The organism is Mesorhizobium sp. WSM4849, from assembly GCF_055811385.1.
In genome coordinates this window covers 57672-107808 of sequence record NZ_JBVVPW010000025.1, presented here as the reverse complement: position 1 = coordinate 107808, position 50137 = coordinate 57672, and the positions used below count along the sequence as shown (strand labels likewise).

Genomic DNA, 50137 nt, shown 5'->3' with positions numbered 1-50137 from the left:
GGAACGGCCGCAAATCAAGGCCTGACACATGACCGCACTCGATCACATGTCCAATGCTTCAGGTTCCTCCTTGCAAAGGCTGGCATCCACACAAGAACTTGACGCACACAACCTACTGCCCTACTGCCCTGCTGCCTTATTGCCTACTCCCCTACTTTCTTCGCAAAGGCAGTACGACACCATGACGTCAGACCCGGAATTTCCGGACGATTTTCGCGCCGATCTGGCCAATCTGTTCCTGTGGCGGCGAGACGTGAGGCGATTCAAGCCGACGCCGCTCCCCGAAGGCGCGCTGGAACGGCTGCTTGACATCTCCAGCATTGCGCCCTCGGTCGGGCTGAGCCAGCCCTGGCGTTTCGTCATGGTCGAGAGTGCGCAGTGCCGCGCCGCCGTCAGGACATGCTTCGAGCGCTGCAATGCGGAGGCGCTGGCATCGTTCGGCGGCGAACGCGCCGCGCTCTATGCGCGCCTGAAGCTCGCCGGCCTGAACGAGGCGCCCTGCCAATTCGCGGTTTTCGCCGACCGCGCGACAGAACAGGGACATGGGCTCGGCCGTTTAACCATGCCCGCAACCATCGAATATTCGGCGGTGATGGCGGTCCACACCTTTTGGCTGGCGGCGCGCGCGGAAGGAATTGGCATGGGCTGGGTCTCGATCCTCGACCCGGCCGAAATGGCGACGATCCTGGACGCGTCGCCGGAGTGGACGCTGATCGGTTACTTCTGCGTCGGCTACCCGAGCGAGAACCACAGCGTGCCGGAACTGGAACGGGAGGGCTGGGAAGTCCGGCGCGCTTCGATGGTGATAAGGCGGTAGTGCAACGGGGACGCTGCCATCTCCCCCCTTGCACGCTTGGCTATGTTTCGTGCCCGGAGCGATCTTCGATGCAAACGACAAGGCTGGTATTTCAAAGCTTCAGGTCGCCTCGCTGGTACAACTGGGAAAGCCGGATTCCAAGATGCTAGACAGCCAACGGAACACCGACTCAGTTGATTTCTACGCGACCTGCTCCCGACAGACCCAACGGGCAACAAGTCTTCCCCTGGATCAGGCCGCGTCCAATATGTCCTGGTCCGCCTCAAGAATTCCCGCTGGTAGGGACAGCGATTTCGCGATCCGATCTCGATAGCCCTTGTTGTATCTCAGACCGGATTCAATGTTCAGGATTTCCTCAGCGACTAGCCCGCACGCCACCGCCAGGTCCTCGACGGAATATCCAAGGTGCTCACGATAAGCACGGATAATGTGGGCCCCCTCCGACATAGCCGTCAAGACTGGCTCGGGAATGCGCGAATCTTTCATATACACCTCGAAGAGAGCAAAGGCGCCTGACAACTCGGGAGAGTTCCTCCCGACTGGCGCTCCTAGCAAGTGAAAAAATGGACATCAATTCTACCGGGTCGGTCTCGTCCATGGGCCACCTGACTGGCGCATATGGCGGTTCAACTGGTTCTGATCAAGTCCGAAGAACCTGCCTGCCTAGGATGGCTGGCTCCGACATGGCAAGGAACCTGTCACGACGGCCGAGGATTCTCAGCAAGCATCGAGTTCCTGCTCAAGAGCTTCGGCGATGATCAGCCGGCGGGGTCGCGCAGCGACTGGTACGGTACGGCAGCGTTGATCCATGCCAGCAACACTTCTTAGATGGGAGCATGAACGAACCCCGTTCGGCGAGCTATTGCGCGATTCACCATTCGTTCACTTTATTAGCGCACGTTCATAAGCGGACATGTTGGTGTAGCTCGTACGTGCCCAAAGCCCCGGCGCATCGACCCAGCGCCGGGGCTTTTTTGGTACCAGAAAGCACCGCTGAGAGGAGCATCGTCCAGCGGTGCAGGCCTTGGCTGCTCTGTGAACGATTCCGAAGCTGCTGCTTTTTTGCGGCGTAAAGAAATCCGGGCTTTTACGGCGCCCAAAAACTCGGGTGTCTGCGGCGGGGCGCGCCATTTGTGTGGTAACGCTGGAATTGCGGATTGCACCTAAAAACTTCCTGGGCCCAGGTCGTGCGGGGGAATCGACCGGAATAGTCGTAAGCTTCGCACTACGCCGTCCGGCCAGCATATCAACCGTACGTAGCGCCCGCGGGCAGGAGCATTGGTCAGGCTGAGCATCGTTAAGCGCTACGCCGACAGGCCGAGAACCGGTTGCCATAATACAGGTCCGTTCAGACGTCCCCTCCAGCGGATGCGCTTTAGGCTAGCGTGGGAAATCTCGAGAAAACCGGCGACGGCCTCCGTGTTACCGACCGGCTTCGGCTGTCCGATGCGCGACAACGGCCACGTTGCGAGACGCAGGATCCGTTCCATGCGCGTATCGGTCACTGTCACAATCCGAGTGAGATTGTTCGCCAAGCCGAATTCGATCATGCCGGCGAAGAGCTCGTAGGTTGCTTGCGCCAGTCCGCCAGACTTAGGCGCTGATGGAGGGAGATCGAGTGCGAAACGACTGCTCTCCCAAATGCGGGCACTCGCGGGCGCCGCAGTCTCACCCAGCAGCATCGGAAAGGTGTCGCGCAACATTGTCGGTCCGGTGGTCGGTAAAAGACGGACGCAACCGCAAATTCGCCAGTCGGATCCCTTGAGAAGCAGATAGACGGGGTTGAGGCTGTCAAATGCGTCTGTTTCCATCTCGCTTTCGGTCTGAACTTCCCAATCCAGCCTTTTCTTGAAGACCCGATGCCTGAGCCCGTGCATTTCGTTGAGCTCGTTTGGAAACTCGCCGTAGAGTTCAGGTGTTATCAGCTGCATCATCTGTCGCCTCCGTGCAGGATGTGTTCCCGCTATCGAAGAGCAAAGCCGACATTGATGCAGCCTGTAGACCTTTACAGCTTTCCAACAAAAGGAGGTCAGGATCTCCACTGACGGGAAGCAGTCAGCCGTGCTATGCCCTGGTTTATGGTTCGCACGCCAAGCTTTGCCTTGGCGTTTTCCAGATGGAAGGTCACGGTGCGTTTCGAGACGCCGAGGATCTGGCTGATATCCCAGGCGGACTTACCGCGCGCCGCCCATTTCAGGGATTCGAACTCCCGCGGGGTCAGCGTTATGCCATCCACCACGCAATCTTCGGCGAGCTGGCGCCGGGCATGTATATGAAAGTTGATTGCGACCAGCTGCAATGCTTTTTCGTAGCGAGTGAGTGACCGCAAGAGAGGCGGACGGGACTGGTCGGAAGCGAAGGTCAGCGCCGCAAACCGGCCGCGATGGTCATGCATGGACATGGTCAATCCGCCGCGAATGCCAAAGTGAGCTGCTTTTTCCAGGATTTCTTGCTGCGAGGCCGGCAGACACTGGCGGGGTCGATCCACGCCCCAATCAAAAGTATCCCAGCCTTGCAGCCCGCGCAGGATCACCGGATCATGGCTGTGGTAGCGCAGTTGCAGATAGTGCGATGTCCAGGATGAAGGATAATTTGAAATCAATCGCGGCGTCTGGCCGGAGACCGACGGGTAACTGAAATAGGCGAAGAGCGGAAAGTCGAAGCCGGCTGCGGCGGACGCCATCGCCTCATGGAGGTCGACCGCATCGATGCTTGCAGAGAGTTGCTCGACGAAGTTTTCGAATACGCGATACATCAGCCCTTTGCGCGACCTCCTCGAATGTTGCTCGATGCCAGGGGAAATCTGGGTCTAAACGACCCCGCATCGATGCGACGCGGACGATTTGGTCGCCATCATCGCCGGCATTACTTTGCTGCTTCCCGGTGAAGCGAACGCCGCGCACCTGGCCACTTACCAACCGGGGATGTTGAGACGTTATCGATGAGCCGCGTGTCGCCGAGCCAAGCCGCGACAAGCAAGCGTGCTGGTCGGTCAAGCCTTGCCAGCGGCTGCAGGTCTGTTTCGCCGCGAAGTTCCAGGTACTCGACCTCGCGATAGCCTGTCGCCAGAATTGTTGCACGCGCTTCATCAAGCATGGGCAGGACAGGAGAGCCACGCGCAAGCCGCTCAGCCGTGTCGAGCAAGACCGAAGCCAGCTTTGGGGCAATGGCGCGTTCTGCTGGCGAGAGCCGGCTATTGCGCGACGATAGTGCAAGACCATCGGTTTCGCGGACTGTCGGACATGCGACCACCGTGATCGGGATGTCAAGGTCTCGGACCAAGCGCCTGACAAGCTGAAGCTGCTGGAAATCCTTTTCGCCAAAGAAGGCGAAGTCAGCGCCGGTCTGCAGGAAGAGCTTGGCCACGACCGTCGCCACGCCATCGAAATGGCCGGGCCGGAAGGCGCCGCACAGGCCCTCGCTGAGAGTGGACACCGAAACGGCCGTGGCGAAGCCCGCTGGATACATCTCGTCTGCATCCGGTACATAGAGCAGATGTGCGCCTGTCGGCACGAGCTTGGCAGCATCTTCGTTTTCCGTCCGAGGATAGGCGGCAAGGTCGGCGGCACTGTTGAACTGCTTGGGATTGACGAACAGCGTCACGACTACCCGCTCGGCCTTCTGAAGCGCGGCCCCCACGAGGCTCAGATGGCCTTCATGCAAGGCTCCCATGGTCGGCACAACGGCGACACGGGCGCCTGAGCGACGCCATCCCGCGGCAACAGCGCGGAGTTCGGCAACGGTTCGAACGATCGGCACGCTCATGTGACGTCTCCGGCCTTCGTCTCGTTGGCGTAGAGATGTTCGGCCGCCGGAAAGCGCCGTTCCCTCACGTCGGCGGCATAAGCCGCAATCGCCGCATCGGCCTGGTTGCCTAGTTCGGCGTAGCGTTTGACGAATTTCGGCCGGAAAGAGCCGAAAAGCCCGAGCATATCATCGCTGACCAAAATCTGGCCGTCGCAGGCGGGCGAGGCGCCGATGCCGATTGTGGGGACGGCGATCTCCGCAGTGATGCGCCGTGCGAGCGGCTCGGGCACTTTCTCCAGCACCACCGAGAAAGCGCCGGCTTCCGTGACCGCACCGGCGTCGCGCCTGATGCGCTCGGCATCGTCTCCCCGCCCCTGGACGCGGTAGCCGCCGAGAGTATTGACCGCCTGCGGCGTCAAGCCGACATGGGCCATGACAGGCACGCCGCGCGCGGCGAGGAAGCGGATCGTCTCGGCCATGGTCTGGCCCCCCTCGAGCTTCACCGCTGCACAACCGGTCTCCGTCATCAGGCGCGCAGCGTTGCGGAAGGCCTGCTCGGGGCTTTCTTCATAGGAACCGAATGGCAGGTCTACGACCATCAATGCTCGCACCAGACCGCGGCGCACCGCCTGGCCGTGCATGATCATCATGTCGAGGGTGACGCTCAGCGTCGACGAGAGGCCGTGCAGGACCATGCCGACGCTGTCGCCGACGAGAACGATGTCGCAGTGTCGATCGGCCAAACTGGCGATCGGCGTGGTATATGCCGTCAGGCAGACGAGTGGAGTCTGGCCTTTCCGCATCCGAACATCCAACGGTGCAATTCCCTTTCGATCACCAGCTGCGCTCAACCCATCCCTCCTTCCCTTGCGTTACCCGCCGCGGGTGTCGCGTTTGGCACATTTTTGTGCAAGTGCGAAGAGCTAAAAATGGGGATGCAGCTGTGCGGTGTTGACGTGCGTACAGCCTCGCTTACATTAAATCGATTAAGGCTCCCGGGCTCGGGTCAACCACTTTCACGAACATGGACGATCAGGCAACAGGAACCAGGAAAGACAAAGCCGGCAAGGCGGACCAAGTCAAAGTGGACCTGATCGCCGTCGTCGTGGCCGTAAATGAAAGTGACCCCTGTCTCCTAACCATCGGCCAGGCTGACACCCTGCCGTCCGGACCTTTTGCGCTTGAGCACCGGTCGCCGCAATCCGGTTTGAGGGGGTGGGTCGAGCAGCAGACCGGCCAGCCCTTGGGATACATCGAGCAGCTTTACACCTTCGCCGATCGGGACCGAATCGGCGCCGAACGCCAGCAGCGCGTCATCTCCATCAGCTATCTCGCTTTGACTAGCAAAGAACAGGCAACGGGCTCATCCAAGTGCGGCTGGCAAAGCTGGTACGACTATTTTCCATGGGAGGACCACCGCTCCGGCACCCCGCCGGTGGTGCTGGATGTTGTGCGACCACGCTTGATCGGTTGGGCAGACGGAGCGAGCGACGCGGCCACGCGACGCGAACGCCGGCAGCGGGCGGCGATCGCCTTTGGCTTCGGCGACCGTTATTGGAATGAGGAGCTCGTGCTTCAGCGATATGAGTTACTTTATGAAGCAGGCCTGGTCCAAGAGGCCGGAAGAGGACGGGAGACGCCGCTTCCCCTGGTGCCGAGCAAATCCATGGTCGCTGATCATCGCCGTATCGTGGCAACGGGCATTGCGCGGCTACGCTCCAAGATCAAATACCGGCCCGTCGTCTTTGAGCTTATGCGACCGACCTTTACGCTACTGCAGCTGCAGCGAACCGTGGAGGCGCTCGCCGGCAGGCTCATCCACAAGCCGAACTTTCGCCGCCTGATCGAGCAACAGGAACTGGTCGAGGAGACCGGCGAGACCACTGCGGAGACCGGTGGTCGGCCGGCGAAGCTCTACCGCTTCCGCCACGCCGTTCTCGACGAAAGGGCCGTCGCCGGGACAAAATTGCCGCTGGCGCGGGGTTGACATCCCTTATACTCACGGCAAGTATATGCCGGTTATCTTCAGCTAGAGTATAAGGGGGGGCATCAATGAGCGCCGTGCTGCCTACGGCCGCGTTCCTCTACGAGCGCGTCCGGCGCGTGATCCCGCCGATTGAATGGCCGTCTTTCGTGGACGATATCGAAGCCATCCTTGCGCTCAAGCGCGAGCGCAATGCCATCATCCTGGCGCACAACTATCAGACGCCCGAGATCTACCATTGCGTCGCAGACATTGTCGGCGACAGCCTGGCGCTGGCCCGCAAGGCTGTGACAGTCGAGGCGCAAGTCATCGTCCTTGCCGGCGTGCATTTCATGGCCGAGACGGCCAAGCTGCTTAATCCGAACAAGACCGTGCTTATCCCCGACCTCGGCGCTGGTTGCTCGCTGGCCGATTCGATCACGGCACAAGACGTGCGGCTGATGCGACAGAGTTATCCCGGCGTGCCCATCGTCACCTATGTCAACACCTCCGCCGCTGTGAAAGCCGAGTCCGACATCTGCTGCACCTCGGGCAACGCAAAGGCGGTGGTGGAATCGCTCGGCGCGCCGCGTGTGATCATGCTGCCCGACGAATATCTCGCCAAGAACGTCGCCGCCGAGACGAAGGTCGGGATCATCGCCTGGAAGGGTCGTTGCGAGGTGCATGAGCGCTTCACCCCGGCCGATATTCGCGAACTGCGCGCCGCACATCCGGGTGTCATCGTGCTGGCCCATCCCGAATGCCCCCCGGACGTTGTCACAGAGGCGGATTTTTCGGGTTCCACCGCGGCCATGTCGGATTATGTCGAGCGGGAAAAACCACCCCGCGTAGTGTTGATGACGGAATGTTCGATGAGCGACAATGTCGCGATCGCGCATCCCGACGTCGAGTTCGTCCGCCCCTGCAATCTCTGTCCGCACATGAAGCGCATCACGCTGGCTAACATTCGCGTCGCACTCGAGGAGAACCGGCATGAGGTTCGGATCGATCCCGGGATTGCAGGGCGCGCGCGCCGCTCGGTCGAGCGTATGCTTTCCATATGAGCCTCGACGTTCATGACATCGGCGGGGCGCCGGTCATCATCGGCGCCGGTGTGGCAGGCCTGATGACGGCGCTTCATCTGGCGCCGGAACCGGTTGTGCTTCTGTCCAATGCGGGGCTGGGAACCGGAGCCTGCAGCGAGCTCGCCCAAGGCGGTCTTGCGGCAAGCGTCGGCGGCGAGGACAGTCCCGAACTTCATCTTTGTGACACCGTCGCGGCCGGCGACGGTCTCTGCGACGTGACGACGGTGCGGCGAACGGTCCGAGCTGCACCTGAAGCGATCAGGACTCTAGAGCGCTTCGGTGTCGCATTCGACCGACGCGCTGACGGCGCGTTGCGGCTCGGGCTTGAGGCGGCGCACTCGCAGCGGCGGATCGTGCATGCGGCGGGCGATGCCACCGGTCGCGAGCTGGTCCGCGCGCTGATCGCCGCGGCACGGCGCACAACCTCCATCACTATCCTGGAAAACGTGGAGGCCCGCCGGCTTGTCGTGGAAGACGGGGCGATTATCGCCGTGGTCGCGGCCGGGTGCACGGGCGCAATCGCCTTGCCAACGCGCCGCGCGGTCCTGGCGACCGGCGGCATCGGCGGCTTGTTTAGCGATACGACAAACCCGCCTGGCTCATGTGGGCAGGGGCTCGCGCTCGCCGCCTGTGCCGGGGCGGAGTTCGCCGACCTGGAATTCGTGCAGTTCCACCCGACCGCCCTCGAGGGTCCGCGGCGGCCGATGCCGCTGGTGAGCGAAGCGGTGCGCGGCGAGGGTGCTGTGCTCATCGACGAGCAAGGAGAGCGTTTCCTCGCTGAAACCCCCGGGGGCGAGCTTGCGCCTCGCGACGTGGTTGCGCGCGCAGTTTGGCACCAGCTTGCTGTCGGACGCCGTGTGTTCCTGGATGCAAGGCAATGTCTCGGCCTCAGATTTGACAAGCGCTTTCCGGCGATCGCCGATTTGTGCCGCCAGGCCGGCATCGATCCCGCGACCGACCCGATCCCGGTGCGCCCGGCGGCACATTATCACATGGGCGGTGTTGCTGTAGACGCTGCCGGCCGCAGCTCCATCGAGGGATTGTGGGCATGTGGCGAGGTCGCATGCACCGGACTGCACGGCGCGAACCGACTCGCCAGCAACTCGCTTATCGAAGCGGCGGTCACAGCGAGCTGGGTTGCTGAAAGCGTCGCCGACGTATCACACACCCGGCGTCCGCGCGTGTGTTCCGCGTTCGTGCCTCGACGGCCAGACGCCTCCGGCATCCGCCCAATCGTCTCGGCCGCGCTCGGCATCATCCGCGATAGCGAGACGCTACGCGACGGGGTGGCGACCCTGTTGCCGATCGCAGCTCACGACAGCGCTGCCTCCGGCCCCGCCTTGGTCGCGCTGATGATCGCCATTGCGGCCCTGCGGCGCGAAGAGAGCCGCGGCTCGCACTGTCGTTCCGATTTCCCCGGACGCGATGCAGATGCGCGCCAGTCACGGCTGACACTGCGCAGCGCAATACAGACCGCCGTCGCACTCAGCTGGCGGGCGCCGATACGGAGCACCCTGACATGAATTCGTTCTCACCCCTTCCCTCAACCCTGATCGAGCCGATCGTGCGCGGTGCTCTTCTCGAAGACCTGGGCAGATGCGGTGATCTGACCAGCGACGCCGTGATCCCGCGTGATCGCACGGCCACCTTGGTGCTCAAGTCGCGACAGATGGGCATCGTTGCCGGTCTCGATCTGGCCGCCTTCGCCTTCATGCTCGTCGAGCCTGCGATCGACATGCACATCTGGCGAGCTGACGGCAGCGATGTCGCGGCGGGCGAGACTATCGCCAAGTTGTGCGGACCGGCGCGAGGCCTGCTCACGGCCGAGCGCACGGCGCTCAATTTTCTGTGCCGCCTGAGCGGCATCGCCACTGCCACAGCGACGATGGTCGAGGCCGTGCGTGGCCACAAGGCGAAGATCGTGTGCACGCGAAAGACGACGCCCGGCCTGCGCGCGCTGGAGAAATATGCGGTACGCGTCGGCGGCGGCGCCAATCACCGCTTCGGGCTCGACGACGCCGTGCTGATCAAGGACAACCACATCGCGATCGCCGGCGACATTCGCACGGCAATAGAGCGGGCGCGCGCCACCGCAGGCCACATGGTGAAGATCGAGGTCGAGGTCGAGACCCTTGAGCAGCTCGATACAGCGCTCACGCTGGGAGTCGACGCAGTGCTGCTCGACAATATGTCGGTTGAGGACCTTGCCCGCGCCGTGGCAATCGTCGGTGGCCGCGCCATCACCGAGGCTTCCGGTCGGGTGACCCCGAAAACGGCTCCGTCGATTGCTGCGACGGGGGTCGACCTCATCTCAGTCGGATGGCTGACACACAGCGCGCCTATCCTCGACATCGGCCTGGATATGCCGGCGCATCGGCGCGCGCTTGAACTGATGGAGATGGAATGAAAAGCATTCCCCCCTCCGCTGGAGCGCGCCGACGCAGGAGCTGCTCCATGCGAGCCTGCATCTTTGTGCGGCGCACCCTTCAACTGGTTCAGGCTCATCGGGCTGATCGACGATCGTAGCGAACCCGAGGAGGGTCGACAGACTCCTGCACGTGCTGTCGGACCAGCGACAAAGCTTTTGACGACGACGATTGGAACGAACTCGGAGTGCGACGTGAAGCAAGCCATGCAATCGATCGAGGGGGCACTGTCCCGATGGAACCGCAAAGAGGCCGAGGCTATCCACGGGATGCCGTTCAATGACCTGCTCTTCCTGGCTCAGACAATCCACCGCCAGAACTTCGATCGCAACCGGGTGCAGCTGTCGCGTCTGCTCAGCATCAAGACCGGCGGATGCCCGGAGGATTGCGGCTATTGCAGCCAGTCTACGCATAACAAAACCGGCCTGAAGGCATCCAAGCTGATGGAGGTGGAGCGTGTCATTGCCGAAGCGATCAAGGCGCGGGACGCCGGCGCCACCCGCTATTGCATGGGCGCCGCATGGCGCAGTCCGAAGGAACGCGACATGGAGGCCGTGGTCGCCATGATCGAGGGCGTGAAGGCGCTCGGCATGGAGACCTGCATGACGCTCGGAATGCTGGACCTCAGTCAGGCGCAGCGCCTGAAGGCGGCCGGTCTCGACTACTACAACCACAACATCGACACGTCCGAGCGCTATTACGGCGAGGTTGTTTCAACCAGGACCTTTGCCGACCGGCTGGAAACACTTGGGCACGTGCGCGAGGTCGGCATGAAGGTCTGCTGCGGCGGCATTGTCGGGATGGGAGAGGAAAAGGCCGATCGCATCCACATGCTGATAACACTCGCGAACCTGCCCGAGCCGCCGGAAAGCGTGCCGATCAACATGCTGATCCCCATCGAAGGCACGCCGCTTGCCGAGGCCGAACCCATCGATCCGATCGATTTCATCCGCACCATTGCGCTCGCCCGCATCATGATGCCGAGATCCTATGTACGGCTCTCCGCCGGCAGGACGGCGATGAGCGACGAGACCCAGGCGCTGTGCTTCTTTGCCGGCGCCAATTCCATCTTTGTCGGCGACATGCTGCTGACTGCGGACAATCCCGGCGAGGACAAGGATAATCGTCTATTTAGGCGTCTCGGCATTGAGCCGATGCCACGCGAGGCAAGATGAACGAGCCGCCGCTTGCCCGCTATGAAGCAACCTTGCAGGGTCTGGCACGCAAGGGCCGGCTGCGGACGCTGGCGCCGCGCGCCGGGCTCGACTTCTCGTCCAACGATTATCTCGGGCTTGCTGCGTCGAAGAGACTTGGCGATGCAGTCGGGGCGGCAATCGAGGGGGGCACCCCGGTCGGCGCTACCGGATCGCGGCTCCTGCGCGGCAACGCGCCGGAGCATGAGGCGTTGGAGGCAGATGCGGCGGCGTTCTTCGGGGCCGAACGGGCGCTGTTCTTCGGCAGCGGCTACATCGCCAACTTCGCCCTGCTGAGCGCCCTGCCGCAGAAGGGCGACCTGCTGATCCTCGACGAACTCGCGCATGCCAGCATGCATGAAGGGGCGCGGGCTGGACGCGCCGAGTTCAGGCCGGCCACGCATAACGACATAGATGCTTTTGAGGACGCGATCAGGCGCTGGCGCGCCGAAGGTGGCATGGGGCATATCTGGATCGGAGTCGAAGGCCTGTACAGCATGGATGGCGACTGCGCGCCGATGGAGAGCCTGGTCGCGCTTGCCGATCGGTACGAGGCATTCATAGTGGTCGACGAGGCGCATGCCACCGGCGTCTGGGGACCGGACGGCCGGGGGCTGGCCGCCGCTTTCGAGGGCCGCGACAACATTGTCGCTCTCCACACATGCGGCAAGGCGCTCGGCGCATCCGGCGCACTCGTCACTGGGCCGGGAGTGCTGTGCGACTATATTGTCAACCGCTGCCGGCCCTTTATCTACGCCACCGCGCCATCGCCGCTAATGGCGGTGGCGGCGCGCGAAGCGCTCGCAATCCTGGTCGACGAGCCGATGCGCCGCGTTCAGCTGCATGAGTACATTGCCTTCGCGGGCCGCCAACTGGCCGAGCGCTGTGGCGTGGCGCGCAGCGGCTCGCAGATCCAGCCGCTTGTCATTGGCGACGTCAGCCGCACCATGGTGATGGCGGCGGCACTGCAGGCCCGCGGCTTCGACATACGCGGCATTCGCCCGCCGACCGTGCCGGAGGGCACGTCGCGGCTGCGCATTTCGCTGACGCTGAATGTCGGCAAGCCTGACATTTCGGCCATGGTCGAGACGCTCGTCGAGGTGTTGGGCACGGCATGACCACGCGTATCGTCGTCACCGGAACAGACACCGGAATAGGGAAGACCGTGTTTTCGGCTGGGCTCGCCGGGCTGCTCGACGGCTTTTACTGGAAGCCGGTGCAATCGGGTCTCGATGAGGAGACCGATAGTGAGGCGGTTGAACGGCTCGCCGGCCTGCCGTCAGGGCGCGTGCTGCCGGAAGCTCACCGGTTGAAGAGCCCGCTGTCGCCGCATCGTTCAGCCGAAATTGACGGGGTCTTGATTGAGGCTGCCGATCTTGCATTTCCGGTCCTGCCGACACCGCTCGTCATCGAAGGCGCTGGCGGACTGATGGTGCCGATCAACCGACACACAAGATTTATTGACATCTTCGCTGAATGGCGGCTGCCGGTCGTTCTGTGCGCCCGCACCGAGCTCGGCACGATCAACCACACTCTGCTGTCGATCGAAGCCCTGCGGGCTCGCTCCATCCCGCTGATCGGCATCGCCTTCATCGGCGAAGAGGTAGCCGATACGCAAAGGACAATCACCGAATTCGGCGCGGTGCGTCAGCTCGGCAGGCTGCCACACCTCGTTCCGTTGACGCGCGAAACTCTGCGGAAGGCGATGTTTGCGGGCTTCGACCTCGCCAAGATTGCCGGAGGCGAATGATGTCGCGGTCGCCGGTCTGGCATCCATTCACCCAGCACGCGATCGAGCCGGCCATGCCGTCCGTTGTCCGCACGGAAGGGGCGTGGCTAGAGACGAATGACGGAAGGCATATCCTCGATGCAATCTCCTCCTGGTGGGTGGTCACCCACGGGCACCGCCATCCACGGATCATGGAAGCAATCCGGAATGCGACTGAGATGCTTGACCAGGTGATCTTCGCCGGTCTCACCCATCAGCCGGCAGAGCAATTGGCCTCGGCGCTGATCGAAATAATGCCGGCAGGCCTCGACTGGGTCTTCTATTCCGACAGCGGATCCACGTCCGTCGAAGTCGCGCTGAAGATGGCGCTCGGCTATTACCGCAACATCGGCGCGCCGCGTTCGCGCATCGTCGTCATGGAACACAGCTATCATGGCGACACGATCGGCACGATGAGCGTCGGAGCCCGCGGCGTGTTCAACGCCGCCTACGAACCCCTGCTGTTCGAGGTCGACACCATTCCGTTTCCGGCCGCAGGGCGCGAGCAGGAAACGCTGGATATATTCGAGGCTTTCTCCCGCGACCGCCGCGCCGCCGCGCTGATCGTCGAGCCGCTCGTGCTTGGGGCCGGCGGCATGCTGATGTATCCGGCCTGGGTTCTGGCCGAACTGAAGAAGATCGCCGAGGCATACGGCACAATGCTGATCGCCGACGAGGTGATGACCGGCTGGGGGCGCACCGGAACCATGTTCGCCTGCGACCAGGCATCGATTTCTCCTGATATCCTGTGCACCTCGAAGGGCTTGACTGGCGGCGCAATCCCGCTGGCGGCCACGCTTGCCACCGACACCATCTTCCGGGCCCACTATTGCGAGGACCGGAAGAAGACCTTTTTCCACTCGAGTTCCTATACCGCCAATCCGATTGCCTGCGCGGCAGCATTTGCCAATATCGAGATCTGGCGTGACGAGCCGGTCGCCGAGCGGATCGCGGCCCTGAGCGCGATGCAGTCCGCCGGGCTTCGACGCTTTCGCAACAATACCAACTTCACAGATTGCCGGGCTACCGGCACGATCGCAGCTCTCGATCTGCGCGCCGGCTCGGCCGGCTATCTGGCCGAGATCGGACCAAAGCTGCGCGCTTTCTTCCTCGATCGCGGCCTGCTCGTGCGCCCGCTCGGTAATGTGCTCTATCTCCTTCCGCCCTATTGCATCACCGGCGAGGAGCTAGACGGGCTCTATGACGCCATCGAGGAGGCCGGCGAACGCTTCGGTTCGCGGTCATGAACCAGTCGTCGCGCATACTCGGCTTCGGTCATCATGCGCCGGCGCGTAAGGTTGGGAACCCGGAGATCGAAAACCGCCTCGGGCTCGAACCCGGCTGGATCGAGCGACGCACGGGAATCCGTTCGCGCTTCTGGGCAACGGGCGAAGACACGCTATCGGGCCTTGCCGCGCGTGCCGGCGACATGGCGCTGGCGAATGCCGGTGTCGACCGTGGCGATATCGGCCTGCTGTTGCTCGCCACCTCGACGCCCGATCACCTTCTGCCGCCGAGCGCACCGCTGGTGGCACACCGGCTGGGACTCGACCGCGCCGGCGCAGTTGACCTCACAGGCGCCTGCGCCGGCTTCATCTATGCCCTGATGTTTGCGGACGGATTCACCCGCCTGCATGGCAAAGCGAGCCTGGTCATTGCCGCCAACATCCTCAGCCGCCGCATCAATCCAGCCGAGCGCGCAAGCGCGGTGCTGTTTGCCGATGCCGCCGGCGCCGTGGTGGTTGCCCCTTGCGAAGAGCCGGATCGAGGCATCCTCGGCGCCGCGCTGGCCTCGGATGGCTCGCGCTATGGACTGATCCAGATTCCCGCCGGAGGAAGCAACACACCATTCCACGGCGGCCTGGACCTCGAGCAGACCTGGATGACGATCGCCGACGGCCGCGAAGTGTTCGCCAAGGCCGTGGAGATGATGTCTCGCTGCTCTCAGGATGCCCTCTCTGCTGCCCGAATGGGATCGCAAGACATCGACCGGTTCGTGCCACACCAGGCCAATGCCCGGATTTTCGATGCGGTCGGTAGGGTTCTCGGAATAGCCGATGAAGCAATCGCCAAGACGATTGCCGAGTACGGCAACTCTTCCGCCGCGACCATCCCGCTCTCGCTCTCGCTTTCGCATCGGGCGCAGCCGTTTCGGCCCGGCGAAAAGATTCTTCTTGCGGCGGCGGGTGCCGGTCTCAGCGGAGGCGCCCTCGTCGTTGGAATTTAGCCGCACGCCGGTCATGCACAGGAGTGGTCACGGATGACACGAGCAAACGGGCCCCGAAAAAGTGATCGCCGGCAAGCTGCATGGGTGCTGGTTCGGTGACGCGAGAGCGAAAACCCTGCAGACGATTTTCTCGAGCAGGACGATCGGCAAGGCTACTTTGCCGGCGAGGAGTGGTTGGCGCCAGTCTAGGAGAGCGGAGGTATCCAACTCCTCATTGCGATGAAGTCATCCTAATCGATATGTCCGCCCTTCTGATCCATTGGTCAACATCGTAACGGCAGTAGTGGCAGCCGTGAATTGAATAACCGGCCCCTCGAAGGCATCAACCGTCATGCAGTCCGAAAAAAATGCTCATCTGCCTGTCTCAACAACGCTGGCTCCATTTCGGAACCCGGTGTTTCGCTCGATCTGGACGGCCACACAAATATCCAGCCTCGGGTGGCTCGTGCAAACGGTGGCCATCAGTTGGCTGATGGCCACGATTTCCGCTTCGGATCTGATGGTTGCACTCGTGCAGGCCGCATCCACGTTGCCGGTATTCTTCCTCTCAATTCTTGCCGGAGCCATCGCCGACAACTTCAGCCGCCGATGGGTGATGTTTGTGGGGCACTGCCTGATAGCATTGGCATCAACTACGCTGATGATTTCGGTGGGCCTGGGATTTGTCGATCCCTGGCTCCTACTTGGATTGGGCTTTCTGGCTGGCTGCGGCTTCGCTCTGAATGATCCGGCCTGGCATGCCTCGGTCGGCGATATCCTGGACAAGCGCGACATTCCGGCCGCAGTGACGCTGATGTCTGTCGGATACAACATCATACGCAGCATAGGACCCGCTTTGGGTGGGACGATGCTGGCCTTCTTTGGGCCGCTCGCCGCTTTCGCCCTGGCCGCGCTGAGCGATCTGGTCCCTCTCGGCGCGATATGGCGCACCAAATGGAAGGTTCGCACTTCGCCTCTCCCTCGTGAGCGAATGACGATGGCAATTCATGACGGAGTGCGCTTCACGGTATTGTCCCTGGAGATCAGGGCAGCGATTGCCCGTGCGACCTTTTTTGGGCTAGCAAGCATCTCCATCCTTGCGCTACTCCCACTAGTCGTCCGGGATCAGCTGAAAAGCGGCCCAATCGTCTACGGCATCTTGCTGGCCGGCTTCGGCATGGGTGCTTTCGTCGCGGGCATGAGCAATAGCTTTCTAAGGCGGATCACGTCTCAAAACAGGCTGGTATCGTTCGCCTCTGTTGCTTGTGCAGCATGTTGCCTTTCCCTTGCACTCACATCATCGGTCGCCGTGGCGGCCATTTCGCTGGCACTTGGTGGCGCGGGTTGGCTTATCACCTGGACGGGCATCGACGTGTCGGTGCAGCTGGCAAGCCCAAGGTGGGTCGTCGGCCGCACACTGTCGATATATTACGCCCTGAGCGCAGGGGGTATGGCGGCCGGCAGCTGGATCTGGGGTACTGTCGCACAGGACTACTCCTTAGCCTGGGCTCTGGAGGGCGCCGCAGGGGCTCTGTTGCTGGTTGCAGCTGCGGGAGTACTGTTGCCGGTCCGTCCATGGGAAGAAACGGATCAGGAAAGTTCGGATTTTCACCCGCCGGAGCTGGCACTCGAGTTGAAGCCCAGGAGTGGCCCCATAGTCGTCAAGGTCGAGTATCTTATAGCCGAAGAGAATATCGAGACCTTTCTGGGCTACATGCGCGCAAGGCGCCATGTTCAGAGCCGTGCCGGTGCGCGAAACTGGACACTCCAGCGAAATCTTCAAACGCCTTCGATTTGGACAGAGACATTCCGCACGCCAACCTGGATGGACTTTCTTCGCCTGAATCATCGGCTCACGGCAGCGGACAAGGAAGTCGGCCAGCTTCTCCTGGCGCTGCATGATGGAGAGCGTCCTCCGCACACAGTGCTTTCGATCGAACGAACGACTGAGGCAGCTCGTACCCGTGCCTCAACAATCTTTTCTCGTCCTCCCAGGTGACGTGATCACGAAAGCGATCGCATTCTGCCGCGCCGGTCGATTTCAAGCAGCGCGAAGGCCGCATCGCCAGTACGCGGAGCCTATGCGTCCGGCGCTCTCTCGCGAATACCCATGCCGCCGCGGGGCTCGAGGCCGGGGGCAGGAACGGTCCGTTCTGGGCCATCTTCGATGCGGCGCGCGACGGCAAGAAGGAGGGCATGGGCTTCGAGCGCTGGTGGTCGCGCCTGCGCACAAGCCGATCAGCATCACGTTCGACGTGCGCTTCAGCAGCGCTGTGCGGCTCAGAGACTGGCAGAAGAGTATCTGACTCGCTACCGGCTGGCGTTGGGCCAGCCGGAACCAGGCCTGTTCGAAGACGGCGCTGGCGCTCGACCTTTCGGCGCCGGACATGGAGTGAGGGTGGGCGAAACGGAGAACCAGTCGCCTTGACGCCCTTGCAGGACGCCATCTTAACCGCGAACGGCAAGCTTTCAGGGATCATTGCTGCGCCGTTGGGCGGCTTGCCGTTCCCGATGTTCGAACGCGTCGGTGAAGCTATCGAGTTCTTGGGGGGTCATCCCAAGCGCCCGCCCCTCCTCCCGCCATGACGCGACCGCCTTTTCGACTTCTGCGAGTATCGTCTTCGCTCGATCACTCCTGATCCGGAAATAAGCGATTACCGACATCAGTGCGTCGACAGTCGCTTCGGGCCCAGTTTCCTCGGATATCCAGGTTTTCAGCTCTCGCACGCGCTCAGGGAACGGGTTGATGTCGAATGCAGGCGCCAGGCGCCATTGCCCGCGATGCACATGGAGAAAGCCGTGATTGTGGAGGTGGTCATCGACATTGGTGATAAGGATCGAGAACGCGATGCGCCGCCAAAGCTCTTCGATGTTGGCCGCTGGCTGGCTGCCGTGCTGACGAAGCACATCCACAAGTTCAGTATAGCTATGCTCGCCAACGTCCCCTGACTCTGCGCCGATCATCGTGGCGGCCGAGATATACATGAGTCGATTGCCGTTCGGAGTCCTATCGAAACGCCGTATGAGCGCGACAGGGGCGCCGTCGCTGTCGAGCAGACGTGTCTCAGCAGCATCCACGCCGGCTTTTCTGGCCAACTTCATAGCGAGCACTTCGCCTTTTGTGACAGATCGATCGTCGGCAACGCTCGGAAACTTACCGATAGCGAGGCGTCCGTCATCGTCGACGACAGAGCATTTCGGACGAAGGCCCCCAAGGGACGTGCCACGTCCACGCAAATAGGCGAGATCCGTTGCCGTCTCGGTGTTTGTCTCGACGGCGTGCGTGGCCGCGAGGAGTCGACCGATTTCAATGAGCGGCGGCGTGGTGCGTCGACCCTCCTCGGTCGTTCTTTGGTAACGCCCTTCTTCGTCCTTCAACCGGAGCGCACCAATGCGGCTCATGTCGTCCACTGCCAAGAGGTAATCCATCGCGTTCAGAGGCCGCGTTTCGGCGACATTTCCCGCCCGGCGCGCCTCTTGGCGACGCTTGGCGTGGTCGCGCTGGATGACACGCCGGCCCCATCCGTCCGGCTCCGTGTCGGCGATCGCGTTGTGGAACACGGATCCGTCGCCGGTCCTTCGATGGAATTGAGGGCCAGTAACGAGTGGCAGACCGGGTTCGATCGAGAAGCCTTCCGCTGCTCTCAGCCAACCTGCATCATATTCAAAGGCAGCGCTCTCGCGCGCACCCTGCTGATCATAGCGCAACGTACCCAGTAGCATCGCTTCTTCGCCAATGTGAACAGCAATAGAACGTCTCATATTGCACCCGGTGGCTTCCGCACCCTTACCCTCTTGGGCAAACGTTCAGCGTCGAGGAGCAGGCCTTGCTCATCGCGATGCGCGTCGATGATCTGCGCCAAAGCCTCATCAAAGCCCAAAACGAAAAAGGTCATGGCGTAGGCCCCCATAGCGACGGTCGGGTCTCCTTTTTCGATCTTCAGATAGGTGCTCTTTGCGACACCCAGTCGTTCCGCCATCATCATCACGGTCAGGCTGCGCTTCTTACGGGCGAGCGCAATGTCGGCGCCGAGCTTGCCAAGCGCCCTCTTGACTCTGGGAGGCAATGTATCTGTCACTGTTGAGCGCATGTTTGTCTCATATAAACGACCTTAACTCTTTCTAGGGCGTTTATATAAGACCTAAACCGTGATCTGTCGAGAGTTGGCCTGTTTGACCGAACAAGGCGGTGGCCCTGCAACCAACCACACTACTCTCTCGTGAGCATGCATCCATCCGATCCGCAATGGGCGCTAGGTGAGTCGCACGGGGGTGTGAACGATTGCGCCGCTGCAAAACGAAACGGGCAATCCTTGGCACGATCCAGATGTGTGCTGCAGCGGGGCTCCCGCCTGACGTACCGAGCGGCGCCGCCGCATGCTGTCTCGACCCGAGCTTCACAGCAAACAGGTGCTGTCGGTATCGAACGAAAGTGTCACATATCGAACATACGAACCGTGTCCCAAAACGTCTGCTCGGTGCTCAGCCTGACCCCCAAAAAGCAAAAAGAAGGGAGCGCGACGAAGTTGCGCCGGCCAATTTACGTGTCAGCGCGGAGCTACCTCTTCAGGATGGCACGTCGCTTGCTGCTCCGCATCTAACGCCGACGGCCAACTCACAAATAACGGAGATGAATATTGGTTCAGAAATGCTGAATCCACGATGTACTGAAAGAATTTGAGGAACGGTGTGGGAAGCGCGGCAAGGCAATAGGCGATTTTTCCTTTTCTTGGATCCGGACGGAGGTCGAATCTCACCTCCTTCGGGCAGTTGATAGCCAACCACAGTTGTTTATTCCATAAGTCGAACTGCGATAAAGCAAAGTACAGTATAACTTGGCTTACTCACACCGGAACTCCCTCTAGTCAACTTAGTATCGCGCATTCCTCAGGTACGAAAGAGGACCGAGATGCACATGTTTTTGGTCCTGGGATAGGCCGCCGGTTCGCCCTTTGACGCGTCCGCCTTTTATTCTTTGAACTGGAGATCCAGAATGAACGTAAGCAGCCTTCTTCTCGGCTCAGTTGCGGCCCTGATCTCCGTTTCCGTCGCTCGCGCGACGGACGAAGTCTCCGCGCCGGATCCGACCGAATACGTCAAGATCTGCGACGTCTACGGTTCGGGCTACTTCCATATCCCCGACACCGAGACCTGCGTGCGCATCGGCGGCTACATCCGTTACGACGTCGGCCTCAGCGATGTCCGATCGTATGACGGGATAAGAACCTCCGATGTGAGAACTGGCGAGGCTCAGGGCACCTGGCGAAACAACACGCGTTTCACGTTCAAAACTTGGACGCGCCAGGAGACCGAACTAGGCGCACTGAAGACCTATACTGAGACTCGCGTGAACTTCGGCAACCACAACGCTTATCCGGGTCCGGAAAGCCCTCACAACTATAGCTTCAACAGCGGCGTCAAGTTGACTTCCGCCTGGATCCAGCTTGGTGGCCTCCGAGTTGGCAAGGACGAGTCGGCCTTCGACACGTTTACAGGCTACGCCGGAAACGTGCTCAATAACGTACTCGTTCCGTACGGCGACTTCGATACCAACGCGGCTCAGTATTACTTCGATGCCGATAATGGCTTTTCGGCTCTGGTTTCACTTGAACAAGGGTCGGGTGTAGTCGGTACTATCGACAGCCATGTTCCGCACGTCGTCTTCGGCGTGAAACAGACGCAGGGCTGGGGCGCGATCACCGGCGTAATCGCTCGTGACAGCGACTACGAAGCTTTGGCCGGCAAGCTCCGAGTCGATGTCAATGTCACAGATGACCTGTCGCTATTCGGAATGTTCGGCTACGGCTCCATTGGCAATCTCAACGATGACCCAACCAACGCGGTCGCCGCTCACGGTCGCGGCTTCTACAAAATTTGGAGCGGCAACTGGGCTTTCTGGGCGGGCGCCACTTACACGTTAAACGAGAAAACTTCGTTCAACCTTCAGGTCTCGGGTGATCAGCTCAGGGACTCCGGACTGGCTGCAAACGTCGCCTATATGGTCATTCCAGGTTTCACAGTCACAGCCGAAGTCGATTATGCCCATTACGCCAAGTTCGCTGCCGTCGACCGTTCCGGAATGAACCCGGCTCACGTCGGCAAAAGGAACAGCCTCGGCGGCGTGCTGCGATTCCAAAGCTCGTTCTAACGGAGCGAATCTGAATGTCGGAGGCCCGACTGGAGGCCTCGGTGTCTGGCTTTACGATGTTCAAGATGTGGTCCCGGACGATCATGCCCGGACATTGATTGCTGGACTTCATAGCCTGATCAGCGAGGCTTCCATAGGGCGCTTAGCAATGCCACTGAATAACTCGTCCAGGACATGTCTCTCGGCCCCATCTTGACCCTGTTGTGCTACCCTCATTGCGATGAGCGCTCGAGATCGAGAGCTTCGGAGGCACGGCAAGAACGGCTGAGAAATGCCTGGACGCTTCGTCCAGGCACTCGTCAAGTTTCCTCAGTGGTTCAGAATCATCTTCGGCGACCGTCATTGCAAAATCAGTTCGGTTCAGTAAGATTCTTGTTCTGTTTGGGTCATCTTGAAGGACTAGTGTCTGAGTCGCAGCGGACTGCCATTCGATCTCTGCGCTGCTCGACCTCAGGATGCCCGATGTGCATGGCTTCGACGGGCTGCTGCAGCTTCGGACCCGCTATCCGCGCCTGCCGGTGGTCATCGCTTCGGGACATGAGGAGCCCAAGATCATTTCCGAAGCGCTGTCCTACGGCGCAGCCGGCTTCGTCCCGAAATCGGCGCGCAAGAGCGATCTGGCCGCCGCCATTCGCTCGGCGATGGAAGGTGCGATCCACGTGCCCGAAACCTATGAAGGCAAGCCGCCGGACGCCGACAGCACCGATCGCGCCGAGATGGTGCAGCGCCTTGCCAAACTGACGCCGCAGCAGGTCGTGGCTTGAGCCGGAACGCCTGTCCTTCCTGCTCGGCGAAGCGTTTTATGCGCGTCGCATCGGTGCGCTCGAAGCCTTCATCATGACGTTCGACCAGGACGCCCGCTACGACAGTCCGAACTTCCTGTGGTTTCGCGAGCGCTATCCGCGCTTTGTCTATGTCGACCGTATCGTCGTCGCGGGAGAAGCGCGTGGCCGCGGCCATGCCCGCAGGCTCTATGAAGATCTATTCGAACATGTTTCGCGTGCCGGCCAGACCATCGTCACTTGCGAGGTGAATGCCGAACCGCCCAATCCGGCTTCGGATGCCTTTCACGCCGCGCTCGGCTTCGTCGAGGTCGTCGACGCGGTGATCCACGGCGGCAAGAAGGCAGTCCGCTACTACACCAGGCGGATCACCGGCTGAGGCAACAGCTCTATCAGTTGCGGTTCAGCCAGGCGCGAGCCGGCTTTTCAACGATGTAATAGCTGCACAAAGCGCAAGCGCGCCGGCCAGCATCAGCAGCGGCGCACTGCCCTGCGAATAGACGAATTTGTAGAACGGCTGCTGCCACAGATAGAGCGAATACGACCACAGCCCCAGCGTCACCATCGGCCAGGAGGACAGGAATCCGGTCAGGTACCGCGTGCTGAAGTCGAGCGAATTGACGGCAAGCGCCAACAGCGGCACCGCGACCAGATAGTGGATAGGCGTCGGCACCGTTTCCATGAACAGAAGAACCGCCCCGACGGACGCCGCAACCGCGACATGCGGCCCCTTGAACAAAGCCGGCAGCCTGTCGCCGGCCTTGAGCAGGCATATCACCGCCGATAGCAGGATCGAGGCGATTCGCACGTCGGTTCGCCAATAGGTCGTCTCGTAGTCCATCCCGAAGACCCAGTAGGAAATCGCACCGTTCGCCATGGCCAGCACCGACAGCGCGCTGAGCAGCATGACGACACGGGCACGCCCCGAAACAACAAAGCTGATCAGCGCCAGGATGACATAGGCATGTTCTTCGACGCACAGCGACCAGATATGGTCGAGCGCGCCGGCGCGGCTGACGAGAATTCCGGCATAGTTGTAGGTGAATGTCAGCGCCGTCAGCGCCGCTTTCCATTTGAAGGCGACAAACGTGCCGGACAAGGCAACCTTCGAAGCGAGGACGAAAACCAGCAGCGCCGGATAGATGCGGGAGAACCGACGCTTGAAAAACGCCTTGAGCGGATAACGGATGCCGCCAGCTAGGCGATAGCTGCTTTCGGCCGGACCCGAATGCGCTTGACAAATCGGAGCCGGCCCGTTCAACCTGGGGCATTCACCAGGGGAGTCCCGGCAAGGGGCTGAGATACTGCTGGCTTTCGCGGCGCAGTGACCCGTTGAACCTGATCCAGTTCATACTGGCGTAGGGACGGTGCAAGCGCTTTGCGGGAGTTTACGCCCGAGGTCCTGTTTCGGCAGGTCAACAGAAGCGTCTTTTCATCCTTCCGGCACAGAACTGGGTCTCCAATGCATGAGCAAAGGAGCCTCACGATGAATGCCCTCACTCCGGTGGTTTCGACGGGACGACTGCCCGCCTCGCGGAAAATCCACAGGCCCGGTGCCATCCACCCGCAGATCAGGGTGCCGATGCGCGAAATCTCCGTCCATCCGACGGCCGGTGAGCCGCCCGTCACCGTTTACGATCCGTCCGGCCCCTATACCGACCCCACCCTCGAAATCAGTATCGAAAAGGGCCTTGCCCGACTTCGCCACGAATGGATCACGGCACGCGGCGATGTCGAGGACTATGACGGCCGCCACGTCCGGCCGGAGGACAACGGATTTGCGGCGGGCGAGCGCCTGACGCCGGAGTTTCCCATTTGCAGCCGGCCACTCAGGGCCAAGCAGGGCAAGGCGGTGACCCAGCTTGCCTATGCGCGCGCCGGCATCATCACGCCTGAAATGGAGTTCGTGGCCATCCGCGAAAACCTTGGTCGCGAGATCCTGCGCGGCAAGCTTGACCGCGACGGCGAAGCCTTCGGCGCAGCGATCCCCGATTTCGTCACACCGGAATTCGTGCGCGACGAGGTGGCGCGCGGGCGGGCTATCATTCCAGCCAACATCAACCATCCGGAGAGCGAGCCGATGATCATCGGCCGCAATTTCCTGGTCAAGATCAATGCCAATATCGGCAATTCAGCCGTCACCTCGTCGATGGCCGAAGAGGTCGAAAAAATGGTCTGGGCGATCCGCTGGGGAGCCGACACCGTCATGGACCTGTCGACCGGTCGCAACATCCACAACATCCGGGAATGGATCGTCCGCAATTCGCCGGTGCCGATCGGAACCGTGCCGCTCTACCAGGCGCTTGAGAAGGTCGGAGGGATCGCCGAGGACCTGACCTGGGAAATCTACCGCGATACGCTGATCGAACAGGCCGAACAGGGCGTCGACTATTTCACCATCCATGCCGGTGTGCGGCTGCACTACATCCCGCTGACGGTCGACCGGGTCACCGGTATCGTCAGCAGAGGCGGTTCGATCATGGCCAAGTGGTGCCTGCATCATCACCGCGAAAGCTTCCTCTACGAGCATTTCGAGGAAATCTGCGACATCTGCCGCGCCTACGACGTGTCGTTCTCGCTCGGCGACGGCCTTCGTCCCGGCTCGATCGCCGACGCCAACGACGCGGCGCAGTTCGCCGAACTGGATACGCTCGGCGAGTTGACAAAGATCGCCTGGGCCAAGGATTGCCAGGTGATGATCGAGGGGCCCGGCCACGTACCGATGCACAAGATCAAGGAGAACATGGACAAGCAGCTCGCTGTTTGCGGCGAGGCGCCGTTCTATACGCTTGGACCACTGACGACCGACATCGCGCCGGGCTATGACCACATCACCTCAGGTATCGGGGCGGCGATGATCGGCTGGTTCGGCACGGCCATGCTCTGCTACGTCACGCCGAAGGAACATCTCGGCCTTCCCGATCGCAACGACGTCAAGATTGGCGTGATCACCTACAAGATAGCCGCGCATGCCGCCGACCTGGCGAAGGGACACCCGGCGGCGAAACTCAGGGATGATGCCCTTTCCCGCGCGCGCTTCGAGTTCCGCTGGGAGGATCAATTCAACCTGTCGCTCGATCCCGAGACCGCGCGGTCCTTCCACGACCAGACCTTGCCCAAGGAGGCGCACAAGTTGGCACATTTCTGTTCGATGTGCGGCCCGAAATTCTGCTCAATGCGCATTTCCCACGATATCCGCGCCGAGGCACAGAAAGAGGGCATGGCGGCAATGGCCGCAAAATACCGCGAGGGCGGCGATCTCTACGTGCCAGCGGACGAGACCAGCGCCCCGCCCATGCCGGAGGCGCATGAGCCGTCATGAAGGTGTTGATCAAAGGGGCCGGCGTCGCCGGCCTCACCGCAGCTTTCGAGCTGGCCACCCGCGGCGCGGCAGTGACGGTTGCCGAGACGAGGCATAGCCTCGGCGGCAATGCGTCGTGGTTCGCCGGCGGCATGTTGGCGCCATGGTGCGAACGTGAAAGCGCCGAGCAGCCGGTGCTCGATCTCGGACGCGACGCCGCCGACTGGTGGGATACGGCAACGCCCGGGCAGGTGACGCGGGCCGGAACACTGGTCGTGGCCGCGCAGCGCGATGCGGCCGAGCTCGACCGGTTTGCCAGTCGCACGTCGGGGTACAGGCCTGTTGATGAAAACGAAATCGCACAGTTCGAGCCGGACCTCGCCGGTCATTTCCACCGTGCGCTGTTCTTCCCCGACGAAGCCCATCTCGACCCGCGCCGGGCGATGGCTGCGCTTCACGACAAACTCGCAGCCATGGGAGTCGAATTTCACTTCGGCGCCAAGGCCCGGCATGTTTGCGGTTTCGATCGCCGGATCGACTGCACGGGCATCGCGGCGGAAGACGACCGACTGCGCGGCGTTCGCGGCGAGATGCTGATCCTGCGCACGCCCGATGTCTCGCTCTTGCGCCCGGTCCGGCTGCTTCATCCGCGCTTTCCGCTCTACGTAGTGCCGCGCACTGACCACCATTTCATGGCCGGCGCTACGATGATCGAGAGCCAGTCCGCTGGACGGGTCACGGCGCGTTCCATGATGGAGCTTTTGGGCGCGACCTATACCCTCCATCCGGCCTTTGGCGAGGCCGAGATCGTTGAAACCGGTGTCGGCGTCCGCCCAGCCTTTCCCGACAATCTGCCGCGTGTCGAAGCACGCGAAAGCACCGTCGCGATCAACGGGCTTTATCGCCATGGCTTTCTTCTCGCGCCCGCCATGGCGCGCCAGGCGGCCGAACTCGTCTTCAGTCACGACAAATCCTTGGAGCCTGCCAATGAAACTGATCGTCAACGGCCAAGCGCTTGAGATTGACGCCTCAACCCTGGCCGAACTGCTTGCCGCGCTCGACTATGAAGGCGATTGGCTGGCGACCGCCGTCAACAGCGACCTCGTGCACAAAGCCAGCCGGGCGGAATTCCGGTTGAGCGACGGCGACCGCATCGAAATCCTCTCGCCGATGCAGGGAGGCTAGCATGTTCGAACTTCTCGGGACGACGCTTCCTTCCCGCCTGCTTCTCGGCACGGCTCAATACCCTTCGCCGGCCATCCTTGCCGATGCGGTCCAGGCGTCGGGCACGGCGGTGGTAACCGTTTCCTTGCGCCGCGAGATGGCAGGCGGCAGGGCTGGCGAAAAATTCTGGTCGCTGATCCGCTCGCTCGGCATGAGAATCCTGCCCAACACGGCCGGCTGCCACTCCGTCAAGGAAGCGGTCACGACGGCGAGAATGGCGCGCGAATTGTTCGACACGACCTGGATCAAGCTCGAGGTGATCGGCAACCACGACACTCTGCAGCCTGATGTGTTCGGACTGGTCCAAGCCGCCCGCATCCTGTGCGAGGATGGATTTTCGGTATTCCCCTATACCACCGACGACCGTGTTGTCGCCGAGCGGCTGCTGGAGGCGGGCTGCAAGGTCTTGATGCCGTGGTGCGCACCGATCGGTTCCGCCCTCGGACCGATCAACATAACTGCGCTGCGCTCGATGCGCGGACATTTCCCCGGCGTCCCGCTGATTGTGGACGCTGGCCTCGGGCGGCCGTCGCATGCGGCGACCGTCATGGAACTCGGCTTTGACGCCGTGCTCCTGAACACCGCTGTCGCCAAGGCGGCCGACCCCGTCGGCATGGCACGAGCATTCGGCAAGGCGGTCGAAGCCGGCCGTGAAGCTTTCTGCTCGGGAATGCTCGAACCGCGCGAGGTTGCCGAACCATCGACGCCGACCATCGGCAGGGCAGTTTTTTCATGAAGCTCGATCCCTTCTACCTGATCGTCGACAGCGCTGCCTGGATAGAACGGTTGGCGCCGATCGGCGTCAAGCAGGTTCAGCTTCGCATCAAAAGCATGAATGAGACCAGGTTGCGCGCCGAGATCCGCAAGTCGAATGCCTTGTGTGCCCAACACAAATGCCAGCTCGTCGTCAACGATCATTGGCGCCTGGCAATCGAGGAAGGCTGCGATTTCGTGCATCTCGGCCAGGAGGATTTGCAAACCGCCAACCTCTCGAGGATACGGGCAGCCGGCGTCAGGCTCGGATTGAGCACGCATGATCATGTCGAGCTGGAAACGGCCATGTTTGCGGAGCCCGACTATATTGCGCTCGGTCCGATCTATCCCACCATCTTGAAGAGGATGAAGTGGACGCCGCAAGGGCTAGAGCGGCTCGGTGAATGGAAGCGCCGGATCGCGCCGACACCCCTGGTCGCGATCGGCGGCCTCAATCCCAACCGGCTCGAGGATGTATTCGGTGCCGGTGCGGACAGCGCCGCCGTGGTGACCGACATTACATTGAATCCCGACCCGGAAGCGCGAACACGCGAGTGGATCGAAAAGACAAAGCCATGGCGCTGAGGCGCGAACCCCATGTGCTTGTCGTCGGCGGATCGGATTCCAGCGGGGGTGCTGGAATAGCACGAGACATCGAGACGATCACTGCCATTGGCGTGCGCACCTGTCTTGCTGTCACCGCGCTGACGGTGCAAACGCACGACGCCGTCATGGAAATTAATCGTTCGCCACCAAGCCTGGTGGCCGATCAGATGCACGCCGCGCTGCAGGCCAACGAAGTGGCGGCAATCAAGATCGGCATGCTCGGAACAGCCGAGACCATCCTTACCGTTGCGGCGGTGCTGCGCGAAAATGGGCAAGTGCCGGCAGTACTCGACCCTGTGCTGGCCTCCACTTCAGGCCACGCACTTCTGGAAGCAGGCTCTATCGATGCCATGAAGCGCGATCTGATGCCACTTTGCTGCATTGTCACGCCCAACCTCCCTGAACTGGCGCTCCTTATTGGCTCCGAACTGGCAGTGGATGAGGACGGAGCGCTCCAACAAGGACAAAGACTGCTGGCCGTCGGTGCTCAAGCCCTGCTGATTAAGGGTGGGCATGCGTCGGGACCCCGATCGACCGATATTCTGTTACGCTCCGGTCATGAACCCATCCCCTTCGATGCACCGCGCCTTGCCGCATCGATGCGCGGAACAGGTTGCGTGCTGGCCAGCGCGATTGCGGCGCATCTGGCGAAGGCGAAGCCGCTCGAAGACAGCGTGCGCGAAGGCAAGCTGTTTGTTTTCGAGAGGCTTCGGCACGATTGATCTTGCCGGTGATGACTACGGCCTGGGCGTTGAGAACGTCGAGCGTGGTGCGCTGGCCGACATCGCTGCTCGACGACGCCATTCAAGGCAAGTCGGGCTGCGGTGTACGTGGTCCATGCTGCAGTCACTTGCTGACGGACCAGAGCGCGGCCGACTCCTCGTCGGGGCGCCGCTGAGCTTGTTATTGTCCTCACCGTAGGTATCGATCCGGGCCTGATTGGGCGATTCCTTATTCCGTCGTACAAGCGCCGAAGTGCGGCCATCCGAATAGATCGGTGTGGTCAGCGTCGCGCCGATGCTGGCTGAGTAGTCGTGCCGTCCTGCTGGCTGGCAATAGGTGAGGTGTTGCGACAGGCGCTCGAGACGCCAGCTGAAGTGGAAAGCTGCCGTGGCAGCAGCGCACCTTCGGCCGTTGCCACTCAAAACGCTACCCCGTCGACCAGAGGCTCCGAGGCGACGATGGCGGGTGCTCGCTTGATGCGGTCGCGATTGCCGCATCGAGACTCGGGGCACCAGCTTCCACACGGGGGCGGCCCTGAGCTGCTTGAGGAGGCGAACGCTTCAATAGCAAGCCCGCCGAAGTGAGGCGTCCTCAGAAGTGCCGCGGATTACGCGTGAATGCATCCAAAACGTGAATGTTCTTAATTGAAGCAATCGATTTCTCTAGTCGACGGATGATGAATATGAAGGCGTCACGAGGCCGAGGATGCGATCTGGGATACCCAGGGTAATCGGTGGTCGTGGAGGCAACGACCACGTATTCGGCGCAGATAGCTCGGAATGGCCGCTACAAACCGCATACCGTCGGTGAGGACAATGACAAGCTCAGCGGCGGCCCCGACGAGGATGTCGTCTATGCGCCGACGTGAAGCCCTGCGCGATGCTCTGGTCGTATGCCGAGTTGTTCGGCGTAGTTGCGATGATGTTGCCACCTCACAGTTGCGACCGCAGTTCCCGCCATGCCAACCGCAAATGATAAACTCCAGTTCACGTCCAGGAGCGAAAGCAATATGCATCGTCGTAATCTGATCAAAGGGTTCGTTGCACTCGGCGCGTGTTCCATTTGCGCTGATGCCGCGGGGGCGGCGGGCACCCATTGGGGATATGCCGGCCCGGCCGGGCCCGAACACTGGGGCGAGCTGGACAAGGGAAATTTCGTCTGCTCGGCGGGCACGCAGCAATCGCCGATCGATATCAAGGGCGCGGTCAAAGCGGATATTCCGCACATCGCCATAGGTTGGCACAAGGCCGGCGGCAGGATGGTGAACAACGGCCACACCATCCAAGTCAACCTGCCGCAAGGCAGCACCCTCACCCGCGGGGATCGTGTCTACGAACTGGTACAGTTCCATTTCCATGCGCCGAGCGAACACTACGTGGCAGGCAAGAATTTTCCGATGGAAGCGCATTTCGTCCATAAAGACACCGACAGCGACACTCTGGGTGTGCTGGGCGTGTTTCTGGCGCCAGGCGCGATAAATGCCAGCTTCGCCAGCCTTGCCGCAGCATTTCCCGCAATCTCAGGTGAGGAAACAGCGGTCGACGAGGTCGAGCCCAACGGGCTTCTACCGGCCTCACTTGGCTACTGGACGTATGCGGGATCCTTGACGACTCCGCCATGCACCGAAAACGTCGAGTGGATGCTGGCGACGGAACCGGTTGAGGTCGACCCGGCAGACATGGAGCGATTTACCTCACTCTACCCCCTGAACGCGCGGCCTATCCGTTCACCCAATCGGCGCTTCATCCTAGGCCTCGGCTGAGGTCCCCGTCACGGGCGAGGCCAGGCTGGCGCGCTATATCGACGTCTAATCCCCAATATCGTGAGGATGCGCTCCGCGTCGCTGAGGCCCTTTGGGAGCTCATCCTCGTCCTGGGAGCGGATCAAGACCAAGTGGGCGACGATCTTAAACCGTCTTTATGAGGGAGAGGTACACGTGGCTTTCCTGTTCCAACAGCATCCGGCAGCACACCGAAGGGATGGGGAGCTAGAATTCAGATTGGACCTTCGCAAGGCGTGCACCGCGGATCAAACGCCGTTTCCTTGGGAAAAATGGCTCAGTACCGACAAAGTATTTGTAATCGCACTAGCGGCCTGGTTTGTGCTCTTGGTCGGGACACAAAGGCAGGCCCCCCAGATCAACGAGGCGGCCCTAAGCGAGCTGCGAACGATTCAGATCAACTCCGCATTGCTCCAGCGCGACGTCGACCGCGCTCGGACCGATATCGTATTGGACTACCGTTCGGTTGCTTCTACCGGACAGGCATTGCAAAGGAATCTTAAAAACTTGCAAGGCCATCTCGAGATTTCGCCAGATGAGAGCTCCGGAGGGCACTCCAGATTGCTTGCACAGCTCAAAAAGTCCATCGAACACACAGCGGCTGCCATCGCAGCCTTGGCCGCGCAAAATGAGCTTATGCAAAGCTCTCTCGCAGACTTTGCTCGCTCGGCTAATAGCCTTGAGGGGGCACCGTCAAGCAGGCGTGAACTTTCCAATCTGATCCTTCAGTTTTCGGCCAGGCCGGGACTCAGCCTCGCATCACAGATCGATTGGTCTCTCGACCGACTTGCTCCGAGACAGGACCAAGCCGCCGAGGATGTTGTCCGCAAGGGCCGCGCTGTCCTGTCGGCTATGTCTAGGTTGGACCGCGCTGCCAATCGGATCGCATCCTTCGACACGCGCGCCAAGGCCGCTGAACTGGAGCGAGAACATCTGAAAGGCTATAGCTTGGCCAGCTCGCAAGCGCAGCATACGCGACTTTTCTTTGGCTCGGTGTCCATATGCCTCTGCTTGTTTGGGATCGTTCGGGCCTCCAGGCTGCATGTGCGCACGAAACGGTTGGAAAGGCGGTTGGAGCTTGAAGCGGCAATGAGTGAGATCGAAGCTCGCTTCAACGACAGTCAAGCAACGAACGTCTCGCTGCGCTTCTCCACCGAAGCAGCTCTTAGAGTCGTTAAACGCGTTTTCGATGCGGATCAATGCGCGCTTGCTCTGGTGGATCCGAGTCTCAGCAGGCATACCGAGTGCTTTGTGGCGAACACGCGCATGCGCGTCTGGAACGCCGCGCTTATCGGCGAAGTCGTCTCACTTATCGACGCAGGACAGCCAGTGTTTCGCGTCGTTCCGGCGCCGCAAGTGGTTCGGACTGCCGTAGGCACTTCGGGTGTTTGTCAAATTGTTGGTTGCAGGGCCTCCGATCAGCAGGCTGCGGTTTGCATCCTTGTTTTTGAAGGAGATCGCTCACTCCCCTCAGCAGACGACCTCCAGGTTCTTGGCAGCGCCACTGTGCGTTTAAGCAACCATCTTCAAATGCAACGTGTACACGCGGAACGCAACCTTCTCGTGAGTCAAAGGGAGCATGCGGAAAGGCTGAGGACGGTCGGCACAGTCGCAAGCGGCGCTGCACATGAATTCAACAATACTTTAGGAGCAATAATCGGCTACGCAGAGATAGCCAAACGTCTTGTGCGCGGCCCATCGAGAATTCGGAGCCACATCAGCCAAATCATTTTGGCCGGCAACCGAGCCAAGCTGATCGTTGACCAGATTTTGTCACTAAGCCGGAACCGGAAGCGCGCGGTAATGCCTTTCGATGTCTCCGAAATTGTAATGGATCTTGCGCCATTGCTGAGGGTTACAGTTCGTGCGGATGTTCAGTTGAACTTCAAGATCAACGAGTGGCAAACGGTAATCGAGGGCAGCCCAACCGAGCTACAGCAGATTCTTATGAATCTGTGCAAGAACGCGTCGGAGGCTCTCTTGAATGAGGGCCGTGTCGAGGTTAGCGTTTCTCGCGCCCACGTCCGTCAAACGAAGCCGCTCGCTCAGGGCACCTTGAGACCGGGAGATTACGTTCTCCTCTCCATCAGCGACGATGGCCCAGGGATCGCAAGTTCGGTACTTCCGCATATCTTTGAGCCCTTTTTTACCACGCGCTCTCGCGTCGGCGGGACCGGACTGGGTCTTGCTGCAGTGGACAGCCATGTGAGCGCGCTCGCAGGATGCCTTGACGTCACCTCGGCTGTTGGCCGAGGTACGCGCTTTGATATCTACTTACCGGCCTCCGAGGAGGAGCCAGTCAGCGCTGGCATCGCTTTCGGTCCATACGACGGATCATTCGGCAACGGAGAAATCATTGCAGTCGTCGAGCCCGATCCAGCAGAGTTGGAGATCTACAAGGACGAGGTCGCCGCGCTGGGTTATAAGCCGGTCGGCTTCGCGACCTTCGAAAGTCTTTGCGGCTGGATCGAGAGCGGGAAGGCAGCTGACCTGCTAATTTTGGGTAAAACGCCTTTCCTCGAGCGAGGACAGGCCGAATCCGTATGCCCCACCCTCATGACGGTGCCTGTCATAGTTGTCGGTGAAATCGACCCCATGCCGGTCACATCTGATAATCAGGCCTTCGTCCTTTGGCTAGCGAAGCCGGTCTCGTCCAGGGCAATGGAGCATGCAATTCGTACAATGATGATGGCATGATGCCGCCGACTCGCTCAGGCTACCCAAGCAATCTGAGAAGGCCCGTCAAAAAGACATCGAAGCAGAACAAAATGACGCGTCACATCACAATCGACTTATCGATCCCGAGACGCTGTTCTAGCCTTAGTGCTTGTTAAGAAGGTCGGCTACTGTCTCTCCCCGTCGCCGGGCATCGGCGGCGAGCCATAGCTCTCCCACCTCATACACTTCGCCTTGGGTACGGAACGGTACAATGACGTCAATGGCAGCCGACAGCATGTCAAGAAGCGTGCGGTCTTCCACAGCGGCTCCTTGCGGGCTGCTCTTGACGAGTGAAAAGAGCTTTTTAAAGCCTTGGACCGGATCAGCCCCATGAATCGTTGATATCGATCCCGCATGGCCGGAGACGACTTCGCTAAGGTAAGCCCAAGCAGCATCATCGCGCATCTCGCCGAGCAATATTCGATCAGGGCGCATGCGCAAGCTGGCCTGCAACAGTTGCTCGGCTGTCACCGCACCTAAGCCTGTTCGGTCCTTCGGATAGAGTAACCGGACATGATTCTCGTGCGGGATTGCAAGCTCGAGCGTGTCCTCGATACTGATCAACCTCTCTTGCGGGGGTATAGCGTCGATCAAAGTCTTGCTCATTGTCGTTTTGCCGCTTCCAGTAGGTCCGCAAAGCAGCATGGTGAGCCGCCCGCAGACGCAGGCCCGCAAAAATTGCTCCAAGTCACCATGGTCGTAGTGCTGAAGAATCGTTTCGTCCTGCCGCTCCTGGCGCTCGTTTCGTGACCGCCATTGATTCCAACGCGAGTGTTCGTAGCGAGAAGAAACTTCCTTTAGTTCGGTCACACGACTTGAGGGACGCCGTATCGTCAGGCTTATTGTTCCTGAGGGAACAGCGGGCGGCAAACAGATCTGCAGCCGCTCTCCGTTCGGCAGCTCAGTCGCACAGAGGGGGCTTTGCGGTCCGACATCTTGCTTGCGCAGCGCTCCAGCGAGGATCGCGATGTCCTCCAGATCGTCATAAGATAGCGGTAGCGGATGTTTCGTGAAAACGCCGGCCTGTCGGACAAAGGCTTCCCCAGGCCGGTTGATAGCGACCTCTTCGGTCCTTGGCTCCTCAAGCCATTTCAGAACGGGGTCGAGAAGCAAACGCAATTGAGGATCAGCCTCCGATCGCATTGTTGTCTCTCCGGCGTTCGCGATGTTGGGGGGCTGGCGCCACGGCGGTCGCTCTAAGATCGTATACATCTGAGAAATCGAGGTCCCGAGCCACAAAGATGGATACAGCATCTCCCTGGTTTTTCTTCAGAGTTGGCGGAAAGTTGATCGTCGCTCTCAGTGTCGTCTCGACGGCTTGTCCGCCATTGCTCTGGAAGCTGTTGATGCCGCTTCCTCCGCCAGAGCTGGCCGCGTATTGACCGGCCGCCTGAAACGCGCCTTGGATGACGCTCATGAGCATCGCTCCGCCAAAGCGTTGCCAGAAGTGATTGTCCACCGTGCCAGGCATTCCGGAGCGGCCGAGCTCGTCAGCGCCCGGCGATGCTATCGAAACGAGGGCATGGTCAGGTGTTTCGATGCGCGTCCACAGCACGAAGACACGCGCATCCCCCTGCTGGAGACCGCGCTGGATCTCGCCAATCACGGTCGTCCCGCGATCCAAGAGCACGACATTGTTGGTGGCGCCGCGGACGTCTTTAGGTAAGACGCACTTCACATAGCCGGGTAAATTTGTGTCGACTGCCGTTTGCAAAATGCACGGAATGATCGTTCCTTGAGTAATCACGAGATCAGGGTGCGGCATAAGTGTGGCCCGGCTCGGCTCCTGTATATCTGGCTTCAATCGGCCTGACAGATCGCCACCGTTTGAAATCTCATCCGCGGTCGCGGGAGCATCCTTATGGTTGTCTTCGCTCCGCTGACCGTCATTGGGCATTTGACTGCTGCTACTGTAGGCGAAAATTGGCGTTTCCTCGGGCGGCGGATCAGCTGGCGCCGGTGGGGGCGGCGTGGATGGCGCAGGATCTCCTGCCTGGGCCGCCTGTACGGGTGCTGGAGGTTCGGGAGCAATCTCAATTGGCACAGGGCGGAATGGTTCGGCGTTGGCGACAATTGGCGGTTTTGGCTGAGACGGATCGTCTTGTGTGCCGGGACGACCTCCGAGCCAGATGAGCGATAGAGATGAGATGAGAACAAGACCGGCGACGGCCAACTTCTGCAATCCCGAAACATGCCGGCGGGCCGGCTCCGAGACCATCGATCCGGATGCATGGACATCATGTCCCGACTGTGGGCCGGTTTCATTCATCGGCCCGAGCCTTTCAAAACGCGCCACACGTCGGGTGTCACTGTACCGGTCACTGGCGCTCGTCCCACAGGATCATAAGCCCTGTTGAAAATGGACAAGACCGTATTGCCATCTCTCAGACGCCATTCCCGGGCGACTGCGGATACTTCAACATAGTCCCCTTTGACCGTGTAATTGGCAGCGGCTTCTTTCCCGTCGGGATTGATAACGTAGAGGGAGGGTATGCGGGAATTGCTTGCGAAGCCAAATACGGTCGTAAAGCCATTATCGAAAACTTCCAGCGGCGCCAGCGATCGATCGCCCTTTGCGACGTAGTGAAAATTGCTTTCGTCCGGACTGGCAGTTGCGGCGGGCCGATTCAACAAATCCTGAACTCTCTGGTCTTGCAGCACTTTCGCCCGGGCCTGGCCAAGAATCGAGCGCCTTTCTGCTTCCTTTCTCTGAGCAGCAGCCTCATCAGCAGGATAGGTGAACTGCACACTGTAGTATAGGTCTGGTTGCTGCTCATCAAGTTTTGGCATCGCTTTGGTTGAAATACTGAAGACGTATCTGCGTGTACCGGACTCGCTCTCGGCCAGCACGATGACCGGCTGCGGCGACAGCATCCGGCTAGCCTTAAAAAAGAGATAGTTGGCGCGCGGGAGCGCAGCCAGGTCTTTGCTATTGGAAACGGCCACGGCTGCGACGGTCTCGTTGGCCGCGAATGTGACAACCAGCGTTGCCCCCACTGCGGTCGATAGGCGCACCACTTCGTCGGGACGGTAAGCCAGGTAGCGCATCCGCGCATCATGCTTGCCGGCAAGTGGCGTGTCTTCCGCGCACGCTTCCGTCGCGAAGAGGAGTGAACAGGCCAGCGCGAAAAATGCTCTTTTTGTCATGGCTGCGCATAGCCCAGGTTCGATACGGTATCTTCCGAGGCTTGATAGGAGGTGACGAGTAGACCTCCCGGATTGGTGAGCCTCGATTGGCCAGGCAGACCCGTCAGGCGCTCGTAACGGATGGTAGCTGTCCATGTGGTCACTATCGGCATCTGCCCATCGACAACAAGCATACGTTTGTATCGGATCTGTTGAACGTCGGGACTGAGGTCGTTTGAGGAAATATGCCCGACCTCGAGCTTGCCGCGCTTGCCGACCGTGACTTGCGGCGAGGTGGGATTTGGATAGTTGAAGAAATCTTGATATTGCTGTTGCACAGCCGGTGCGCTGAAACTGGACACGAGGTCATAGGCATATTGGGCTGTATCTGCTGTGTAGCCCTCGCGCAGGCGTACATATTCCCACAGCGAAGCGTTTATGACGGCTCGGTCTTGGGTTGCGGGCAGTCGAGAGATTGACACTTCGCTGTCTACGGTCCCGTCCGGCCGTACCCATAGGAACACAGGTACGAGCTTGGCCAACGGGACCATGGCAGCGATGGTAAATGCCTGGGCAACATTTCCGAGGACCGCCGCTGCCGCAAAGGCTATAAGGGCCTTTGACAGGCGCCGCGCAGACTTCGCTCGTGAAGTTTGAAACGCTTCCACCTTCTTGTAGTGAGCAGCTAGCGTTTCTCTCTCCACCAGAAGGGCATGTTCAGGAAATTTCACTTGGGCTCTTCCGTACACTCAACCTGAAGATCCTCAGGTGTGGTTTCCCATTGTCCCGCGTTCAGTTGGAATGGCGTACCCGTGCAGGTCGCAAGCCGATCGGTTGTCTTGCAGGCCGCCAAAGCGAGGATTGACAACAGTAGATAGCGTTTCATGTTTTTGATACCGCGCTTGTTGATTGATTAACGACCCGCCGTTTTGGCAAAGTAGCGATTGAGGTTGTTAAGAGGTCGGTTCGCCCCTGCCCAAGAGCCGCCGGCGATGCTGCTGGCGATCGTCGGAAGGGCGACGATCAGAGCGTCACCAGCCAGGAAAAGCATGTCGATCTCGTAAAGCCCGATGATCTTGGCTGCTGTCGTGCTCGAGAATTTGATCATAACAAGCATGGCTGTCAGCGCGACTGCTTCGGCCGCGATAACTATCGTCGCAACGATGTTGAGAAGGAGAAGCAGCAGCCCGTACGAGACAAGTTGGCCGATCCATCTGGTAGCCATGTCTCGAGTGTGATCAAAAAGGTAGCCGACAAGAACCAGGGGGCCGATCGCCAAGAGCACCTTCGTCAAAATTCCAACGGCATCATAGATTTCGAATGCTGTCCAAAGCGAGCCGTAGAAAATCCATTGCGCTCCCTCGAAAGCAAGTATGTCCTGACCGTTCATAGGCCCAATTTCCGAAGCAATCATCTGAAAGGCATACTGAGTTGAAGCAAACATCCAGTCGAGCTTCCGAGGAATATCGATGAAGGGCAAGTCGCTGCTACTCATCTGGTGAGCAAGCCTTGGAATCGTGTCGTCGAAGACCGTTTCAATGTACTGCTGGTAGTTGGCCTGCCCTAAGATAAGGCCGACGACAATCGACACCATGATTACGCGCGAGATACCTCCACGCGCATCAACTTGACCACGCATAACCAGACAGCCTTGGATTATTATCCAAAGCGTCACACACGCAACCAGAGGCGCGCTGATCGCCTCTTGGATTTTTTCAAGCACGTTGTGCAGCCCTGACGTGAAGGCCAAATGAAAGATCGTGTGTATGGCCGTGAATGGCGCGGGAATTTGGAAATTCATGGCGTGAGCCTGATTTGTCCCTGATCAGCGGAGTTGAGCCGGATGAACTCTGTGTGGTTCACGGCAGGCTGAACATCTTGGCGGTGTCCTGGCGTTCCCGACGCTGCGTGGCGGCCTCCTCCACTGCGTGAAGGCTCCCTTGTGCAGTGGCCATCGTCAGCAGACTGGTGGCCTGGACATTTTGGATGATCGCATCGTGAATCTGCTTGAGGACCAGACCGTTGGTCACGGTGGCCTGCACAATATTTCTCGAGCTGGAAAGCTGACCAAGCGTGTTGTCGTTAGCCCTAAGGCGCTTGTCCATTACGTCCAGAGTGTCGGCTGCAAGACCTGCGGCATTGGCGGCACCAGCGATTTGCCCCTCTAACAGTTTCCCTTCTGCATCGGTGCCGGTGACTATCCGATTTGGGTCCTGCGCAATGTTACGCGCCATGGTCGAAACTGGCGCCCGAGCATCAAACATCTGCCCCTCCAGCTTATTGCTCGACGGGTAGTGATTTCCTTGGTTCAGTGCGCCCAACAGTCCTGTGACACCGAATGACGACTTTAGCATATCCACCATTTCGATCGTGGTAGCGAGCGTCGCGATTGACCTCTCAAGGATCGCCGCATTGGAAACCGCTGTTAAGGTCACTTGTGTTTCTGTTACCGGGTCGCTGACGACAAATTGCGACCGGGCCTGTGTGCTAAGCAGAAAGGAAGCAGCAAGCGTTGTTGCTGCAAGCTTGGCAAATCTCATGAATATTCCTCCGTCAGTCTTGAATTTCGTGGTAACGAGCCATGAACTTGTCGAGCCACCCACTTGGGGCATCTCCGTACTGGTCACGAAGCTGGTCGGCAAAGCGCACGGTGTTGGCCCGCCCCGAGAGTACGGCTACATACTCGCGCATCTCCCCAAGGTCGAATTCGCAAACAACACTCCCGCTGTCGCGCTTGAGCAAAAACTTGCGGCTGCCAATTGCCATTCCCTGGCGGATTGCCTCGAACTCCTGCGTAGTGCACTTCAAGCCATCGACATACGCAGCTCGGTCGGCCGTCGGTGACGGGTAGAAAATCTTCGTCATGCATTGTGCAACGAGACTAGCTCCCAGGGGCGATTCAAGCACGTGTTCAGGCTGCTGCGTTGCGAGTATCAACATCCCGTTGTTTTTGCGGACGGTGAGCAAGAACTTGTCGATCACAGCCGAGAACTGGGGGTTGAGCAGATAGAAGCGAAATTCGTCGCAGCTCATGACAAACCGACGGCCATCGACAACAGCACCCACGCGATGCAGAAGATATGCGGCGGCCGGCGCACAGACCTCCTCAAATTCCAGGAGCTGCGTCATGTCGAAGCCTGTAATGGAGGCATCCAGCCTTACTTCGTCCACATCGCCGTCAAACGCCCATCCAAGCGCATTCCCTCTACACCACCGCTGCAGCCGTGCTCCTGCGCCCTCGGAGGGGCTGTGCAGCAGGAATTCGCGTAGGCCCGCAAGTGAGCGCATGACGGGTTCGAACGAAAGTTGACGAACAATGCCGCGTTCCAACCGACGGCTTTCCTCCGGGGAGATCGGACCACGGCCGTCACTCTCGATTAGGGCCATCAACCACTCGCGCAGAAAGTCCAGCGAGGCGGAGGTGTTGTCCAGGCCACGCAGAGGGGCCAAGCCGCTCGGAGCGCCTCTGCGCAACGCAAGATATGTCCCTCCCGTGGCTCGCACTAGCAGTTCACCACCCCGGTCCTTGTCAAAGAAGACGATCGCACCACTGCGATCGACCAGGCTTTGCTCAAGCATCGCGAGGACAAAGGTCATCAGCGTCGTCTTGCCCTTGCCAACGGGCCCGAATATTGCCGTCATGCCGACGTCATTCTCGTGGGGGATGTAGTCGAAGGAAGTTCCACCGTTTGTGCGAAATCGCGCAACAGCATTGCCCCAGTGGCCGGAATCGGAACCGCTTGGGAAATTCTCAAATGAGACGAGCCCGGCAAAATTGTACGAGGTGATCGCCCCGGGGCGCGTGCGCCACCTGTTGTTCCCCGGGAGTTGGGACCAGTACGCGGCCTCCATGCCGATACCCTCTTGGACGATAACGGCGCCAGTGTCGGCCAGCCTTGCGCGCGCATTTGCTGCGCTATCTGCAAGGCTCTTGAGGCTGTCGGCATAGACGCACAGGCTCAGATGATGCGAACCCATCACGAACTCGTTGCTTGCCAGTCCGTCCTCTGCCTCGGCAAGTTCATTGATCTGGGTGAGAGCCTTGTCGCCGGCGCTCGTCATCTGGCTGGACTTAAGGCTAAGTTTCGCATGAGCTTGTGGCCGAGTGAGGAAGGAAAAGCTCTGGCTGAGGACAAGCGGGAAGTTGGCGGACAGCAAGGGATTTAGCATGCCTGGCCGCGTCGTCGCCGGATATTCACGGAACGAAAACAAAGATCCCACGGAGCTATCCCCGGGTCTTCGAATCTCAAGCGCCCGCTTCCCGCAGATGACCTGGTCAGTGTAGATTGAGGCGCCAAGTGAGCCGGTAACCATCGGAACCGGAAGAAACCGGCAAGTCATTATCAGCCGAAGCGCCTCACCAATTTCCGTAAAGAGCACGTTGCCTCTCTCACGAATACCCAACCGGCGCAGACCGTAACCGCCGAGTGAGCCTGCAATGATCTGCCAGAGGTCTTCCAGGCTTCGCATTTGGGTGGCCAGATCGCTGTCATTCCGTCTGGGGGATTTGGCAATGCGCCAGCCGATCTTGCCGATTGCGGTGCGGGGGAACACGACGACAGTGAGGAAGTGATCGTTGCGAAAGAGCTTTCCCGACAGCACACGGCTCTCGTAGGCCTCGCTCAGACTGCCAGCGAATGCACTTTGAAACTGGCGCGGTGCCGGCTCCGGCACGTCGTTATTTCGCACAAGATGAGCGTATAGCGTGACATTGTCATCGGCGATGTTGCGCAAGAGAGTGTTGAACGCGCGGCAGCGCGAGTTGCGCATCTCAGCGTCTTCCAAATCAAATGGCAGGCCGCTCACGTGTGCCATGGCCATGATCGATCCGTCTTCCAGAAGGACAACCTGGTCGCTTAAATGACCGACATACGGAAGATAGATCTCGCCAGATCTCTCGGTCCGGCCACTGGTGCCAAACATTACACCATTCCTCTTCCGCGTTTCGGCACTCTGATCGGATTGGCGCTGACGCTCGCGCCGCCCCAGACCGGCCCGTCCACGCTTCTGCCGGCGGTCTGCAAATAGAGGAGCGCGACGCTTGCGGCGTTATAGTCACGCTCAACAACCAGCCGTGCTCCAAACCAGAGTGGCACGAGCACGATTTCGTAGAGTGGATTCTGAAGTATAATGATGACGAGCCCAGCCAACATCATGAGCAATCCGGCCAGCGTCAGCGGCACCCCCAGAAACAGTGCGGGGCGTGTCGCCGCCACATAGAGGGTGCTCACTTCCAGCCGGTCGCTCATCAGCCACCGCCTATGAGCGCCTTGCCCAGGAAGCTGGCGCCGAACATGATGACGATCCCTCCAACGACACCCGCAACCAGGCCAAGTGAAGCACGACCGAACATCCAAGAGATACCGATGGCCACGAGTCCAAGCACGGCCAGTGATTGTCCGAAGGGGCCAAGTATGAAGGTGCAGATATTCTGGACCATCTTGGCGGGATCCGTCCCTCCGGTCACCTGAGCCGCGGCTGGCCCGCTGGAGAACACCGTCCACGCCGCGCCTGCAGCAGCGGCCGGTATATATTCAGCCGCCATGCGCAGCATGGAAAAAGGCGAAGGAACACGCGTTTTAAACGTACGAAGTATTTTGAGTGGCTTCATCATTGCATCTCCATGATTCAATCGAATACGAGTTTGTTCGGGTTCGAGGGTTCCCGCTCTTCCGCAGCCTGGCTGCCTGTCGGACCGGAGGGATCGGCCCCGGAGCGGTTTCGCTGATAGGACCCCCAAACGTCCCACGAATCTTGTGCGGGCTGCTTTTCATTAGTCTGTTGGCTCTGTTCGAGCAGAGGGGGCACGGTTTTCGGACCGGCTGCCTCAAGGTCTGGCACATCTTGAGCGGTCGGCTCCAGCGTTGTCTCAAGGTGACTTGAGATGTCGTTTGCGGCCGACTCGACCTTGCGTACATAACCGTTGGTGAAGCCACGCGTGACGTCGCCCGTGTTATAGGCCGAGATGGCACGGCGAAGCGCAAGTTGCTGCGCCGGAGCAGTCGTGCCGCCGGCATACCGGCTTTCAAGCAAGTGGGCGGCAGCCGTAAGCGAGGCGCAGGGCTCGAAAGCCTTTTCCGGCGTGAGATGGAGCATGGGAAAGTTGTTGCTGTTTATCTGCATCAACCCAACGTCGACAGAATGTTTTGCTTCGAGGCGGTCCTTGATGCCGCGCGTGGCTTCCAGGTGATCTATCCAGCGAAGCTGCTCACCTGTGGTGTTGTCATGAGCCACCAGCGTTTCAAAGCCACTTTCAATCTTGGCAATCGCGGCGAGGGTGGACGGCGCAACCCATGGAGCGCATTTGCGCGACAGGCTGTGGAACTCACGGGGAGAAAGTGGCGCGGGCTCGGCTGGGAGTGACATGGATGTCAACAGGACGATGGCCAGGGGCCAAGCTGCAATAAACATTCCCTATCACCTACCTTTCCAAGCCGCCGGACGAGTTCTGGCCCTGTCCGGCACGCGCTTATCGGGGAGGTTTGTTACTCTGTGATGTTCAATTTCAGCTTTTCGGTTTCAACTGAAGCAAAGACCGTGTTCGTGTCAGCATGGGTGAGCATCTTGCGCATGCGTGGGTGGCGCGGGCCCGATCAGCCAGCGACATCCGGAGCATCTTGGTATGATGACTCCTGTGCAGGATTGCTCGTCCCCGCCGTCCGTTGCTCCTGGACCGGGGCCCGCGACTTCGTCGTCATGGATGGTGATGGGATCTTCTGTCAGCGCCAAGCCAAGGACAAAATGGGAAGCTTGGCGGGTTTGTTCGGGCTCGGGATCACCGTGGGGAATCGACGAAGGCGATAAAGCAGCCCAACTTTGCCGGTATGCTGCCGGTGCTTTAAGAGCAGCCATGCGCGGCCCTGCACACTCAGATCATTGCTTGAGACGCGAGCTCGTCCGCGAAGCTGGCTCGAAGGCGCAAATCCGCGGGGGCGAGGGTCAACTGGGAAGACGTGGCGGCGCAGCCCATCCTGGTGCGAGCCTGGTTCAGCTGTTCGGCCGCCGCCGGCAACGGGTGGATCATGCACAGTCCCATCGGCAGAAAACCGCACGCCATTGACGGAGTGCGACGGCGCAATGGACAAGCATAGTGACACCCTCCAGATGGAGGGAGTTGCAGTAACTGAGAAATGTTAGCCCGGACGTTCACCGCAACCGGCGACCTGCCGGTCGCCCGAACAGCATTTGAGGCCGCCGGCCACCTTGGACGAAGCCGGCTTGGCAGGAGACATACTATTTGGCACAAGGCCGCTGCAGCGAATCACGGTCTTCTTCCGCCGACCGCCTCTCCGATCAACCAAACGCCGCGCTGCTCAACCATGTCCGAGCTGGATCCACGAGCCGGAGGATGTCGAGATGATCCAGGTCCGCAAACTCCAGGATGACGAGGATGCAAGGGCATAGCAGGAAACTTGGCATCCATGGGGACGAACTCGAATGGTATTGGCAGGCCTGCACCAACGGGGGAGCTCGAAGCGAAAAAGCGAAGGACCATACGGCAGGGTCATCTCGGCGCTTGGACCTGTCTGGTGGCCACGGGCTGCCTGGGTGCGGTCAATTCGCCAGGGATGAAAAGACCAGCACGAGCACGGCCTCACATTGGCCGCACGCAACGGCGAGTGGTATCAAGGGGCAGCTGTTCTGCGTCGGTGCCCCAGGGTTGCTCGGCAACAGGTTTAGACAAGGGGATTCAAGATTGAAGGTGTGCCGTTGAAACATGTTCTTGTCATTGACGATGATGCCGCAATGCGGCGCCTCATCGCCGAGTATCTCATGATGCATGCCCTGAAGGTAACCGCAGTCCACGATAGCAAGCAGTTTGACTATGTTCTTTCACATGAGCCAGTCGATCTCGTGGTTGTTGACCTTAACCTAGGCCGGGAGGATGGACTTGCGATTGTCCGCAATCTGGCGACAAAATCGGATGTTCCTATCATAGTGATCAGCGGCGACCGGCTTGATGAGGCGGAAAAAGTGGTTGCACTGGAGCTCGGCGCAACCGATTTCATTCCCAAGCCTTTCGGGATGCGCGAATTCTTGGCCCGCATTCGAGTAGCGTTACGCGAGCGCATTTCTAGTCCGCGAACCAGAGATCAGCGCTCATTTCGCTTTGGGGCCTGGAAGCTCAGCGTGAAGCAGCGGCGACTGATCTGTGCGGAGCGTGGCGAGGTCAAGCTTACCGCATGTGAGTTCAATCTCTTGATCGCATTTCTGGAGAACCCCCGCAACGTGCTATCCAGAGAACGGCTTTTGCTCGCGAGCCGTGTGCGTGGAGAAGAGGTGTACGATCGAAGTATCGATGTCCTAATCATGCGCTTGCGTCGAAAGCTGGAGGCTGATGCGGCCAATCCTCGCCTAGTCAAGACATGCCGTGGTGCAGGGTACTTCTTCAACGCTGACGTAGACGTTAGCTACGGAGGTACCTTGGCCGCGTGACAGGAGCTATTCAGGAGATTGGCTGACGAGGCTGATCAAGCGTAAGACCGTATGTCCGCTTCAGCCGGTGAGGTGGCTCGCCCTACACTGCGCGTCCGAGGGTTGCTCGGGCGGTCCGAGCCGATCCTCATCACAGGAGGACGAGCCGTGGCAGATTATAGGGAAGCATTTGTCGGAATCGATGTCGCCAAGCTGAGGAATGCCATCGCGATTGCGGAAGCCGGCCGGGAAGGAGAGGTTCGGTTCTTCGGCGAGGTCGACGCATCGGATACGAGCATGCGCCGCGTTATCCAACGGATCGCCGCCAAGTTCGATCGCATCCACCTCTGCTACGAGGCGGGCCCAACCGGCTATGGCCTTTACCGGCTGATCCGTTCCCTTGGCCATGAATGCACCGTGGTCGCGCCATCGCTGATTCCAAGGAAGCCTGGCGATCGGGTGAAGACGAACCGCCGGGATGCTCTTTCATTGGCAAGGCTGCTGCGCGCCGGCGAACTGACGGCGGTATGGGTTCCCGATGAAGATCACGAAGCCATGCGAGATCTCGTTCGCGCCCGGGCAGCCGCAGTTGAGACGCTGCGGGTCCATCGCCAGCAGGTGAGCGCTTTCATGCTCAAGCATGGGCGTGCCTATCCGCGCACGAAGAACTGGACCATGCGCTACCTGCGTTGGTTGCAGGAGCAGCGTTTCGATTATCCTGCACATCAGATCGCGCTCCAGGAAATGGCCGAAGCGGTGCGCGTCTCGAAAGAGCGTGTGGAACGGCTTGAGCGCGTGATCGAAGAGTTCATCCCGAACTGGTCGCTGGCGCCGATCGTGGGAGCGCTCCAGACATTGCGTGGGGTCGATCTGATCGTCGCCGTGACGTTCGCCACCGAGGTCGGCGACGTAAGCCGTTTTGAGAGCCCTCGCCAGCTCATGGGCTATCTGGGCCTCGTTCCCGGCGAGCGGTCGACTGGAGAGACAATCAGGCGTGGCGGCATCACCAAGGCAGGCAATGGCCGCGTTCGCCACATGCTAGTCGAGAGCGCCTGGACCTATCGACATCCACCGCGGATCGGCAAGGCGAAGCTGTACCGGTTGGAGCAGGCACCGCCGAAAGTCCGCGAGATCGCATGGAAGGCTCAGGCCCGCCTGACGACCCGGTATCGAAAGCTGGTTGCGCGAGGCAAGCGAACGACGGTGGTCTGCACGGCGATCGCCCGCGAACTAGTCGGCTTCATGTGGGCCGTCGCCAGGGAGGCACGCTCCACCTGATCGCTCGCCGCGGCAGTGTACACCTCGCGCATGGGCGGAGGCGGGACCACGGCAGGGGAATGCCCGTCAGACGCTTTGTGGCCGGCAAATTGACCGACGCCCGCAGTAAGATAGGAACAGCCCCGGACGCACAATCGGGAATGCGGTAGCCAACCCGCGCATCAGAGCTTGATCACCGACGTCCTTCAGTTCCGCCTCCACCCATGCGCGCTCATCAGAATGAGCAGCCGTTCCTCGGATCGGGCGACCTCCTGCGTTCCAAACCTTGACAGCGGACATCAGAGCGGTGTTCTCAGGCCACGGCCTTTAGCTCGGGCGCCCGGATGTAGGCCAAAGGCAGCAGGTCGTTGATCTGGCTGTTCGGATGGCTGTTGACGATCCTGGTGAGGACGTCGGCGACTAGCCGAGTGGCTCGACACCATTGAGCTTGCAGGTTTCGATCAGCACGCAATGACTGCCCAGTGTTCGGCACCGCCGTCGAGCCAGCGAAGAGCGCGTTCTTGCGGGATTGAGCGCTCGACGGTGTTGCTATCGATCTCGATACGGCCGTCGTCAAGGAAGCGCGAGAGGCCTTCCCAGCGTGAGAGCGTGTAGCGGATTGCCTCGGCGAGCTTGGTCTTCTGACTGATCAGGCCGAGCTTTTCGCGCAGTAAGGTTCAAGATCGGCGACAATAGCGCGGCTATTTTCCTGACGCATCGCACGGCGTTCATTGGCCGATCGGCCGCGGATATCGTCCTCGATCTTGAGGTCGGCGATCGTCTCAGCTCCTGGCTGGCGATCGGCGAGTTCCAGGCCTACAGTCGCCTGCCAACAGTGCCAGCCTGATCAATTACGGCGAGAGCTACCGGTCCGGAGAGCGCATCAGCGCCTCTGTCGTCAAAAGAGCTGTTCTGCTTGACCCCAGCCATGGAGCTCAACGCCCCGCGTCGGAGCGCTCTCTGCTTCTGAAGGAAGCCATTAGGTCCGCTCGGGCTTGATCGGAGGGGCTGATGGACGTCGTGGTTGCTTCGCTCGGCTGCCGCCCCATGGCGAGGCTTTGCGGATTATCAGTCCTCTGCCTCTTCGCCGGTCTCAACAGCGCTGTGTAATGTTCATTGTTGATGATGACGCCTCCGCTGTTCACGAGGTTGCTCCTGTCAAGTGTACTCGTCAGCTCGTCCTGCGCCTCGCGCGACTTGCTCAAGTGCTGGTCAAACGGCGCTGGCGCGACTTGTCGGGCTTGCTGCTCTTGCAAGACGGCGTGTTGCACCCGCGACCCGGCTGCTGCAAAAGCATCGGCGGGGATTGCGGCAAGCTCGTGCGGCAAGCGGCCGTGCCTCAGTCGGTTTTGCAGCGCCTGCCGATCGGGGACGAGGTAGTCGAGGTGCAGCGGCAGCTGCGGGACTGGCCGTTCTTCATTCGCCAATCGAAGAACCAGCTCGCGCGTGCCATCCACCACGAAGACGCCGCAATCAACACCGTTGTTCTGCTGCGCCATGACGGGTGTCACCAGGGTGGTCGCGTCCAGTCTTGTTGCGAGCTCTATTGCAGGCGCGTTGTTGTATCCCCGTCCATAGCTCTGATGGATGGAGTCGTAGTGATAGGCGACCGTTCTTTCCGGGTCGCGGCGATCAACGAGCAGCAGCGACCAATGCTCAGTGCGTCCCTCGTTCTCCGCCGTAGCCATAGGATTGCCACTGTTCACCGGCAGGAACACGAAGTCGGCTGGGGCGTCGTTTTGATGGTAGATCGACAGCAACCTACCTTGCACGTCCCCGTCGTGACGGCGCAGTTGCTGGGAGACCAAGGGATCCACCAGCCGCGTTCGGGCGGCGAGCGCTGGGTGGGCCGCCTGCAGGTACTGCTCCAGCAACTGGTAATCCCTGTGGATATGGACGTCGTCCAGCAGGTCGGTGGCCCCGAGAACCGCCCCCCGGGGGAGGTTAGACGAGCCTGACGGAAGCGTTCCGATCCGTGCATCGGAAGAGGTGGTCAGATCGATTAACGGAACACCGCGATAGGTGTCTGACAGCCTCGTGGTCGCTGGCGAGACGGGTCCTGGAGCCCTTGCCGGTACTGCTGCCGCTGCAGATGCACTCATCGGACCGCGATCGACGAGCCAAAAGTCGTTGCGCCCTTCTGGCCTCTCGGCGGCGTAGCCCTGACCTTTAATCTCGTAGTTCCATTGCGGCTTTTCCGCATCCGGCACGAGGTCATGGCGGTCCAAGAAAGAGAGCATCGCGTCTGGGGCGTGTTGAGTCCCATGGGGAAAGCCTTTGGGGACGGTGAATGAGACGTTTATGGAGTTCTCGATCGTAGCGGGGGGTGCCTCAGACCTTGCGAAGGGCGCGGCCTCCGCATGCAGCCTTCCGATGTATTCGGACCTTGTCCCTTGAACCGATAGCCCTTCCAATGGCAACTGCTGCCTGGGAGGCTGCATCGGCACGCGGCCGGCTGAATTGCCGATTTCGCTCAGCGGCGGCTGAATGGCGGCGGCTTGCGGCGTATTCAGGGCCCTCTGCCTCTCCGCTGGCCGCAACAGCGCCGTCGAATGTTCATTGTTGATGATGAACCGCTCGGGTGGCAGGAGGTTGCCCCGGTCAAGCGCATCCGGCCAGGGCCGGTGTTGGCTGGCAGCTAACGCTGGCGGGGCGGCGGCCTCAACTCCGGCGTGCCCAGAGCCGGCCGCCGCGAAAGCGTCCGTCACGCTTCTGTCTGACGCAGACTCCATATCGCGAACCCGTCCCAACGCCCAGCGGAGATTGCGGCTGCCTGGAAGCAACGTCTCGGCGAATTTCATCCGTGAATCATGATCCAGCCTAGAGATCGTCAGGCCCCGACTCTCCAGCGCTTCAGAAAATCTGCGAAGACTACGACCATAGACAACACGGGAGGTTGAGGCCAAGCTGCTGTCACTGGCCACTTGTTCCAAGACCTGCGCGTCTGCCTTTGAGGGCACCGGCACTCGCCGCCGGCCAGGCGCCGAATAGCCCGGCTCATGATACGCACGCAGGACGTTCAATGCCGTCTTTATATCACCGTTTTTCGGAAAGAAAGCATCGACGTGATCGACTAGGGATTGGTGATTTTTTAGATCAGTCGCTTGGCCGCGAGCGCCGAGATCATTCGCCAATTGGCGAAGTGCAGACGTGTATATTCGGACCGTGCTCTCGCTATATTTTTGCTGAACCGCAGCGTGAGTGATCGCCCGATCAATAAGGTCCCGGTGTTCGTCGGACAGATGGGGATAGCGGGCAGCACGGGCGCCACTCGCGACAGGTTCGGCTCGGCGCGGCTCGGCCACGTGCTGCTCAAAGCCCGCTTGCCGGGCCTGGCCCGCAACCGGCAAGAGGTCATGGCGGTCCAAGGAAGAGAGCATCGCGTCTGGGACGGGTTGAGTCCCATGGGAGAAGTCTTTGGGGACGGCGAATGAGACGTTTATGGAGTTCTCGATGGCAGCGGGGGGTGCCTCAGACCTTGCGAAGGGCGCGGCCTCCGCATGCAGCCTTCCGATGTGTTCGGACCCTGTCCCTTGAACAGGTACCCCTTCCAATGGCAATTCACCCAACTGCTGCATGGGGGGCTGCATCGGCACGCGGCCGCCTGAATTACCGATTTCGCTCAGCGGCTGCTGAATGGCGGTGGCTTGCGGCGTATTCAGGGCCCTCTGCCTCTCCGCTGGCCGCAACAGCGCTGCGTAATGTTCAGTGTTGATGATGACGCCCCCGGTGTTGCTCCTGTCAAGTGTACGCGTCAGCTCGTCATGGGCCTCGCGCGACTTGCTCAAGTGCTGGTCAAACGGCGCTGGCGCGACTTGTCGGGCTTGCTGCTCTTGCAAGACGGCGTGTTGCACCTGCGACCCGGCTGCTCCAAAAGCTTCCGCGGGGATTGCGGCAAGCTCGTGCGGCAAGCGGCCCTGCCTCAGTCGGTTTTGCAGCGCCTGCCGATCGGCGACGAGGTTGTCGAGGTGCAGCGGCCGCTGCCGTTCCGGCCACTCTTGGTTCGCCAATCTCTGAACCAGCGCGCGCGTGCCGTCCACCACGAAGACGCCGCAATCAACACCGTTGTTCTGCTGCGCCATGACGGGTGTCACCACGG

43 protein-coding genes, 3 pseudogenes and 1 riboswitch (1 of these 47 running past the window's edge) are annotated in these 50137 nt (G+C 60.4%); of the genes and pseudogenes, 25 read left to right on the top strand and 21 right to left on the bottom strand.

Annotated features, from left to right (window positions below; all coding sequences use genetic code 11):
* Positions 1 to 181: 181 nt before the first annotated feature.
* Positions 182 to 817 (top strand): 5,6-dimethylbenzimidazole synthase, encoded by a 636-nt coding sequence (gene bluB / locus AC0L3L_RS25555; protein WP_473639654.1) that lies wholly within the window; start codon positions 182 to 184, stop codon positions 815 to 817.
* 231 nt (positions 818 to 1048) lie between these two features.
* Here the strand turns inward: bluB and AC0L3L_RS25550 are convergent, their stop codons facing one another.
* From AC0L3L_RS25550 to panB, 5 genes are all read right to left on the bottom strand, one after another.
* Positions 1049 to 1303 (bottom strand): helix-turn-helix domain-containing protein, encoded by a 255-nt coding sequence (locus AC0L3L_RS25550; RefSeq protein WP_473639652.1) that lies wholly within the window; start codon positions 1301 to 1303, stop codon positions 1049 to 1051.
* 818 nt (positions 1304 to 2121) lie between these two features.
* Positions 2122 to 2751: an acyl-homoserine-lactone synthase gene (locus AC0L3L_RS25545; protein WP_473489927.1), complete on the bottom strand. Its 630-nt coding sequence runs from the start codon at positions 2749 to 2751 to the stop codon at positions 2122 to 2124.
* Positions 2752 to 2846: 95 nt separating this feature from the next.
* Positions 2847 to 3572, bottom strand: a complete 726-nt coding sequence (locus AC0L3L_RS25540) for a LuxR family transcriptional regulator (RefSeq protein WP_473628764.1) — start codon at positions 3570 to 3572, stop codon at positions 2847 to 2849.
* A 110-nt stretch (positions 3573 to 3682) separates the two neighbouring features.
* Positions 3683 to 4582, bottom strand: a complete 900-nt coding sequence (gene panC, locus AC0L3L_RS25535; protein ID WP_473489926.1) for a pantoate--beta-alanine ligase — start codon at positions 4580 to 4582, stop codon at positions 3683 to 3685.
* Positions 4579 to 5415 carry a 3-methyl-2-oxobutanoate hydroxymethyltransferase gene (gene panB / locus AC0L3L_RS25530; protein ID WP_473489925.1) on the bottom strand — a complete coding sequence of 279 codons (837 nt, stop codon included), beginning with the start codon at positions 5413 to 5415 and terminating at the stop codon, positions 4579 to 4581. The genes panC and panB overlap by 4 nt, the downstream gene beginning before the upstream one ends.
* A 173-nt stretch (positions 5416 to 5588) precedes the next feature.
* Between panB and AC0L3L_RS25525 the strand changes: the two genes are divergently transcribed.
* From AC0L3L_RS25525 to AC0L3L_RS25480, 10 genes are all read left to right on the top strand, one after another.
* Positions 5589 to 6551 carry an NUDIX hydrolase gene (locus AC0L3L_RS25525; RefSeq protein ID WP_473489924.1) on the top strand — a complete coding sequence of 321 codons (963 nt, stop codon included), beginning with the start codon at positions 5589 to 5591 and terminating at the stop codon, positions 6549 to 6551.
* A gap of 65 nt (positions 6552 to 6616) precedes the next feature.
* Complete coding sequence (nadA, locus tag AC0L3L_RS25520; RefSeq protein ID WP_473639650.1) at positions 6617 to 7591, top strand: quinolinate synthase NadA; 975 nt, start codon at positions 6617 to 6619, stop codon at positions 7589 to 7591.
* Complete coding sequence (locus AC0L3L_RS25515) at positions 7588 to 9135, top strand: L-aspartate oxidase (protein ID WP_473639648.1); 1548 nt, start codon at positions 7588 to 7590, stop codon at positions 9133 to 9135. Before nadA ends, AC0L3L_RS25515 begins: the two co-directional genes overlap by 4 nt.
* The gene (nadC, locus tag AC0L3L_RS25510; protein WP_473628756.1) at positions 9132 to 10019 is read left to right on the top strand and encodes a carboxylating nicotinate-nucleotide diphosphorylase; all 888 of its coding nucleotides are present in this window, start codon (positions 9132 to 9134) and stop codon (positions 10017 to 10019) included. Before AC0L3L_RS25515 ends, nadC begins: the two co-directional genes overlap by 4 nt.
* 225 nt (positions 10020 to 10244) lie before the next feature.
* Positions 10245 to 11213: a biotin synthase BioB gene (bioB, locus tag AC0L3L_RS25505; RefSeq protein WP_473639667.1), complete on the top strand. Its 969-nt coding sequence runs from the start codon at positions 10245 to 10247 to the stop codon at positions 11211 to 11213.
* Positions 11210 to 12349 (top strand): 8-amino-7-oxononanoate synthase, encoded by a 1140-nt coding sequence (locus AC0L3L_RS25500; RefSeq protein WP_473639646.1) that lies wholly within the window; start codon positions 11210 to 11212, stop codon positions 12347 to 12349. The genes bioB and AC0L3L_RS25500 overlap by 4 nt, the downstream gene beginning before the upstream one ends.
* Positions 12346 to 12981: a dethiobiotin synthase gene (gene bioD / locus AC0L3L_RS25495; RefSeq protein WP_065010600.1), complete on the top strand. Its 636-nt coding sequence runs from the start codon at positions 12346 to 12348 to the stop codon at positions 12979 to 12981. Before AC0L3L_RS25500 ends, bioD begins: the two co-directional genes overlap by 4 nt.
* A complete protein-coding gene (locus tag AC0L3L_RS25490; RefSeq protein WP_065010599.1) occupies positions 12981 to 14246 on the top strand; it encodes an adenosylmethionine--8-amino-7-oxononanoate transaminase in 1266 nt (421 codons plus the stop codon). The genes bioD and AC0L3L_RS25490 overlap by 1 nt, the downstream gene beginning before the upstream one ends.
* On the top strand, positions 14243 to 15226 hold the full coding sequence (locus AC0L3L_RS25485) for a beta-ketoacyl-ACP synthase III (RefSeq protein ID WP_473639644.1): 984 nt from the start codon (positions 14243 to 14245) through the stop codon (positions 15224 to 15226). Before AC0L3L_RS25490 ends, AC0L3L_RS25485 begins: the two co-directional genes overlap by 4 nt.
* Before the next feature lie 331 nt (positions 15227 to 15557).
* Positions 15558 to 17204: an MFS transporter gene (locus AC0L3L_RS25480; protein ID WP_473639642.1), complete on the top strand. Its 1647-nt coding sequence runs from the start codon at positions 15558 to 15560 to the stop codon at positions 17202 to 17204.
* 470 nt (positions 17205 to 17674) lie between these two features.
* Here AC0L3L_RS25480 and AC0L3L_RS25475 read toward each other — a convergent pair whose 3' ends face one another.
* Positions 17675 to 18928 carry a type II toxin-antitoxin system HipA family toxin gene (locus AC0L3L_RS25475; protein ID WP_473639640.1) on the bottom strand — a complete coding sequence of 418 codons (1254 nt, stop codon included), beginning with the start codon at positions 18926 to 18928 and terminating at the stop codon, positions 17675 to 17677.
* A gap of 35 nt (positions 18929 to 18963) precedes the next feature.
* Positions 18964 to 19296: a helix-turn-helix domain-containing protein gene (locus tag AC0L3L_RS25470; protein ID WP_065010596.1), complete on the bottom strand. Its 333-nt coding sequence runs from the start codon at positions 19294 to 19296 to the stop codon at positions 18964 to 18966.
* Between the two features lie 902 nt (positions 19297 to 20198).
* Here AC0L3L_RS25470 and AC0L3L_RS25465 point away from each other — a divergent pair.
* The 3 genes and pseudogenes from AC0L3L_RS25465 to AC0L3L_RS25455 all read left to right on the top strand — a co-directional run.
* Positions 20199 to 21353: a porin gene (locus tag AC0L3L_RS25465; protein WP_473630560.1), complete on the top strand. Its 1155-nt coding sequence runs from the start codon at positions 20199 to 20201 to the stop codon at positions 21351 to 21353.
* A 437-nt stretch (positions 21354 to 21790) separates the two neighbouring features.
* A pseudogene (locus AC0L3L_RS25460) lies at positions 21791 to 22108 on the top strand (response regulator); the annotation flags it as partial.
* A pseudogene (locus AC0L3L_RS25455) lies at positions 22107 to 22514 on the top strand (GNAT family N-acetyltransferase); the annotation flags it as partial. The pseudogenes AC0L3L_RS25460 and AC0L3L_RS25455, both read left to right, overlap by 2 nt.
* Positions 22515 to 22538: 24 nt before the next feature.
* Here AC0L3L_RS25455 and AC0L3L_RS25450 read toward each other — a convergent pair.
* Positions 22539 to 23396, bottom strand: a complete 858-nt coding sequence (locus AC0L3L_RS25450) for an acyltransferase family protein (RefSeq protein WP_473639638.1) — start codon at positions 23394 to 23396, stop codon at positions 22539 to 22541.
* Positions 23397 to 23401: 5 nt separating this feature from the next.
* Positions 23402 to 23518, top strand: a riboswitch (TPP riboswitch).
* Positions 23519 to 23621: 103 nt separating this feature from the next.
* Here AC0L3L_RS25450 and thiC point away from each other — a divergent pair.
* The 9 genes from thiC (at position 23622) to AC0L3L_RS25405 (ending at position 33219) form a co-directional block, all read left to right on the top strand.
* Positions 23622 to 25457 carry a phosphomethylpyrimidine synthase ThiC gene (gene thiC / locus AC0L3L_RS25445; protein ID WP_473639636.1) on the top strand — a complete coding sequence of 612 codons (1836 nt, stop codon included), beginning with the start codon at positions 23622 to 23624 and terminating at the stop codon, positions 25455 to 25457.
* Entirely contained in the window at positions 25454 to 26455 is a 1002-nt protein-coding gene (thiO, locus tag AC0L3L_RS25440; RefSeq protein ID WP_473639634.1) for a glycine oxidase ThiO, read from the top strand. The genes thiC and thiO overlap by 4 nt, the downstream gene beginning before the upstream one ends.
* Positions 26424 to 26621, top strand: coding sequence for a sulfur carrier protein ThiS (gene thiS, locus AC0L3L_RS25435; protein ID WP_473479407.1), 198 nt, complete (start codon positions 26424 to 26426; stop codon positions 26619 to 26621). Before thiO ends, thiS begins: the two co-directional genes overlap by 32 nt.
* A gap of 1 nt (position 26622) precedes the next feature.
* Positions 26623 to 27396, top strand: a complete 774-nt coding sequence (locus AC0L3L_RS25430; RefSeq protein WP_473489531.1) for a thiazole synthase — start codon at positions 26623 to 26625, stop codon at positions 27394 to 27396.
* Positions 27393 to 27998: a thiamine phosphate synthase gene (locus tag AC0L3L_RS25425; RefSeq protein ID WP_473489532.1), complete on the top strand. Its 606-nt coding sequence runs from the start codon at positions 27393 to 27395 to the stop codon at positions 27996 to 27998. The genes AC0L3L_RS25430 and AC0L3L_RS25425 overlap by 4 nt, the downstream gene beginning before the upstream one ends.
* Entirely contained in the window at positions 27989 to 28741 is a 753-nt protein-coding gene (locus AC0L3L_RS25420; protein ID WP_473479402.1) for a hydroxymethylpyrimidine/phosphomethylpyrimidine kinase, read from the top strand. Before AC0L3L_RS25425 ends, AC0L3L_RS25420 begins: the two co-directional genes overlap by 10 nt.
* Positions 28742 to 29481: 740 nt before the next feature.
* Positions 29482 to 29610, top strand: a complete 129-nt coding sequence (locus AC0L3L_RS25415) for a hypothetical protein (protein WP_473479398.1) — start codon at positions 29482 to 29484, stop codon at positions 29608 to 29610.
* 141 nt (positions 29611 to 29751) lie between these two features.
* Complete coding sequence (locus AC0L3L_RS25410; RefSeq protein WP_473479395.1) at positions 29752 to 30504, top strand: carbonic anhydrase; 753 nt, start codon at positions 29752 to 29754, stop codon at positions 30502 to 30504.
* 174 nt (positions 30505 to 30678) lie between these two features.
* Positions 30679 to 33219, top strand: a complete 2541-nt coding sequence (locus tag AC0L3L_RS25405) for a two-component system VirA-like sensor kinase (protein ID WP_473639632.1) — start codon at positions 30679 to 30681, stop codon at positions 33217 to 33219.
* 123 nt (positions 33220 to 33342) lie between these two features.
* Here the strand turns inward: AC0L3L_RS25405 and virB11 are convergent, their stop codons facing one another.
* Genes virB11 through AC0L3L_RS25350 form a run of 11 tightly spaced genes read right to left on the bottom strand, consistent with a single transcriptional unit; the run spans position 33343 to position 42777 of the window.
* Positions 33343 to 34383 (bottom strand): P-type DNA transfer ATPase VirB11, encoded by a 1041-nt coding sequence (virB11, locus tag AC0L3L_RS25400; protein WP_473489536.1) that lies wholly within the window; start codon positions 34381 to 34383, stop codon positions 33343 to 33345.
* Positions 34367 to 35509, bottom strand: coding sequence for a type IV secretion system protein VirB10 (virB10, locus tag AC0L3L_RS25395; RefSeq protein ID WP_473639630.1), 1143 nt, complete (start codon positions 35507 to 35509; stop codon positions 34367 to 34369). Before virB10 ends, virB11 begins: the two co-directional genes overlap by 17 nt.
* Positions 35506 to 36387 carry a TrbG/VirB9 family P-type conjugative transfer protein gene (locus AC0L3L_RS25390; protein WP_473489538.1) on the bottom strand — a complete coding sequence of 294 codons (882 nt, stop codon included), beginning with the start codon at positions 36385 to 36387 and terminating at the stop codon, positions 35506 to 35508. The genes virB10 and AC0L3L_RS25390 overlap by 4 nt, the downstream gene beginning before the upstream one ends.
* On the bottom strand, positions 36384 to 37097 hold the full coding sequence (locus AC0L3L_RS25385; RefSeq protein ID WP_473479381.1) for a type IV secretion system protein VirB8: 714 nt from the start codon (positions 37095 to 37097) through the stop codon (positions 36384 to 36386). Before AC0L3L_RS25385 ends, AC0L3L_RS25390 begins: the two co-directional genes overlap by 4 nt.
* Positions 37094 to 37252, bottom strand: coding sequence for a type IV secretion system lipoprotein VirB7 (locus AC0L3L_RS25380; protein ID WP_082827328.1), 159 nt, complete (start codon positions 37250 to 37252; stop codon positions 37094 to 37096). The genes AC0L3L_RS25385 and AC0L3L_RS25380 overlap by 4 nt, the downstream gene beginning before the upstream one ends.
* Positions 37253 to 37279: 27 nt before the next feature.
* Positions 37280 to 38167 carry a type IV secretion system protein gene (locus tag AC0L3L_RS25375; RefSeq protein ID WP_473639628.1) on the bottom strand — a complete coding sequence of 296 codons (888 nt, stop codon included), beginning with the start codon at positions 38165 to 38167 and terminating at the stop codon, positions 37280 to 37282.
* Positions 38168 to 38225: 58 nt separating this feature from the next.
* Positions 38226 to 38906 (bottom strand): TrbJ/VirB5 family protein, encoded by a 681-nt coding sequence (locus AC0L3L_RS25370; protein ID WP_473639626.1) that lies wholly within the window; start codon positions 38904 to 38906, stop codon positions 38226 to 38228.
* A gap of 13 nt (positions 38907 to 38919) precedes the next feature.
* A complete protein-coding gene (locus AC0L3L_RS25365) occupies positions 38920 to 41289 on the bottom strand; it encodes a VirB4 family type IV secretion/conjugal transfer ATPase (RefSeq protein WP_473639624.1) in 2370 nt (789 codons plus the stop codon).
* Positions 41289 to 41615 (bottom strand): type IV secretion system protein VirB3, encoded by a 327-nt coding sequence (locus tag AC0L3L_RS25360; RefSeq protein ID WP_473491954.1) that lies wholly within the window; start codon positions 41613 to 41615, stop codon positions 41289 to 41291. Before AC0L3L_RS25360 ends, AC0L3L_RS25365 begins: the two co-directional genes overlap by 1 nt.
* Positions 41615 to 41980 carry a pilin major subunit VirB2 gene (gene virB2, locus AC0L3L_RS25355; protein ID WP_473523894.1) on the bottom strand — a complete coding sequence of 122 codons (366 nt, stop codon included), beginning with the start codon at positions 41978 to 41980 and terminating at the stop codon, positions 41615 to 41617. Before virB2 ends, AC0L3L_RS25360 begins: the two co-directional genes overlap by 1 nt.
* Before the next feature lie 14 nt (positions 41981 to 41994).
* A complete protein-coding gene (locus tag AC0L3L_RS25350) occupies positions 41995 to 42777 on the bottom strand; it encodes a type IV secretion system lytic transglycosylase VirB1 (protein WP_473639622.1) in 783 nt (260 codons plus the stop codon).
* Positions 42778 to 44076: 1299 nt separating this feature from the next.
* Here AC0L3L_RS25350 and virG point away from each other — a divergent pair.
* Both virG and AC0L3L_RS25340 read left to right on the top strand, forming a co-directional pair.
* The gene (gene virG / locus AC0L3L_RS25345; protein WP_473639621.1) at positions 44077 to 44802 is read left to right on the top strand and encodes a two-component system response regulator VirG; all 726 of its coding nucleotides are present in this window, start codon (positions 44077 to 44079) and stop codon (positions 44800 to 44802) included.
* Between the two features lie 147 nt (positions 44803 to 44949).
* The gene (locus tag AC0L3L_RS25340; RefSeq protein ID WP_473639619.1) at positions 44950 to 46059 is read left to right on the top strand and encodes an IS110 family RNA-guided transposase; all 1110 of its coding nucleotides are present in this window, start codon (positions 44950 to 44952) and stop codon (positions 46057 to 46059) included.
* 292 nt (positions 46060 to 46351) lie between these two features.
* On the opposite strand, the pseudogene AC0L3L_RS25335 reads toward AC0L3L_RS25340, so the two are convergent.
* Both AC0L3L_RS25335 and AC0L3L_RS25330 read right to left on the bottom strand, forming a co-directional pair.
* A pseudogene (locus tag AC0L3L_RS25335) lies at positions 46352 to 46845 on the bottom strand (IS66 family transposase); the annotation flags it as partial.
* Between the two features lie 128 nt (positions 46846 to 46973).
* A protein-coding gene (locus tag AC0L3L_RS25330; RefSeq protein ID WP_473639665.1) for a Ulp1 family isopeptidase crosses the window boundary here: on the bottom strand, positions 46974 to 50137 show its 3' portion. Its footprint extends 2368 nt past the window's final position; only the last 3164 of its 5532 coding nucleotides appear in the window; its start codon lies beyond the right edge, outside the window; it ends in the stop codon at positions 46974 to 46976.

Bases quoted from the DNA above. Each gene is read 5' to 3' on its own strand.
- bluB (WP_473639654.1), top strand. From the start codon at position 182: ATGACGTCAGACCCGGAATTTCCGGACGATTTTCGCGCCGATCTGGCC.
- AC0L3L_RS25550 (WP_473639652.1), bottom strand. From the start codon at position 1,303: ATGAAAGATTCGCGCATTCCCGAGCCAGTCTTGACGGCTATGTCGGAG.
- AC0L3L_RS25545 (WP_473489927.1), bottom strand. From the start codon at position 2,751: ATGATGCAGCTGATAACACCTGAACTCTACGGCGAGTTTCCAAACGAG.
- AC0L3L_RS25540 (WP_473628764.1), bottom strand. From the start codon at position 3,572: ATGTATCGCGTATTCGAAAACTTCGTCGAGCAACTCTCTGCAAGCATC.
- panC (WP_473489926.1), bottom strand. From the start codon at position 4,582: ATGAGCGTGCCGATCGTTCGAACCGTTGCCGAACTCCGCGCTGTTGCC.
- AC0L3L_RS25525 (WP_473489924.1), top strand. From the start codon at position 5,589: ATGGACGATCAGGCAACAGGAACCAGGAAAGACAAAGCCGGCAAGGCG.
- nadA (WP_473639650.1), top strand. From the start codon at position 6,617: ATGAGCGCCGTGCTGCCTACGGCCGCGTTCCTCTACGAGCGCGTCCGG.
- AC0L3L_RS25515 (WP_473639648.1), top strand. From the start codon at position 7,588: ATGAGCCTCGACGTTCATGACATCGGCGGGGCGCCGGTCATCATCGGC.
- nadC (WP_473628756.1), top strand. From the start codon at position 9,132: ATGAATTCGTTCTCACCCCTTCCCTCAACCCTGATCGAGCCGATCGTG.
- bioB (WP_473639667.1), top strand. From the start codon at position 10,245: ATGCAATCGATCGAGGGGGCACTGTCCCGATGGAACCGCAAAGAGGCC.
- AC0L3L_RS25500 (WP_473639646.1), top strand. From the start codon at position 11,210: ATGAACGAGCCGCCGCTTGCCCGCTATGAAGCAACCTTGCAGGGTCTG.
- bioD (WP_065010600.1), top strand. From the start codon at position 12,346: ATGACCACGCGTATCGTCGTCACCGGAACAGACACCGGAATAGGGAAG.
- AC0L3L_RS25490 (WP_065010599.1), top strand. From the start codon at position 12,981: ATGTCGCGGTCGCCGGTCTGGCATCCATTCACCCAGCACGCGATCGAG.
- AC0L3L_RS25485 (WP_473639644.1), top strand. From the start codon at position 14,243: ATGAACCAGTCGTCGCGCATACTCGGCTTCGGTCATCATGCGCCGGCG.
- AC0L3L_RS25480 (WP_473639642.1), top strand. From the start codon at position 15,558: ATGCAGTCCGAAAAAAATGCTCATCTGCCTGTCTCAACAACGCTGGCT.
- AC0L3L_RS25475 (WP_473639640.1), bottom strand. From the start codon at position 18,928: ATGCTACTGGGTACGTTGCGCTATGATCAGCAGGGTGCGCGCGAGAGC.
- AC0L3L_RS25470 (WP_065010596.1), bottom strand. From the start codon at position 19,296: ATGCGCTCAACAGTGACAGATACATTGCCTCCCAGAGTCAAGAGGGCG.
- AC0L3L_RS25465 (WP_473630560.1), top strand. From the start codon at position 20,199: ATGAACGTAAGCAGCCTTCTTCTCGGCTCAGTTGCGGCCCTGATCTCC.
- thiC (WP_473639636.1), top strand. From the start codon at position 23,622: ATGAATGCCCTCACTCCGGTGGTTTCGACGGGACGACTGCCCGCCTCG.
- thiO (WP_473639634.1), top strand. From the start codon at position 25,454: ATGAAGGTGTTGATCAAAGGGGCCGGCGTCGCCGGCCTCACCGCAGCT.
- thiS (WP_473479407.1), top strand. From the start codon at position 26,424: ATGAAACTGATCGTCAACGGCCAAGCGCTTGAGATTGACGCCTCAACC.
- AC0L3L_RS25430 (WP_473489531.1), top strand. From the start codon at position 26,623: ATGTTCGAACTTCTCGGGACGACGCTTCCTTCCCGCCTGCTTCTCGGC.
- AC0L3L_RS25425 (WP_473489532.1), top strand. From the start codon at position 27,393: ATGAAGCTCGATCCCTTCTACCTGATCGTCGACAGCGCTGCCTGGATA.
- AC0L3L_RS25420 (WP_473479402.1), top strand. From the start codon at position 27,989: ATGGCGCTGAGGCGCGAACCCCATGTGCTTGTCGTCGGCGGATCGGAT.
- AC0L3L_RS25410 (WP_473479395.1), top strand. From the start codon at position 29,752: ATGCATCGTCGTAATCTGATCAAAGGGTTCGTTGCACTCGGCGCGTGT.
- virB11 (WP_473489536.1), bottom strand. From the start codon at position 34,383: ATGCGATCGGAGGCTGATCCTCAATTGCGTTTGCTTCTCGACCCCGTT.
- virB10 (WP_473639630.1), bottom strand. From the start codon at position 35,509: ATGAATGAAACCGGCCCACAGTCGGGACATGATGTCCATGCATCCGGA.
- AC0L3L_RS25390 (WP_473489538.1), bottom strand. From the start codon at position 36,387: ATGACAAAAAGAGCATTTTTCGCGCTGGCCTGTTCACTCCTCTTCGCG.
- AC0L3L_RS25380 (WP_082827328.1), bottom strand. From the start codon at position 37,252: ATGAAACGCTATCTACTGTTGTCAATCCTCGCTTTGGCGGCCTGCAAG.
- AC0L3L_RS25375 (WP_473639628.1), bottom strand. From the start codon at position 38,167: ATGAATTTCCAAATTCCCGCGCCATTCACGGCCATACACACGATCTTT.
- AC0L3L_RS25370 (WP_473639626.1), bottom strand. From the start codon at position 38,906: ATGAGATTTGCCAAGCTTGCAGCAACAACGCTTGCTGCTTCCTTTCTG.
- AC0L3L_RS25365 (WP_473639624.1), bottom strand. From the start codon at position 41,289: ATGTTTGGCACCAGTGGCCGGACCGAGAGATCTGGCGAGATCTATCTT.
- AC0L3L_RS25360 (WP_473491954.1), bottom strand. From the start codon at position 41,615: ATGAGCGACCGGCTGGAAGTGAGCACCCTCTATGTGGCGGCGACACGC.
- virB2 (WP_473523894.1), bottom strand. From the start codon at position 41,980: ATGATGAAGCCACTCAAAATACTTCGTACGTTTAAAACGCGTGTTCCT.
- AC0L3L_RS25350 (WP_473639622.1), bottom strand. From the start codon at position 42,777: ATGTTTATTGCAGCTTGGCCCCTGGCCATCGTCCTGTTGACATCCATG.